This window comes from Virgibacillus sp. JSM 102003 (assembly GCF_041949995.1).
GTDB lineage: Bacteria > Bacillota > Bacilli > Bacillales > Amphibacillaceae > Lentibacillus.
The window spans coordinates 230,686-288,356 of sequence record NZ_JBHFQH010000003.1 but is presented as its reverse complement, the minus strand read 5'-3'; the positions used below and the strand labels follow the sequence as shown (position 1 = coordinate 288,356).

Sequence of the window (57,671 nt, the reverse complement as noted above, 5' to 3'; positions counted from 1 at the left end):
CCATGCAATACTAATGGAATTTTAGTTTTATGAGATATTTCTTTCATTTCATCAAAACCTAAATTTGGTTCCCCTTTATGAAGGCCATGAACAGACCCTAATGCCGGCGCTAGACAGTTTATCCCGGTTTGTTTAACCATCTCTTCGCATTCGGTTATATCTGCATAAATGGAATTTGTTTCAACTAGACTATCTTCTTTTCCCCCGATGCTACCTACCTCAGCTTCAACTGTTACTCCATGTTTAGATGAGTAATTAACTACTTGTTTTGTTAACTCAACATTTTCTTCAAATGGTAAATGGGATGCGTCAACCATCACGGAAGTAAATCCAGCATCTATTGCTTTTTTACAGTTTTCAACGCTAGAACCATGATCCAAATGGAGGACAACTGGAACAGTTATACTCATATTATTTATCAGCGATTTAACCAAAGTTACTGCTACGGAAAAACCTCCAAAATAGTGAACAGCACCTTCAGTAACTCCTAAGATAACAGGTGAATTTTCTTCTTCAGCAGCTTCTAAAACAGCCTGTGTCCATTCAAGATTATGTATATCAAAATGTCCTACTGCATATCCATTTTTTAAAGCTTTACTTAAAATTACTTCTAAGGAAATTAATCCCATTTTATCTCTCCTCCTTTATAGATTTTTTCAATAAAAGTTCATGAAAAAACAATAGTTGCCAGACACAATTACTAAACTACAAAGGGATAAGTCACTCAGGTTTAAGATAATTTCACCTCCACAATAAAAGACTGTTCACAAAAATCGCTTATGGGATAGACCTCTTATTGTAGAAAGTCATTTTCTTATATAGTTGAATTTCATACACGGAGCTATTTTTTTAATTAAGTTTAGCCAAAATTTCTCTTATAAAGGCTGGTTCATCTTTTGGAGTTCTGGAAGTAATTATGTTTTGGCTAACAACAACTTCCTCATCCCTATAGTTACCTCCACTATTTTTAATATCATCTCTTATTCCGATAAAGCAAGTAAGTTCCTTGTCGTTTAAAATATCTGCACTAACCATCACCTGTGGTCCGTGACAAATTCCTGCAACCAATTTAGATCTATTATTCAAATCCTTAACAAACTTTACTACATCTTCGTTAACTCGCAACTCTTCCGGTGCACTTCCACCAGGTATTACTACTGCATCAAATTCTTTTGCGTCAGAATTAGCTGCAGCCAACTCTATTTCATATGAAACAGTGTTTTTCTTACCTTTACATACATCACCTTTTTTAATGCCAATAAATACTGTTTCGTGACCAGACTCCTTAATAGCCTCAAAAGGATTTTTCATTTCAGAATCTTCATAACCATTTGCAATTAAAAATGCTACTCTTGCCATTATTTAACCTCCAAATAAAAAGTGTATTAAACATTCGATAAAGCTTCCACAACATATATAGTAGAAGCTTTACCAAATTAGGCTTTCATTAGTTAATTAAATTCTCGAACAATTCATACGCCTCTTTATCTGAGTACCCTTCATGAACTATTTTGTTGACTACTTGGATCATTTCCCTTGGATGTTTCGATTGGAAAATATTTCTTCCCATATCTACCCCTGCTGCTCCACTTTGAATAGATTTATATGCCATAGTGAGCGCATCCTTCTCAGGAAGTTTTTTTCCACCAGCTACAACTAATGGCACTGGGCAGGCTGAAGCAACTTTTTCGAAGTCTTCACAGTAATAGGTTTTTACGATTTGCACACCAAATTCAGCTAACATTCTAGTCGCTAATAAGAAAAACTTCGAAGTTCGCTCCATTTCCTTACCAACAGCTACAACACCCATTGTAGGAATGGAATATTTTGAACCTAAGTTTACTGCTTTATTTAACGCTTCAATTGTTTCTTTCTGACCATCGGCACCAATAAAAGTTTGAATAGCCATTGCACTTGCATTCATTTTTATTGCATCATCAATACCCACAACCATCGATTCATGACTTAAATCACCCTGCAATATACTTGATCCTGATGATGCTCTTAATGCAATTGCCTTATTATATGATGCAGGTACACTACTTCTAATCCCTCCTCTAGTCCCCATAAGGCAGTCAGCATAATCTACTAACTGAGGAATCAATAAATCCAATCTTTCAAGCCCGGATGTTGGTCCCATAAAATATCCATGGTCAAAAGCTAACATAACCGTTTTCCCGGAATTTGGATTGAAAATTCTTGATAATCTGTCCTTCATACCCCAATCATAGTTAGATGCACCTTTGACATGAAAATCTCCATTATTGGCAAAGGGGACATTTTCTGAAAAGGTTTTTGCATCTTTATTTCCTACATTATCTGCCATATTATATCTCTCCTTATTATGTTTAACTTAACTAGAAGTCATAATCATTTGTATTCTCTTTTGTAAATACTATTCTTTCAGGTAGAACAATAATTCCAGAGTCTTCAGCCTCGTAATCGTAACCTTGAACAGTATTAGGCTCAACCGTAACTTCACCAATAGTAGGGACATCTACAGTATCTCCTACCTTAAGTTCATTTCCTTGCGCTAAATAGTTTGCAATGTATACTGCAAGCGCACCTTGTTCCGTAACATCCCATAAACCATGATTTTTAATGGTTCCGTTTTCAATATACTGCCTCATTGAATTTGGAGAAGCAAAGCCAGTAATAATTACATCTTCTGCGTTTAATCCATTGTTTGCAGCTGCTTGAGCCATTGCAGGAAGTGCTGTAGAGTCAGGACAAATAATGGCATCAATATCTGGATAAGAATTTAATATACTTTCTCCTACTTGTAATGATTTTTGTTCATTAGCTTCACCATATTGCGTTGTTACGATTTCCCAGTTAGGGAATTCCTCTTCAATATAAGTATTTGCATATTCTACCCAAGCGTTTTGGTCAGGAACAGTAGGGCTTGAATAAAACCAAGCTACTTTTTGCTCAGCAGTTGGGTCTTCCATCTGTTCTGCGGCCATATCAACTAACATTTTGCCTAAAATCTCTGGGGTTCCTTGGTTGATATATACCGATCGATATTTTGGATTTACATCTGCATCCCATGTTACTACTTCAATTCCTGCATCAATAGCTTTTTGCAATGCATCGTTTAAACCATCACTAGAAACTGATGAAATAGCTATAGCATCAGCTCCGCTACTTACTGCACTATTAATAATTTGTACCTGATTTGCAACAGTACCTTCAGGTGCACCATCATATTTAACATTAAATCCTTCTTCTTCGGCCATAGCCTGCGCACCATCATTACCAGATTCAAAGAAAGCATTCCCTGTCATTTTAGGTATGAAAACAACCTCAGTTTCATCATCTGAACTACCTGAAGAATTTCCATTAGCTTCGTTATTACATGCAGCTAACAATGATGCCATAAGTACAACTACGAATAATAAAGTAAGACTCTTACATTTCCCCATATTAATCTACCTCCATTTAACCTTTTTTGGTATTACCAGTCTCGTAATTTTAGATCTGAATTCTGAAGAAACCCCTAGGAATGCTACTGATATGATTAGGAGTAAACCTGTTACTAACCCTATATATTGAGTAGAAACCCCTCCCATTTGTAAGCCTAGTTGTAAAAAGCCAATAATTATACTAGCTAAAGCTGTACCTATAACACCCCCTTTACCTCCAGTTATTAAAGTGCCTCCTAAAACTACAACAGTTAAAATTGGCATTAAATATTCACTACCAAAATCTGCTCTGGCACTTCCTAAATAGGATGTAAGTATCACTCCTGAAACCCCAGCGCTCAACCCTGATAAGACATATGTACTAGTAATTATTTTTCTAGTATCAATTCCAGAGTAGTCTGCAGCATCTTGGTTAATACCAGTTAAGAAAATATATCTGCCATATTTTGTCCGATGCAAGAGTATATAAGCTAGGATGAACATGACAATAAAGACGGTTACAGAATTCGGAATACCTAATAGTTTTCCATGTGCAATCTTACTGAATGAATTAGAGAATCCAGCTATTCCTTCATAAGCGCTTGTGCCAGATATTCCAACTAATACAATTGCTATACCGCTATACAAGAGCATCCCACCAAGGGTTATAACCATGGCTTGGACGCGTCCGTATGCTATTAAAATACCATTTAGCAGTCCGCATAATCCGCCAGCTAAAATTGCTAGAATCACGGAAAGCCAAATATTTAATCCAATTACTTGAGAAAGAATACCAGCAACTACTGAAGATAAACCTATAACTGACCCAAAAGAAATATCTATACCACCCGTGATTACCACCATTGTTACAAAGAAACCAACTATTGCAATCGGGATAAAATCATTAAAGCTATTTAATAAAACCGTTATATTCCAAAACCTTGGATTAATTAATCCGAAAATAATTACTTCAACAACTAAGACTATCAATAAAGTTAAATCCCATTTCGGTATATTCTTTAACATCAAGCAGACGCCTCCTCTTGAAGGACTCTTGCATTTAATCTTTCTTTTTTAGCCTTCTTGCTATTTTTTCTTGCCAATAATGAATCAATAACAACAATAGTAATTAAAAGAGAACCTGAAATAGCATCATTCCAAAATGCAGGAACCTTCATAAAAACAAGTGCAGAATTGATAGAAGTTATAATTATAGCTCCAATACCAGCCCCTATTACGGAACCTATACCACCACTTAAAGATACTCCACCAAGAACCGTAGCTGCGATGACAGTCATTTCAATACCGGACCCAGCATTGGTCGAAATAAAACCAATTTGACTAGCAAATATTAAACCCGCTACTGCTGAGCAAACACCCGAAATAATAAACGATAAAATTACATATCTTTTAACAGGTATCCCCAATAAAACTGCCCCTTCTTCATTATCCCCAACTGCTTTAAAATACCTTCCTTTTTTAGTCTTAGATAAATACAAATGAATTAAAATTACCGTTGCTATAACAATTAAAGATAGTAAATTAACACCGAAAACATCTATTTGCGAAATTTGTTTAAAACTGACAGGAAGATTTTCTACCCAGAGGCCATCAGTATAAATCACCTGTACTACCCTGGTAATTCCAAGCATACCCAACGTCATAATAAAGGAAGGAATTTTTAATTTAGTAGTTCCCAATCCATTGAGAAGTCCAACAAATCCACCTACTAAAATAGCAACTATTACCGCTACAATAATACTTCCACCATCCCTAAGGATGATTCCGCTAACTGCTGCACTCAGTCCTAATATTCCACCTACAGAAATATCAATTCTTCCTGTCAACAGAACAAATGTCATACCAATGGAAAGTACGATATATAGCAAGCTGCTTTGCAAGGAATTATATAGGTTCTTAAAAGATAAAAAGTCTGAATTTATTAGCCCTACAAGTACAAATAGTGTTACTAAGAATAGAAAAGTTCGGAATTCACGCTGTTTTGTTATGTTTTTAATTATTGACATATACTTCACTTCCTTCATACGATCCAAAAGCAGCCTTCATAACATTTGTGGCATTTATTTCAGTTGCATCAAGGCTAGCATTGCAAATACCGCGATAAATTCCATAAATTCTATCACTGATTCTTTCGATTTCTTCTAGATCTGAAGAAATAAGCAATATAGAAAATCCTTGTTCTTTTAATTCGGAAATAATAGTATAGATGTCACTTCTTGCAGCCGCATCAATTCCCCTGGTTGGTTCATCCATTATTATTAGTTGTGGATTCGTAGCTAATATTTTTGAAATAACAACTTTTTGCTGATTCCCTCCGGATAAGGACTTTATTTCCTCATCATGACTACTCAACTTAATTCTTAGTTTTTCAACAAACCTTTCAGTTATTTGTTCCTCGAGCTTTTTATTAATGAAAAATCCGTGATCCTTAATAACTTGCGCCGTAATATTGTTTCTTATGGAACTTATCGAAAATATTCCATGTAAAAATCTATCTTCAGGAATGTATGCTAATCCATTTCCAACTGTCTCATTAATTGATAGATTCGTAATATCAGTACCATTTAAGTAAATGTTTCCACTCTTTACTGGAGTAATCCCGTAGATTGACTCTGCTATCTCAGTTCTTCCCGCTCCAACAAGTCCTGCAATACCGACTACTTCACCTTTATGTACTTCAAAACTTATATTTCTATATCCATCTCCACTGATGTTTTGAACCTCTAGGATTGGTTTTTCTTCTACATAATCCAAAACTTTTTTCTCGTATGACTTTTGGTTTCCATTTGTTTCATTACCTTCAGGTAGTAACCCCTGAATTAACTTTTCCTTTGTAAAATTATTAATTTCCCCTTTAAGGGTAACTTTCCCATCCCGTAAAATTACCGCATGGGTTGAAATTTGAAAAACCTCATCTAATCTATGGGTAATATAGAAAACACCAACGCCATCTGTTTTTAACTTCTCAATAACTTTAAATAGTGATTCAGTTTCAGAGAACGTCAAGGCGGATGTTGGTTCATCCAGTATTAATACTTTTGCTTCTCTTAGTAGACCTTTTATAATTTCAATTTGCTGTTGTTCTGCTATTGTTAAAGTGGTTGCTAATCTGTTTAAGTCTATTTCCCAGCCAAGTTCTGCTATTAATTCCTCCGTCTTTTCCTTTACTTCAGTTTTCGTTTTATTAAATCCAATAGTAAGGTTTTCTTCAACTGTCATATTAGGAAAAAGCAATGGTTCTTGTGGAACCAAATAAACTCCTTTTTTATGGGCTAGTAATGGGTTAAATTGATTAATTTTTTCGCCGTTTATTTCTATATTGCCGGCATCCACACTATAAACACCGGTAAGAATTTTCATTAAGGTACTTTTCCCGGCTCCATTTCCCCCAATAATCGAGATAACCTCAGACTTATTAATAGCTATTGAAACTCCCTGCAAAACCTTATTTTGGTTAAAAGACTTTTGAATATTTTCTAATCTAACTAGGTTTTTTACCTCTCCCATTTTAAATCCCCCCCTTAAACCTTTACCAAAAATTTTTAACCGCTTTCTTAAATGTTGTTTACATTATAGGTCAAAACTTTTTATTTATCAAGCATAATTTTATTATTTTTTTATTTTTTTAGAATCTTAAGTTAAATTAAAGGTTTCGTTTCATCATTTAGCAACCATAACATTGATATAACTAGATTAACTTATAATAAATGATATTTCACATAAACAGTAAAACAAATATTGACTTGATATAATTTTGCTGTTATATTCATTTTATCCAAACAAAAGTTATTAATATAATATTTTGTTTGAAAATACACATGATAAGAGTGATCTAAATGTCATATGAACAAGACCTAATCGTAAAAATTGCATGGAAATACTACAATGATGGTTTAACTCAAAACGAAATAGCTGAATCTTTAAATTTGTCAAGGATGAAAGTTATTAAATACCTTGAAAAAGCTAAAACAAACAATATCATTCAATTTAAGGTCAACTTGAATAAACTCACTAATATAGATCTTCAAAACAAAATTAAGCAAAAATATGGTTTAAGGGATATTTGTATTGTTCCATCAAATGGTCATACGATAGCTACTAGTCTAACAATTGCCGCTTCGCAATACATTGAAGATCGTATTACGAGTAACACAATGATTAATGTTGGATATGGTGAAGCAGTATCAAAAACACTGGGACATTTAAGTATCTCAACAAAATATAAGGTTACTTTTGTCTCCTTATCCGGTGGTGTGAAATTTTATATGCCGACTGCAATAGACACAGCATCAGATTATTACACCAATCCAAACTACAACCACTACATTATGCCTTCTCCATTGATGGTTTCTTCGGCTAATCTTGCAAAACAATTGCTTAATGAGAAACCAATTCAAAAAATATACGAAATGATTCCTTACTCTCAAATAACTGTAATTGGAATCGGCGCTCTTAATGAACGTGCCACCATCGTAAAGGAAGATTACCTAAATACCAGTGATATTGAGGTCATAAAATCTAAGGGTGCAGTTGGAGACTTGTTAAGCCAGTTCTATGATATTAATGGCAATGTTTTAGATTTAGATATACATAAAAAACTCATTAGTACACAAATTGAATTACTAAAATCACTAAATCACGTAGTAGCTGTAGCAGGTGGCCCTGAAAAGAAAGAGGCAATTGCTGGTGCGCTAAAAGGAGGGTATATTGATGTATTAATTACTGATGAGTTAGTGGCCCAAAGTTTGGTTTAATTAAAATGGAAAGGGAGTTGAATATGGGGAAATATACAATGGCAATTGACGCTGGAACAGGTAGTGTTAGAGTTATTTTATTTGACTCACAAGGTAATGAACAATCTGTTTCGCAATCTGAGTGGACCCACAAAGAAGATAAAAGATATCCAGGTTCAATGGACTTTGATGTAGATACAAACATAGCAATAATTATTGACTTAATTAAAGAGACCATTAGCAAAAGTAATAAAGATCCAAATGATATTGTATCTCTTTCAACAACCAGTATGCGTGAAGGTATTGTTCTATATGATGAAAACGGGAAAGAGTTATGGGCTTGTGCAAATGTTGACTCCAGATCTGATTATGAGGTAAATAATCTAAATAAAATAAGCGATTCCTTAGAATCAGATATCTACAAGGTTTCTGGTCAAACATTTTCACTTGGCGCGATACCTAGAATACTTTGGGTAAAAAATAATCTTCCTGTAACCTATAAGCACACTAAATATGTAACGATGCTCAATGATTGGATAATTTATCGTCTAACCAACGTTATTTCAGTCGAACCTTCAAATGGTTGTACAACGGGACTTTTTGATATTAAAAAGAGGGGATGGGAACCCGAAATCGCTAAAAAAGCCGGTCTAAAAAGCGACATCTTTCCAGTTGTTTACGAAAGTGGAACTGTTGTAAGTAAAGTAACCGAAAAAATGGCAACGCTTACAGGATTAGACAATGAAACGTTGATTGTCGCAGGTGGTGGGGATGCCCAGCTAGGATGTATTGGTATGGGTGTAATTGATGAGGAAAATGCTGCACTATTGGGCGGAAGTTTTTGGCAATATGAGTATACAACTAAAAATGTTAAATTTGATGACAAATGCAGAGTAAGAATAAACTGTCATGCAGTTCCGAATACCTGGCAGTACGAAGCAATAGCTTTTTTTCCAGGACTCGTAATGAAGTGGTTTAGGGATACTTTCTGTGAGCTTGAGAGATATATTGAAAAAGAAACAGGTGAAAACCTGTATTCACAGATGGAAAAACGAGCAGAAAAAGTTCCACCTGGCAGTAATGGTATGTTAGGCACATTTTCCAATAAAATGAATTATATCTCCTGGAAACATGCTGCTCCAAGCTTTATAAATTTCAAACTAGATTCCGACAAGTTTAATAAGGCAACATTTTATAGAGCAATAATGGAAAATGCTGCATTTGTAACAAAAGCAAACATTGAATTAGTTAAAGAAATCACAGATAGCTCTCCGGATACGGTTGTTTTTGCCGGAGGTGCATCAAAGAGTGCCTTATGGTGTCAAATTATTGCTGATGTAATCAACAAACCAATTAAAGTACCTGTTGTTAAGGAATCAACTGCCTTGGGTGCCGCAATTTGTGCTGGTGTAGGCGCGAATATATACGAAAGCTTTGATGAAGCCATTTCAAAGGTTGTTAAATTTGAGAAAACCTACTATCCAATCAGGGAAAATAATGTTATTTATGAAGATCTATATAAGAAATGGAAATATATATATATAACCCAATTAGAATTAGCAGATAAAGGACTAACAGACCATATGTGGACTGCACCAGGATTAAAATAATTATACAAGGAGTGTTTCAATGAGTATTGTTAATGAAAATAACAAGGAATATAGATTTGGAGATAGTGGCCCAAAATATCTAATGAAAGGTCCAAGAATGAACTTTGGTATTGTAGTATTAAAGCCTGGACAAGATTTTAATGCACATTATCATAATGTAATGGAAGAAAACTTTTACATTTTAGAGGGGGAATTGGAAATACATATTGATAATGAAATTTCCAATTGTAAACAAGGCGATTTTATTCACATAGAGCCAAAAAAAGTTCACTATTTAATCAATAAGGGAGTTAAGGACTTTAAAGCAGCATTTATGCTATCCCCCTTTCAAGAAAAGGACAAAGTTGAGGTAGATTATAAGCCTTATAGTAACTAACCTAATGGCGTACTAATAATTATAAATACTAATGAAGATTTTTTATTCAAGATAGAACTTAAATAATACCCACATCTAAATAACTGATGTGGGTATTATTAGTTTCTCTTTCCGTCTACTTATAAAAATAATAACAAACAAAAACGTACAACAAGGGAGTGTCAGAAAATGAACATATCAAATTCCAACCAAGATACTATTGGGCAAATGGACATACTACAAAAAGAATCGAAAAATGTATGGCTGTTGATTACTAATTGTTTATAGGAGTGAAAACGCATATTGCAAAATGGTATGCAAAATCAAGCGAAACTGATGCAGATATTCCTCAATTTTCGATGTGGGGGAACCTCCATATATTAACAGTACAAGAAGGTGTTGATAAATGTAAGAAGGAATAAATTGAGTCTATACAGTCAATTGGTGCAAGAACGTTTAATATTACAAAAGGAATCGCCGCAGTCTAAGTAGCAGTAATAATTGCCGCATCACAACTCACACTGCCAGTCACTATCCATTGCTCAACCGTGGAATACGGATACTCAACGAGCCGTTTAACCTCCAATTCGCCTTCAATACTACAAATGAAAATTGGCTCGTAATCACGAATTAACTGAAACAGTTGTTATGTGTCTGCTTTAACCAGATGCATGTCACGTGCTTAATTCCCTCAAAATCATTCTTCCATATAGTTATTCCCCCCACCTCAGATGCTATGTATCATTCGGATGAACCTTAACAGACAAGTTAACATTGGCATCCAAGATATTGACAAGAGGAAATCCCTCATTATTATCAGTTATTCGATTTAATAACTCCTCGTAATTTTTCAGTCATGCAATTTCATTTCGAACCTGTTTCCTTCTTGGAATACATCCTGTAAAAAATTGGTTCATAATACATTATATAAGCCTCCTTTTTTAATATATGAAAGTCCGATGCTTTCACCCTTTAAATAGGTTTAATTCTTACTCCTATATACAAATTGGTGTAATCTAAAATAGTAAAGAATATAAAAACACCTTCAAATGTTTTCAGTTAATCGAAGGTGTTTCTGTATGAGGAATTAATAATACAATCTTATGATTTACCTGGCTAATCGAAAAATCCATATTTGTTCTTTTCTTTGTTGTTAAAACACCTAATCGCAGGTAATAAAGTACGCTCTAGGTCTTAAACAATTCCTCCCCTGCTATCCCGGGGTGAGTCATTTCGTATGGATCTAAGATTATGTCTAACTCTTCTTCTGTTAAGACATCATATTTTAAACATAAATCACGTACAGACTCTCCAGTCGTAATTGCTTCTCTAGCTATGCGCGCAACTACTTCATAACCCAGATGCGGATTGACTGCTGTAATAATTCCAACATTTCTTTCCACATCGCTCTTTAGCTTCTCATTATTTGCTTCAATTCCATTAAGGCAATGGTCCGTAAATACGTTAAATGAATTGTTCATAATATCAATAGACTGCAGTAAATTAAAAACAAGTACGGGTTCCATAACATTTAACTCAAATTGTCCAGCCTCTGAAGCTAAACATATTGTATTGTCATTTCCAATCACTTGAAAAGCCACTTGATTTATTAATTCCGGCATAACAGGATTTACTTTTCCAGGCATTATTGAAGAACCAGGTTGAAGAGCAGGTAGTTTAATTTCATTGAATCCTACACCTGGTCCGGATGCCATTAATCTCAAATCATTTGCTATTTTTGACATATTCATCATACATACTTTCAGACTTGCAGAAACTTCTGTATAGGCATCAGTATTTTGGGTAGCATCAACTAGATTACTGGCATTTACTAAAGGAAAACTACTTATATCAGCTAAATGTTTAACAACACTTTCGATATACTTGGGGTTTGCATTCAGACCTGTTCCAACTGCTGTTGCACCCATGTTTACTTCATATAAATGTTCTGCTGACCGTTCAATTCGTTTGATATCACGCTCTACTACTCTACTATATGCCTCAAACTCCTGCCCTAAGCGTATAGGAACTGCATCTTGCAAGTGTGTACGACCCATTTTAATAATCTCATCAAATTCACTAGCTTTATTAACAAATGCATGATACATTTTGCGCATAGTTTCAAGTAATTTTTTCAATAAGGAAAGAGTGGCAATATGAATAGCGGTGGGAAATGAATCATTTGTTGACTGAGACATATTCACAATAGAGTTAGGGCTAAGCTGAAAGTAATCTCCTTTTTCTTTACCTAGTATTTCTAACCCACGATTGGCAATAACCTCGTTTGTATTCATGTTTATAGACGTACCTGCCCCACCCTGAATAGGGTCTACAAGGAATTGGTCATGCCATTTCCCCTCTATTATTTCATCAGCAACCTGAACGATGACATTACCAAGCCCACTATAAAGACGCCCTACCTCCATGTTTGCGGTGGCTGACGCTTTTTTAACCATTGCCATCGCATTAATTAACTCTTTATGGATCTTGTACCCTGTAATAGGAAAATTCTCTACAGCTCGTAATGTTTGTATTCCATAATAAGAATCAATTGGAACGTTTTTTGATCCCAAAAAATCTTTCTCTATTCTTACACCAACGGCTTCCATTACCATACCACCCCTCTTAATTATATGATCTCATCACTATTAAACTAAGAGAGATTGTAAACATGACAACCTCTCTTAATTTTTAAACCAAATTTTTATCCTCTAACTTTAGCTGGACCAGGGGTAACCAAATTCCCAATTGGTTCAGTTAGAATTTTACCATCTTTCATTACAGTTGTACCTCTAACGATTGTCCTGACAGGCATTCCTTTAACCTGGAAGCCATCATATGCAGTAACTTTACTTTTGCTGTGAAGATTTTCCCTTTTAATAACTGACTGCTTATTCATATCAACAATCGTAAAATCGGCATCAGAACCAACTTGGATTGAGCCTTTTTGTGGATAGACTCCATACTGTTTAGCAGGATTGGCTGAAAGCAGTGAAGCAGCTTGTCGAATTGTAATCTTCTCATCAGACACAGCGTTTAACATCAATGGAGCAAGTGTTTCTACCCCACACATTCCTGCTGGTACATTCCATAAATCACCCTTTTTTTCCTCTTCAGTATGAGGTGCATGATCCGAACAAACAAAAGAAAGAACGCCATTTGAAATACCTTCCCATAACCTCTCTTGATCCTTTTTAAATTTCACAAGAGGGTATACTTTCATCGAGGGACCAATATTCTCATAATCTTCGTTCGTCAAAAATAAATAATGAGGACATGTTTCAGCTGTAATCGGATAACCCTCTTCCTGAGCTTTACTAATTAAGTCAACACCTTCTGCTGAGCTAACATGTAGGATATGCAATCTTGTGCCTGTCTTTTTTGCCATTGCAATTCCAGCCTCAATAGTCATTTCTTCTGCTAGATTAGGTCTGGAAGCTAGTACTGTCTCATAATCATTTTTCCCAGTATCTTTCATCTTTTTCGTTAAGTAGTTTATTAAATCACTATTCTCCGCATGGATAGCAAATGTTTTCTCTGTCTTAGCAACTTCTTCAAGCATCTGATAAACTTCTCCGTCATTACACGGTGGAATTACATCCTTCATTCCCTCTTCGTAATTGTAGATTAATTGAAATGTCTTTTTATTTACGGCATATCCCCAAAAATATTTAAAGCCTATAACACCAGACCTGTCTAATCCTTGAAGATCTTTTAAATTTATATCACCAAGGCAAATTCCCCAGAGAGCAAAATCAACATGTGCTTTTTTCTTTAAATTGTCTGATTGGTTCTGAAAGTTTTCTGCATTATTAACTGGGGGATTGGTATTTGGCATTTCAAACACTGTAGTAATACCACCCGCTGCTGCAGCTTTTGTAGAATGATAAAAGTCCTCTTTATAAGTGGATCCGCCATCTCTCGAATGGACATGGCTATCTATTAATCCTGGCAATACATATAATCCAGATGCATCCGTTGTTTCTTCTGCTCCTCCATCTAATTCTTCAGCTGAAATAGAAACAATTTTCCCATCTTTAATGTATATGTTAGCTTGATATTCATCCTCTGGCGTAACAATGTTTCCATTGTAAATTACATGATCCCACTTCATGAATAAATCCTCCCTTAATTTTCTAATTAGCTAATTCGACAGTTCCTACAAGATCATTTATGTCCTTTATCTTATGAGTTACCAAATACTCTTTAATTCCGTCTAATATTTCCATCATTGCCATTGGGTTTATAAAACTTGCTGTACCAACTTGTATTGCATTTGCTCCGGCAATAATCATTTCAATAGCATCTTCGTAATTCATCACACCACCACAACCTATAATTGGAAGGTCTGTAACTCCACGTACTTGATGAATCATCCGAACAATAATTGGTTTAACAGCAGGCCCTGAAACTCCGCCTAATACATTTCCAATCTTCGGCTTGTGTGTGTGAATATCGATTGCCATTCCCAAAAGTGTATTTGCAACATTTAACCCATCTGCTCCACCTTTCTCACAAGCAAGTGCAATTTCTTGTATGCTAGTCACATTAGGAGTGAGTTTTGCAATAATAGGCAGTTCAGTTACAACTCTCACTTTCTTGAGGAGCTCATAGGAAAGGTCAGCATCCATTCCAAATGCTTTTCCATCACCTTTTAAATTCGGGCAGGAAATATTTAGTTCAATAGCAGAGACTCCTGGATCATTGCCAATTATTCTTGTCATCTCCACAAACTCATCGACGGAATCTGCTGAAATACTAGCAATTAGTGGTGTTTTATATTGTTGATATGCTGAAATAGTGTGTTCCATGTAATACTCTAAACCCTTACTTTGTATCCCTATGGAATTAATCATTCCACCTGTTACTTCACATACTCTAGGTGTGGCATTCCCGCCTCGAGGGTATTTTGTAATGCTTTTTGGAACGACTGCCCCAAGGTTGTTGAAATCAAAAAGGGACTCCATTTCAATGCCAAAAGCCCCAGATGCTGGCATAACAGGATTATCTAAATAAAGATCACCAATTTTGACGCTGAGGTTTACGTTCTCCATTAGCTTAACACCACCTTTTCAAGGTCAAACACCGGTCCTTCTTTACAAACACGTACAGAATTAATACCACTTTCTTCCTGAATATCACAAACACATGCATAACATACTCCCATAGCACAACCCATATGTTCCTCAAGTGCTATTTGTGAAGGAATTTGATTGGTTTTCGTAACTTTTTGCAATAATTTTGATAGACGTTTTGACCCACAAGTGAACGCTGCTTTAATATCATTCTCAGTTAGTAACTGTTCAACTAATTGCTGTACATCTTCTGCATCACTAGTACCGTCTTCTTCCGTAACTTTGTAAACCTGCGCCCCGAATCCCTGCAATGTTTCAGCAGCAAGAAGGTCATTATTGCTTCTGGCACTTAATATCGCAACACACTTTATATTCTTCTCTGCAGCTTCTTGAGCTAGAGCAGCCAATGTCGCAATCCCAACACCTCTTGCAAGCAATAAAATAGTGTCCCATTCAGGATTTAATTCAAATCCTACTCCCAATGGTCCAAAGATATCTACTGTTTCATCAGCAACTACATCAGTAAGTTCGATTGTACCTTGCCCTTTAACAAGATATAAAAATTCAATAGTTTTTTCTTCCTTATTAATGCGATAAATACTAAATGGTCGTCTTAAAAAAGGCAAATCATTCTCTCCACATTTTATGTTGAAAAACTGACCTGGCTTAATCAACTCTGTAATTGAAGATGCGTCTAGCTTCATATGCCAGTAGCGATCGCTGACTTTTACATTTGATAAAACATTTAGTTTATTGACTTTCATGAAGTTCACCTCTAATACTACTTTTGTAAACTTTAGCCCATTTAAGAATTTCTTTCTCAAGTAATCTTGCACCAACAGCGATTTGCTCCCAAGAGGTGTATTCCTCCGGGTTATGACTTAATCCATCATTTGATGGGATAAATAATAAACTAGCTGGAAATAATTTCGCCATATTCATCGCATCATGCCCAGCCCCGCTTGGCATCAATTGATAGGAATATCCACTTTCTTTACATGTTTCCTCTATACTTCTAGTGATAACTGGATCCATTTCTGTTGGTTGTTCATCACCAATTTTTGTATAATTAATCCTTAACTTTCTGGAATTCTCAACTTTATCAATAGCTTTAAGTAGCTGTTTTATAACTACTTCTTTAGATGCTGCAGAGTTTCCTCTTATATCAACATCAATTTCTACCAGTCCTGGTACAATATTCATTGCACCTGGTTTCACATCACATACACCGACTGTCGCAACGGTTCCTTCTGACGCTTCTGAAATAGCAGCTGACTCAATCGAGAGTGCAATTTCAGCTGCACCTAGAAAAGCATCTTTACGGTACCCCATAGGTGTTGTTCCTGAATGAGACGACTGACCATTTATTTGTAATTTAAATCTGGTTGGACCAGCTATTCCTGTTACAATACCAATTTGTTTTCCGCTGTTTTCCAGAATAGGACCTTGTTCAATATGAAGTTCCAAGAAAACTTCAATTTCTTCTTTCTGACGCTCTGCTTCCTTTAATTTGCCTATATTTAATGAGTATTTCGAAAATTCATCAGATAAAGTTATGTCATTTTTATCTTTAAGTTCAGCAATATCTTTTTCCTCTAATAAGCCTGTCATTGCCTTGCTTCCTAGAGTAGATATTCCAAACCTCGCAGATTCTTCACAAGCGAATACGATTACTTCAAGTGGGTGCTCCGTCTTTATCCTTTTATCGTTTAAACTTCGAATTACTTCAAGAGCTGCCACTACCCCGACAGTGCCATCGTATTCTCCTGCCTCATAGACACTATCAATATGTGAGCCAAATGCAACTACCGGAAGATGAGAGTATGCCCCCTCACGTCTTGCAATTACATTACCGACCGCATCAACTCTTACTGTCAAGCCTGCTTGTTTAAAGAGCTCAATCAAATAGTTCGATGCTCGTTGCTCTGTATCGGTATATGCTAATCGATTTATCCCCAAACCTTCATCAGTAAATTTATTTAGTGAATTAAGCGTGTTTTGTAATCGCTTTAAATTCATAGGTAAAACCCCACTTCCGTTGAACTATCCTAGTTTCATTATATTACAAGATAGCCGCACTTTCTCATGTCTAAATAAACAGAAAACAACCGATATTTTTAGTTTTTTCTATAATAATTTGGTTAAATAGACAAATTTAGATTGTTATAAGTGAGTCAAATAAAATCGTGAATATATTACAGGGTGAAAAGGGGAATCTATCCAATATTGGGGTGAAGATTTCGGTATGAGGTTGAAGTCACCATTCACGTTGATAAACCAAATTTCAAGCCGATATACCTCTATTCCAGCTGATAACCCACACATCTAAGGTGATATATTCATCTTCCGGTTGATATAACAAATTCCAGGTCGAAATCCCTCTAATCCAGTTGATAAACATATCTGGTCAAAGTTCCCGTATCTTATCGAAGTTCTATAGACTCATAAACTGCTAAAAATTGCACTTATGCAGTATGAAAGGACTTAACTGCAAAATAAGACGATCAATGAATGATCGTCTTATTCGTATTCCTTTTTTCTTCATTATAATAATTTTACAATCCCTACATGATCAACTATATTAATATGTGTTCCATAGGCTTCAGATAATTCCTGCAGATTTTTAATAATAGCGTCATTAGTTGATAGTTTTGGCCAACCCCTTTGATAACGCTCTTGACCATACCCCAGCTCAATGGGATAAAGAATAAGTTCCGTTAACACACCATCTGACATCTTCCAATAAGGAATGACAGACTCCCAAACAAGTGGATTCGTTCCAAGTCCTATCGTGTCATTTTTACTTCTTTTATCTATCGCATCAGCTACATTTTTTTCAGGACTTAAATCATATTTCTCGTAGAAATCAGCAGGAAGAAACTCAACCGTGTCATTTTGGAAAATAAAGTTGCCTAAGCTATAAAATATTGGTCTGTTTTGGTAAATTTCAATCCCTCGCAAAATATGAGGGCCATGCCCTAATACGGCATGAGCACCTTCATCAATACAGGATCTTGCCACTTCTTCTATAAAATCTGCAGTAAGCTTTTTGTCTTCCCCTTGCATTTCATGGGAATGGATGCTAACTATAACATAATTAGCCTGCCGTTTGGCTTCAGAAATGGATGCTTTAATTCTTTTCAGATCATTTTTATTAGGAGTCCGTTTAAGACCTGGTGCATCACTTTCAATGAAATTATAACTTCCGAAAGTAAACTCCTGATTATCTTCCTCAGCCAAGAAGCCTTCTTTTAAATCAAGATTCCGTTGTACATTGATTCCAGTTTTTTCAGCTATCTCTTTCAATACTTTTAAGTTTTCAGATGTCGTTTGATAGTAATTAGTATATCGTAATCCGTTCACACCTGGCCGACCGGGCATGTCTCTTCGTTGTTCCCCTGCCATCCACGTTTCGTGAAAGGTTGAAGTTAATGCAATCAATGCAACCCTTCCAGATGGGGTTTCAATATACTTAGGAGAGCTTGCTTCGGACAAATTTTCTCCGACACCAGCATGTACAAGTTCAGCTTTCTCTAGAAAATGCTTCGTAGCTGATAACCCGCTATATAAATAATCCAGAGTATGGTTATTTGCCCAAGCAACACAGTTAAACCCATAGGATTTAAGATGATTAATAACCTTAGGACGAGCTGCTGCCCAAGTTCCACCACTAACTGCGGATGGCATTTTATCAATTCCTGGTGTTGTCATTTCGAAATTCGTGAAGCGAAAATCACCTTGATTAATAAGTTGCGAAATTTTCATGAATTCATGGGATTGAGTAGTAGGTAAAGGTCTTGTAATAAAACTATCTCCGGTAGCTACAAATGAAATTTCCTGGCTCAAATCTGCACTTCACCCCTTTATTTTATATCAAAACCCTGTTCTTTAATGAAATCAGTTAATTTTTTTCTTCTTGGTTTGGAAATGTATTCAGCTAACTGTTCAGACCACCCGTGAGTACGTGTCCCATTTGTTCTCCTATTATAGTAATCTGAAATAATTTCATCATATTTTTCCAAAGCATCGGGAATTTTATTTATTTGATATTTCTCTTTGTGTATTACCGCCTCAGCAGGAAACCTTGGCTTCTGCCAAGGTTGCTGGTCAGGATAACCTAAGCACATACCCATAACAGGAAAAACATGCTTAGGAAGTTCTAGTAATTCTGCGACACTCTCTGTGTTATTCCTAATTCCTCCTATCATGACACCACCCAACTTATGGGATCGTGCCCCTAGGAGAACGTTCTGGGCCACTAATGCCGCATCTACAGAACCAACAATAACATTTTCGAGCTCATCAATTGCCATCTTTTCTTTTTGTTTTTCAGAAGCTAAATGTAATTTATGAAAATCAGCACAAATAACAAGAAACACCGGACATTGGCGTATATAACGCTGATCCCCACAGAGCTCACTAAGTATGTCTTTAGAGCTTTTATCTTTTATAACAATTATGCTATATGCTTGCATATTATGAGATGTCGGTGCCCAGCAAGCTGAATGAAGAATAGAGTCTAAAATTTCTTCATCTATTTGTTTATCCAGAAACTTCCTTATAGATCGATGGCTTTCAATAAGTTGAATTGCCTCAGGTTTGTCAATCATTAAAAGCCCTCCTTGCTACCTTATTCTAATAGATTTACCAGGAATAAAGAGATTTCAGGTACATACGTAATTAATAGAAGAGCACCTAAATTGAATGCTAAGAATTTCAATATACCCGGCATCATTTCAGCCATATCAATTTTAGTTACGGTTTGCGTTACAAATATATTCATACCAAATGGCGGTGTATACATACCAATAGCCAAGTTCGCAATCATAATAATTCCGAGGTGTACTGGGTCGATTCCTAAAGCCAATGCAGCTGGATATAGTAATGGTGCAGTAACAATAATCGCCGCAACCCCTTCCATAAACATTCCTAATAGCAATAGAATAAGGTTTAGGATCAGTAAGAACAACATGGCAGAGGTTATATTTTGTGAAATAAACTCTGCAACCATTTGTGGCAAGCGCGCTCTTGTCAGCACCCATCCCAGTACTTGTGCTGCAGCTACAAGAACAAGTACTTGTGCAGATGTAATAGCAGATTCAACGCAGATCGTGTACATTTTTTTCAACGTTAGTTCCTTATAAACAAAAAAGCCAATAACGAAAGCATAGACCGCAGAAATTCCTGCTGCCTCAGTCGGCGTAAATATTCCTGAGTATATACCTCCTAAAATAATCACAGGTATAAGTAATGCCCATATTGCTTTCCCAAAAGATAACGCCAATTCACTGAATGATGCTTTATTATCCCTAGGCAGATTATTCTTTTTGGCATAAATATAAATATAAAGAATTGAAGAAAGACCAAATACAATACCTGCTCCAATCCCTGCAATAAAGAGACTGCCAACTGACACACCTGTAACAGAACCAAAAATAATTAAGGTAATACTTGGTGGGATGATAAGTGAAACTGACCCAGCAGATGCTAATAACCCAGCAGAGAATGACTTACCATACCCACCCCGAAGTAAATCAGGATACATGATTTTCCCTATAGCTATTACAGTTGCTGGACTTGAACCAGATAGTGCACCAAAAAACATACTCGAAACTTGAGTTGTCATTGCAATTCCACCAGACAAATGACCAACTAACGCTCGTGAAAAGCGCAAAATCCTTCGAGACAGACCCCCGCCATCCATAATATTAGCGGCTAATATAAAAAAGGGTAATGCCATCAATGCAAACTGATCTATCCCTCCAAATAAACGCTGTATTAGAATCATCGGTTGTATATCACTGGAGAAAAGAACCGCTAAAAAAGCAGCCATCCCTAAGGAGATAAATATCGGTACACTAGTAAGTAAAAATAAAAAGATTAAAATCCCTAATGTAGTTAACATAGTTATTACCCCTTTTAGTCTAAGCTCGTTTGATAATTTCTTAATAGGTTAATAGTTTGAGTGATTATATGAACTATTGACAAAATAGCACCTACAGGAATTGCTAAATAAATCCAATACATCTTTATTTCCAATGAAGGTGTGATTTGTCCTGTATCCATACTAAAAATAACTAAATCAAAACCAAACTTGATAAGGAAAATCATAAAAACTACAGCAATAATATTAATATATACTTGTAATACTTTTTTCCCTGCTTTGGAAACAGAATTAATTAATAAATCAACACCAACATGGATTCCTCTTCGAAAACAAATACTTGAGCCAATAAAAGCAATCCATATCATCGCATACCGGATAAATTCCTCTGCCCAGGTTGTATTAGCATCGAAAAAATAGCGTAAAACAATATTCACAAAGAGTACTAAGGTAGCAGCTATTAATGCTGTTCCTACAAAAACATCTTCTGCTTTTTTTAATATCCTCATCGTTTTCCACCTCTTCTTGATATTACAAAAAACAAAAAACAAGGGATTTCGAAATGATTAAGTGTTTAATCCCTTGTTTTAAATAATAAAAATTAGCTTTGAGTTTCTGCAATTTTTTCTTTAACCTTTTTAAGTAACTCTAATTGTTCAGGTTTATTATAAACCTCTTTATGAAATGGCTCTGATACTTCCCTGAACTTCTCAACTTCCTCATCTGACAATTCATAATAATCTACTCCAGAGTCTTTTATCTTTTGTCTGTACTCTTCTTCTGTTTCTTTTAGTGCCTTTCTTGCATCATCTCTACCTTTTACTTGTGCTTCCTTAATTAATTTCTTAGTATCTCCTGTTAGACCTTCAAACCACCCTTGATTTGCCATTAATAAATAGGTCATTGTGCCATGATAGCTTTCAATTATATTGCCTTGTACCTCATGGTAATTGTTTAAGAATATCGTTTGCAGAGGATTTTCCTGTCCATCCACTACTCCTTGTTGAAGTGAATTATATACTTCAGCGTACGGAACAGGAATAGCATTGGCTCCCCACAGTTCATACTGGCTAATTAATAGCGGTGACTCCATCACCCTAAATGTTAACCCTTTCATATCTTCTGGTGAAGTGATCTTTGTGTCTTGTGTTGTAAACAATTTATAACCGCCTGGCCAAAATCCTAATCCTTTAAAACCACCAGATTCTAGTGTATCTAAGATTTCAGTTCCGACTTCACTATCAAGGACTTCGTATTTCTTTTCAGCTTCCTTTGGCCATAAATAAGGTAGATCGACAATTTTTACATCATCAACAAATGGTGTAACTACAGCTGAAGGCTGCATTGTAATATTAATTTCACCTATTTGAGTAGATTCCACCTGTTCTCTAAGACTTCCAAGCTGTGAAGCAGGATAAATCTCTACTTTAATATTTCCTCCTGACTTCTCTTCAACCACTTCTTTAAATTTAGTGGCCCCTACATGTTCCGGGCTTTCTATAGGCTGGTTATGACTGAATGTTATAGTCATTTCCGGGTATCCGCCCCCGCCTTCTCCTCCGCTTTCTGAATCTGCTTCGGAGTCGTCTCCGCATGCGGTTAATAATAACAACAATACAGCAATAGCCATAACTATAAACTTTTTACTAATCAAAATTTTACCCCCTTCATTTATATACCTATAGTTCTTGCCAAAATGTGAAAGCGCTGACACTATAGGTATCTTAATTATATTTTATATTACATATATTTTCTGAAGATTAAAATATGTAATATAGCCAAAAAAATCGGATATTTTTGTCTGAACTGACAGTAGACATTTATTTACCATGATTTTTATAAATTTAAATTTCACCAAGATTAAGTATATTGTGTATTTTCAATCCTAAATAAAGATTCATTTTCCCTTCTGAGGTCTTTAAGTCACAACCAGTAATCGTTTCAATTTTATTAATTCGATACTTAAGTGTATTAACATGGATATATAAAGAGCTAGCAGTTATTTTTAATATTTCATCATGAAAAAAATAAGTTTGTAATGTTGTTAGCAACTGATTGTTTATATCCTGCTTAACTATCTTACCTATTGTTTCATCATAAAAGTCGAGTAGCTCCCTGTTACCATTTAATTGATTAATTAAACGGTATGCACCTAAATCGTTGTAGTAGACGATTTGTTGAGAATTTTTCACTGTTTCACTTAAATGTAATGCTTGCTCAGCCTGAAGAAAACTTTTCTGAATACCTTCTGGGCCTTTGCCAATTCTCCCAATACCCAAAGATAATTTAACAGACGAGCCGACATATTTTGAAAGTGCATTATATATTTCGCTATATAACTCTTCCATATTTCCACTTTCTTCTTGAACAGGAAAAATGATACAAATCCCATTCCGTATATGACCAACTAACATATCATCCTTTAAATCTTGAAGTACAGAATTAATCTGATAATCTTTTAACTCTACATAATTCTTGGCTTCAGAATGACTATCCCTGACACTAAATAGTAAACATACATACCCAGTGTCTTTAGTAATAAGGTATTTATCTCCCCACTCAATAAGATTTTTCTCTTTAATGGTTTCACTGAATAATAGTTCTCTCATAAAATCACTTTTATATTGTTGCTCAATATCATATTTGACTTTTAATCGAAGGAACTCCAGTGATAACAAGCTGGATGCTTTCTCAAGAATAGCTAAATCGATTGATAAGTGGTCATTATTTACTCCCCACGATGTTATATTTCCATAATATTGACCATCAACAATAATGGGAGCAACAATGCATGATACTATTTCATCTTCATATTTACGTTCGTATTGAATAGGTCGTTGAATTACAGAAAGTTCGTATACTTGTTCTTTACGTAAGGGTGAAATATATCCTTCTGGGGATGGAACTAGGATATAAGAGAATTCACTTTCAATAGTAATCATATTTTTCGTTAAGTACCCGACATTTTCCACAAAACCATCTACACCCTGAGCATTCATTGAGATTTCATGCAGCACCTGTGTTGCCTGTTCCAAATCTTCCTGAAGCACTACCTTATCATTAAATATGTGGTTCATAACCGGGGATAAAATATCCAGATATTTAACATCATCGGGAATTTTTATTATAGGAAAACCTAACTTATTTGCACTATCTAAAATTCCGTCTGGGATACTTTTAATGAACTGTGAGGGTTTTATCGCAAGCGCGGTTGCTCCCGCATTATGTAAATTTCGAACAAGCAAATTTTGGGCATCACTATCATCTTTAATAGCAAATAGAGAAGTCAATATCAGTTCTTTTCCTTTTAACCATTGAACGACCTCAGGAACCTCCATGATGGTAATGTTTTCAATAATTCGATTTAATCCCTTTTCACCAGCAACAATCTCACACTCGCAAAATTTGCCTAGTTTCATAGCATTACGCAAGGAAAGACTCATAGTACCACCTCCTTTAAATTTCTATCTTTAAATCACATTTAAATGTTGAAAATTGCACGATTAAAAAAATGCGCTAGTGAACTACAAAGTGATTTGCTCGGCAGTTATGAAAACTGCATAAGTACAACTTAGTACCTTGCCATTAAAACTTGGCGACAAGACATTGCCTAGTCATATCTTTTCTTAGTTTAGTTCGAACTCTTTTTTAAACTCTTCAAAATCAATTTCAAGTATTTCGCAGTACGTTTTGACTTCTTTAAAAAAATCAAAACCTTCTTCAACAGGCTGATCCCGGTATTCTGAATAATAAATAAGTAAATTGTGCAACTCAGAAAAAGCTTCTACTTTTCGAATCTCCTTCATTTTTAATCACCTCTTCCTTTATATAAATGTTCAATAAACAAAAAGTTCGACGAGTCTGTTAAACCTAAATATGGCCTAATAACACGCCCAACATAAAAATTAGTGAACATTCTTATTATCACATATTATCATAATATTTTATTATTATCAGTAAAGCATTTGCAAATGAAATATTTGGAAGGGACGGAGGGGAGATGTTCCGTTCCACTCCACTTCCCATAAAGGAATTCAAAAAACCCCTATCTGTTTAAACTACAATCGAATCTCACATAAAAAAAGTGGCATCGGGATAAGTTTTCTATCCAGATGCCACTTTTTCAGCTTGAGAAACGATAGTACTTAAAAGAAAGGTATTTTCTGCTTTAGCAGAAAATGGACAATTGTAATCTAGAAATAGGTTTCGCACTACATTCCCGCTATCTGGCTCGCATCCAAAATCCCCATCGCAAAAACTAGGATTACAGCAAGCATTATAGCCAAAGCTAAATAGAGAACGAGTGACTTAACTTTTGTTCCAAGCGAGGTTTGGTAGTATGCCTTAACGCGCTTGACCTCTTTTCTAATCTCCATAAGTCTATTTTCGTTTTTATGGTAAATACTCTCTACAATTGAATCGAGATGGATATCCGGGTCTACTTCCAGTGTATCTTCTCTGATGTTCATTTCGTTTAAGATTCTTCTTAAAATGTGTTTCTCTGCCCTATTCTTTTTAATTTCAGTACGCTTCTTTTCCTGTAAAACCGGAAATGTGAAGCCTTCATTATTTTGCAAGTAACGATTAACGCTGTCTTTTCGTTCTTTTATTCTACTAAATAAAGAAGTAAATTGATTCTCACTGATTTCGGAAAGACCATATTCGCCTGACTGATCAGCTAAAAAGCGAAACTCCTTGTTTAGTTCTGTCAACACATTTTCTTCATGCTTCATAATTTCCATGTCTGTATTCTGTTTAAATTGTTTCCACCAAGTCACAAGACCAAAAATAAATACTAGAATTAGTATGGGGTCTGGTGAGATAAAAAGAATTGGAATTAGAACTAATAGCCCGACTAACCAAATGTTCGGTGACAATACACTCACGATCCGTCCACCATCAAGTGGGGAAACAGGAAATAGGTTGAATAAATTAATAAGTGCACCGAGCTGAACGACAAGTGCCCAGTAAGGATCCCCTGTTGAAATATATAGAGCAAATGCTGGAAGAATGGATATTAATCCAGCTAAAGGACCACCATAGGCCACAAAAAATTCTGTTTTAGCATTGTCGATTTTTTTAGGATCTATCCCAATCGCAGCTCCTAAAAATGGTATGAAAACTGCGGGACTTGTTGGAATGTTTTTCAACTTAGCAGCAACAAGGTGCCCCATCTCGTGAATAAATATTAAGTAAACAAGTGCAATTGCAAATTTCCACCCAAAAAATATAGCATATGCCCAAAGGGATACAAACATTGAAGCTAACGTAGCAAATTTCCCAACTTTAAGTAAAACCAACAGCCATTTCGCCTTGGTTAATAGGAAGACTCCAATTACAGCTAGCCATCCCCAGTAACCCTTTTTTGTATTTTGTTTAGCAGTTGCTGCCATCATAAATCCCCTCTATCCATTGTTGCTCTCATCTATATTAGCAAGTTTAACATAAACTTATTTTTGGGTGTCTGATATGAAAGAGATTTCTAAACTAAATAACTAAATCTATGGGTGGGGTGATCTTGTATGGGGGAAAACGGGACAGGGGTCAGGTTCATCTTCCCGCTTTTTGATGAATCCCGGAACAAGGTTCCTGTCCCTCACGTCCCCCTTTACCGCGACAACACTTTGACAAACTCATTATACGTTTCTGCATTAATCAGTTTTTGTACGGTGGTTGGGCTATCAATGATTTTTCCTAGTAGTTCGTACATGGACTGGAGGTCTTCCATGCTGTTTCGTCTGACACTAAGTATGCAGACAAATTGAACTGGTTGATCGCCCCAGGTAACTGGTTTTTCCAGTGTACATACTGACAAAAATGTTTCGTCCGATTGTGGTGATATTGGATGTGGGACGGCGACAAGATTGCCGTAAGCAGTTGAGGCAACTTTTTCACGTTCATAAATAGCATCCAGGAATGACTCGTCGACCATGGATTGATGCTCTAAGTGGTCGAACATAAACCGTAACACCTCATCTTTGGAACTAAATTTCTTTTTTAAAAAAAGTAATCCCGGCTGAAAATAATCGTAAATTGATTGTTCATTTTCAACAATAAACGATTCGATATGTTCAATATCCTGTTTACCGAGGACAGCGTTTACTTCAATCACCGGTAAAGAAACGTCCTCTGGAATTGGAACTGAACTGATGATAAAATCAATCGCACTTAAATCATACTGGTTCAGCTTGTAATATTGGGTAGTTCCGATGACTTCAAGTTTCCCTTCAAATTTTGACTTGATCCGATAGTAGAGCAGCCGGGCACTTCCCAAGCCGGAAGCACAGACAATTAGGCAGCGCTTTGGTTTTGTTTCCATCCTGCGCCTTTCCATGGCAGCACCTATATGTAAGGCAAGATACCCGATTTCATTTTCATTGATTTCCGAGCCAGTTTGCTCTTCTATCGCTAGTCCAGCTATGATTCCAGCCTCATATGCCATTGGATAATTCCGCTTGATATCCTCCAGCATCGGATTCCGTATATTCATGCCATATTTATATCGATTAATAGCAGGTTTTAAATGCAAGCCTAGCGCAATCATCAATTCTTGATCAGGATAGATTTTCAAATTCAATTTATCTTCTATTTTTTCAAGTATCGCATTAACTAAATAATGTGTGTCTGACTCAATAAGATGATCAACCTCGTCGTCATCACCGGAAACAGACACCATTTTTGTTCCCAGTAAATGAATCGCTACATAGGCAACCTCTTCTTCCGGAAATATCATACCTAGTTTATTTTCAACCTTTTTTACGATACGTTCGGCTACTTTAAATTCCTTTTGTTCAATAATTTCCTCAAAATCCGTATGATACAGTGAAACGTGATGGCCATCTTTAATTCGTTTATATGCAATGACGATATGGATTAGAAGATTGTTAATCGCGATATCTGATAATGTTATGTCATTAGCTTTGATCTCACCTACAATAATTTTAACTATAGCATCCATATCTTTTTTATGAAAAGAAGAAAAAAGTTCATCCGGCAGTTTGTCGCTTATTTCCTCACTCCTATCAAAGACGTACTCAGCCATGCAGAACCGAAGTTTCAGCTCATCACCTACTAGCCTTAAACCATGATTGGGACGGGATTCCAGGTGGATATCATAATCACTCAAGACAGTCTTAACGTTTTTCAGGTCATTTTGGATGGTGGATTTGCTAACATAAATTTCATCTGCCAAGTCATCCAATTTCAGATAACAATCACTTAGCAAAAAACGCTTAATCAGGTAAGCCGTACGCTCTTCCGGCAGACTGGGAACAAGGCTGTCATCCGATACTTCCTCATTAAAAATACCCTTAAGAAACTGCCGGAATTTATGGTCGTCGTTTATTTCCAGTTTGTATCCTTTTCCCATAATGGTATGGATTTTTGCACCATGCTCGGAAATAATCACATTCAGGTTTTTGACATCATTCCTGGTCGTCCGTGCTGTAACCTGATTAATAGTTGCAAGGTAATCCCCGGTTACCGGTAACTCCATAGCCATTAATTCCCGCATTATATGTTTCATTCTGGCGTTTAGCATCTCGTTTCTTCTCCTTATCCCCCAAAACGTTTTACCTAGAGTCGGTTATGAGGTAACCCGATTAACGAATTCTGGCAAATATTCCTGATGCGCTTCCAGCATCTCATCAAGTATGTTTTTTGCAATGGTGTCAGACGGAACAAGCGGATTAATAGTCATGGCAAGCATGGCTTTCTGATAATCTCCTGTGACAGCGGCTTCTGCACTAATCCGTTCAAACGATTTTATTTGTTGAACAAGCCCTCTGACGGCAACAGGCAGATCCCCTACTGCAATTGGTTTCGGTCCATCTTTTGTAATTACACAGTTAACTTCAACTGCCGATTCGTTTGGAATGCTAGCAATTGCTCCATTGTTTTTAGTGTTCACTGGCTGTATATCACCTTTATCATTATAAATAGAATTAATTAAACTGCAGGCGGCATCACTGTAATAAGCGCCACCCCGTTCCTCCAGCTGCTTCGGTTTCACAGTTAGGTCGGGATTCTTATAAATATCAAACAGTTCTTTTTCAAGCTGTTTCACAACCTGAGCCCGCGTTCCTTTTTCCGCGAAATCTTTTTGTTCTTCTTCCAATAATTTGCTTGTCTGATAATAATAACGATGATAGGGACATGGTAAAGCAGCTAACCCTTTAATGAAATCTTTATCCCACCCAAGATCGACAATGTTTTTCATGGTTAAGCCATTACCACTGACTAATTTATCCAATACATTCTCTGTTATTGTTTCACCGTCCAGGTATACGTTCAGTCCATAAACCATATGATTCAAGCCGGCAAAATCAATTTGTATCCGATCAGCATCTACACCAAGCATCTCCGCAACACCCATACGCATTCCAACTGGTACATTGCATAGACCGACTGTTTTTGTGATATTGCTATAGCGTAAAACTGCTTCTGTCACCATACCAGCAGGGTTGGAAAAATTAATCAGCCATGCATTGGGGCAATACGTTTCAACGTCCCAGCAAATATCTAAAATGACAGGAATCGTCCGCAAGCCTTTAAACAATCCACCAGGACCATTCGTTTCTTGTCCGATGACTCCATATTTTAGAGGTATCGATTCGTCTTTGGCACGTGCATCCAATTGACCGACCCGAATTTGGGTGGTAACAAAGTCCGCTCCCGGCAACGCCTCACGACGATCCAGTGACGTGTGTATTTCCATCGGGACACCAGCTTTTTCAACCATCCGTTTTGCTAGATCTCCGATGATTGCCAGTTTTTCGCTGCCTTCAGGAATATCAACTAGCCACAATTCCCGTACAGGAAGTTCATCATACCGGTTGATAAACCCCTCAACAAGTTCCGGTGTATAGCTGGAACCGCCACCTATTGTCACTATTTTAATACCACGCATGTCTTAACGCCACCTCCTGTTTTAAAACCCATTATTCTCAGAAACAGCTTTAATCCAATAGGCACTTTTCTTGGCAGTACGTTCTTGCGTTTCCAGGTTAACTGAGAAAAAGCCATAACGATTTTTATACGCGTTCATCCATGACCAGTTGTCCATGAACGACCAGAGATGATAACCCTTTGCATTGCAGCCTTCTTCAATAGCTTGATGCAGCCACTTCAAGTGTTCCCGAATGAATTCAATTCGGTAGTCATCCTGGATTTCGCCTTTTTCAATAAAACGCTCTTCATTCTGTACACCCATACCATTTTCGGATATAAACGATGGAATATTACCGTAGTGCTCTTTTAAATTAATCATAATATCATAGACGCCTTTTTCATAGATCTCCCAGCCGCGATATTTATTCATTTTACGTCCAGGCATTTCATACATATCGAAATACCAATCAGGCATAAACGGCCCATACGGATTAGGAATGTTCTCTTTTGCTTTTACACGACGTGGCTGATAATAGTTCACACCTAGAAGATCTGCTGTATTTGTTTTCAATAGTTCCTTATCACCTTTTTCCGCTGTTGGTAAGTGCCCATGCTCCTTCAAAATATCAACGAGTTCCTGCGGGTATTCTCCCAGAACAGCAGGGTCCAGAAAACTCCGATTGAAAAATAAGTCCGCAATTCGTGACGCCTTTAGATCAGCTGGATTATTACTCCGTGGATAGGAAGGTGTCAAATTAAGAATGATTCCGATGGTGCCATCCGGTATATGATGTCTGCGGAACGCCTCGACAGCTTTTGCGTGAGCGATCATTGTATTATATGCAACCTGAAAGGCACGTTTGGCATCAACAATGTTCGGATAGTGAAAATCGTATAAATAACCACCTTCAACAGGAACGATTGGCTCATTAAAAGTAAACCATTTCGTCACACGGTCGCCGAACAGACGGAAACATTCATCTGCATATCTGGCATAAGCTTCAACAACTTCTCTGTTTTCCCATCCACCTTCTTCCTGCAATTCAAATGGCATATCAAAATGGAATAGATTTATGAATGGTTCAATATCATGTGCGAGCAATTCGTCAATAACATTGTTATAGAATGTTACAGCCTCCGGATTAATCTTCCCTCGGCCACCCGGAATCAATCTTGACCAAGAGATCGAGAATCTATAGGTGTTATGCCCGATTTCCTTCATCCGTTTGATATCTTCTTTATAACGATGGTAAAAATCAGAAGTAGTCTCTGGTCCGACATTTTCAAAAAAACGATTGGACTCTTTTTCATACCAGTGATCCCATATATTCTTGCCTTTGCCACACGCGCTGGCAGCACCTTCAATTTGGGTGGCTGATGTGGCACTTCCCCACCAGAAATCCTTTGGAAATGAATACGTAATTGTCATGCATTATACCGCCTTTCTATTTGACTCGATAAATTTCAACAAGTTCAACCGCAAGATCCCGTACTGTCATGGATGTCATCAAATGGTCCTGCGAATGAATTAGCATCAGATTTAGTGGTGATTCGTCACCATTAGCTTCATTCTGTAACAGTTTAGTCTGAAATTCATGTGCCTTGTTAAGCTCTTCCCCGGCATCTTCCATAAGCTGATCAGCCCTCACAAAATTACCTTCTTTTGCTTCCTGTATAGCTTCCATAGCGTTTGACTTCCCATTGCCGGCATATAAGATTATTTGAAATGCAGTTTCTGTTATATTGTTAGTATCCACGTGTTTCACCTCTGAAGAATAATGTGAGATAATGGCCCTGCCAACACAGGACCATATTTTTAAAAAAGTCTAACTTGCTTTACTAGTTCCTTCCTTTTTCTCCGATTCATAATAGCTTTTATCAAGAATTTTCAGGAACGGCCACCAGATCAGGAACACAACCGCCATATTGAAAAACTGCAGCACGGCCCCCTGCCAGGCATTCCCTGTTGCCAGAAAGCCACTAATACCAACTGGAGTCGTCCATGGCACAATAATCCCGGCTGGTTTTGGCACTAAACCAGTCGCCATCGAAAAGTATGTGATGAACGTAATAACAACCGGTGCAAGCAGCCATGGAATTAATGCCAGTGGATTCATGATAATCGGCAGACCAAATATAATTGGTTCGTTAACATTAAATATCCCTGGAGGTCCACCAAGCTTTCCAAGTTCCTTCAGTTGACGGCTGCGTCCAATCAGGAATATACCAATGACAACTGCCAGCGTCATACCTGATCCGCCCATGCCTACAAGGAATGTATCTATAAACTGCTTGGTAATGATATTCGGTAATTCTTCGCCTGCCTGGAATGCCTGCAGGTTCTCATCATTTAACGCGTACCAGATTGGGTCAAACACAGAGTTGATAATAATCTGTCCATGCAAACCAAAGAACCAGAACAGCTGAATCAACAGAACCGCTACAATCGTAGCAGCCAAACCGCTCCCAAGAGACGTCAATGGCTCCTGAATAAGTGTATAAATAAAGTTCTGAACCGTTTCAAATGGTGTATAACTGAAAATAATTCGGATAATGATAAATACACCTAGTGTTAATGTAATTGGGATTAAAGCACTGAATGAACGCGATACCGCTTCAGGTACACCCGCCGGCATCTTGATGGTCCAATTCTTCTGGACAAAAATCCGGTAAAGCTCAGCAGCAAAGAACGCCGTAAAGATACCAAGGAACATCCCTTCCGCACCAAGCACATTCGTCGGGATAACACCTGAAACCCCTTCAAGTGTCTGTGGCGTCAGAATTAGAAACGCTGCAAAGGCTGCCACACCACCATAAATTCCTTCTATATCATAAGACTCTGTCAATTTAGTACCTATACCAATAATAACAAAAGCACCCATAATGCTGAGTGTTGCAGCAGATGCTGGTCCCAAAGCACTTTGATATGCTGCAAAGGCATCTGCGCCAATCAATTTATCCAAAAATGGCAGATTGGCAAGTACGACAAAAATAGATCCAAAAATAATTAATGGCAATGCTATCATGAAACCATCACGCAATGCGGTTAAATAACGGTTATTATTCAATTTTTCCGCAATTGGCATCAAGATGTTTTCAAGAATATCCATGAATTTATTCATTTTGACTCTCCCCCTATTAAAGTTTAACCGTCAATCAGCTTCAGAGCATGTTCAAGAACTGCCTTTCCATCAACACGCCCATAAGCAACAGGATTAATGACATCGAGTGGTACACCAAGCTCATCAGCAACTTTCCCATACTTCTTCTTCATAAATCGCATCTGCGGACCGATGAGCAGCACATCCGCATTTTCCAATTCTTTAACGGCTTTATCCTGAGCAACCGCCCAGATCTTCACATCAATTCCACGACCTTCTGCTTCCTCCTCCATTTTTTTAACTAATAGACTTGTAGACATTCCTGATGAACACGCTAGTAAAATATGTTTCATAGTAGTTCCTCCCCATAGGCTTGTTTATCTTGAAGTACCTTCATTATAATTTAAAAGCGCTTACATGTAGACACAATGTATTTCCGTTGATAGTAGGAAATAGTTATTTACGGCTTTGCTTCCAGCTATCTTAACTTATCGTCACTAATTAATAAAAACTGCTAAGCCCAAATGTGTTATTCAAAACACACTGGATTTAGCAGCTTTTATAATTGCATTCAACAGTCTCGACTACGTGGGTCTGACACCAATAGATGGTTCTCTAATGATTAATACCAAGGTAGTTATGACGATTTTCACTAGTATTATATTCGAAAAATGACCATTTTTTAATACACATTAAACCTAACGTCTTCAAACCTGCCATTTAAGCTCCACCGTCTTTTCTTTAAAACTCTGCAATTCCTCCATCCTACTAACAAACCATTCCTTAATATCTGCAAGTTGATTTTCAACCGGCAAAAAATCAGACAATGGTTTTTCATACCAACCCCATACCGAACCACCTTCATCATCATCGATATAATCAAAGTTCTCAACTGCATGTACTGCATCTTTAACTTTCTGATAGCTGGAATTCCTCTTATTACACATGACAGATAAGAAAAGCAACGGGTAAGCTTCTGTTTCCGCTTGGTAGAATTCAAATCCAAGAATGATCTTTGAATCAGTTGACCGTCTCCTTCCAGGGAATATATCATCCTTCCATAATGTATATCTATTATGTTTGGGTATTTCTTTTAACCTTTCATAATCGTATGTATACGGTTCCCCAAATTTCCCAGTAAACTCTAGCACCATTGCATCTAATACTTCATCCATTTTAGACATCGTTTCTGAAACATTATTCATCACTAACATATCGTCAAAATTAAAATTTCCCGCAACAGCCATATCTAACCTCCTCATATAATCTAAAAAATCCCGAATAATAGCATTATCATTGTAATCTTTAAAAAAAGATAAACGTCTCTCCAACGAATCTGACAAAAATCAACACCACTAATTTCCTTCAAATCATAGTACTTTGTACAGTATCTTAAAAAGACTTTCCGCTGACCCTCAAGACTATTAAGTACACTTTTATATCTCTCTAGCTGTCTGTATCCCTCACGAGAATTCACTTTGTTCTCCAAAAAGCAAATAGTGGATTCATTATAAATAACGATATCAATAATACAATCCTGCTCGTCTTCCAATTCATATTGTTGTTGTGTCTTAATTTTAAATTGTTCACCATCGATTTTTAACACATCGTTCATAAAACTATTTAAAAGTTGATCATCTTTTAACAGGATAGATGCGAAAATCTCAGTAGTGAAGTCTTCCAAAGGTGTCTTGAATGCGGTGCTATGTCTGGAGTACAAATTTAATAAGTTCAGGTACACATTTTCCATTTTATTTCCTCCATACTGACATGCTATCAAAGTAAAAAAGGTTTCCTCACTCGTAGCCTTTTTACATTCATTCTATATTACTGCTCCGCTTTATTCCAATTCCTCATCTCCCTATCCTTTTATAGATCCTTGTGTCATTCCTTCCACTATATACTTTTGACCTACAGCAAACAAGATTAGTGTAGGTATTACAGATATTACGGTTGCTGCTGACATTGCTCCCCAGTCAATATCGAATTTTGTGATAAATGAGTTCATTGCCACTGGTATGGTTTTAGATCCTTCTTTATCAATGAACATTATAGCTAAAAATAATTCGTTCCAGCATTGTACGAACGCAAAGATAAATGTTGCTGCAATACCAGGAAGCATCACAGGAAAAATAACTTTAAATAGTGCTCCAATTCTGCTGCAGCCATCCATCATTGCCGCTTCTTCTAAACTTGCAGGGATTCTTTCAAAAAAGCTTTTCATTATGACGGTACAGAACGGAATCATCATAACTGTATATATAAGAAACAGCGATGGCAAACGATTTAACAAATCTAAATTAGACATTAACAGATAAAGCGGTGCAAGGGCTATAAATATCGGGATCATTTGCGTGATAAAAAAGGCAAATATGATTTGGTTTTTACCCATAAAACGAAATCTCGCAAGAACATACCCACCCAGCATTGCTATAACTAAAGCAAGTACACCGGCGACAGTTGCAACGATTAAACTATTAAAAATATAAACACCAAAGTTAGATATTTGAAATATATTTACATAGTTTTCAAAAGTAATTGTTTCAGGCCAATATTTTAACGGGAATGTAAACATATCTTCTCTTGGTTTGAGAGAAGTAATTAGTATCCAATATAAAGGGAATATGGAAAAAATCAGGAATAACCCTAGGAATATCACCTTAGCAAGTAGTGGCCAATTTATAAGTTTTGTCATTTTAGAAGTCACCTGCTTTATTAAACTTTGTTGCCATTAGGTAGAAGATCGAGAATACAGCCAAAAGAATTATAATGATTAATCCTACGGCAGCTGCCTGTCCATAATCTTGTCCGTATATAATTTTCTCAAGCATATAGGTAGAGAGTATGTGTGTAGAACCAGCTGGTCCGCCATTTGTCATTGCGTAAATCAAATCCGGGAAGTTCAAAATCCAAATCACCCTTAGTAAGGCAGTTACAATAATAGTTGGCAGGATAAATGGTATCGTAATCCTTATTAATTCCTGAAATTTATTTGCTCCATCAATTTTAGCCGCTTCGTATAAATCTTCCGGGACTGACTGTAAAGCTGCCAGAATCATAATTGCAAAAAACGTAATGCCATACCATATATTCGCAATGATAACGGAAACCATTGCCCAATTTGGCTCTGATAGAAAGGGTATCTGTGTATCTATTATATTCATTCGTATAAGCAGATCATTAATTACTCCGCTTTGTCCGTTATACATCCACCGCCAAATGATACCAATTAAAAAACCGGACATTGCCCAAGGAAAAAACACAAGTGCTTGGTAAACACCTCGTCCTCTAAAACTCCTTTTAAGTAAAAGTGCTACAAAAAAACCAATTGATAATTGGAATATAAGGGAGAAGAATATCCAGTAAAAACTATTAATAGTTGCTCTCATAAACCCAGGGTCCGCAATAACTTGTTTAAAGTTTTGCAACCCAATGAATTCAATATTTGTCAGATCAAACAAGGAGTAACTTTGAAATGCCATAACCGCCCCCTTGAATAGCGGATAATAAATAAATATCGATACAAGTACTAATGCGGGCAGTAAACTCAGGAAAATATATAAGCCATGTTTATTAATTTTAAAGGCTGGTAGTATTCGAGCTTCTTTTGGTTGAGGTTGTGGTTTCAAACAGTTAGCCTCCTTTATAGGAAAGGGTAGTAATAGTGATTACTACCCTTCTTTATATTTACTGTTGTTCTTTTTGACTTTTCCAGTAATCTGTCCATTTTTGCAAGGTTTTATCAATCGTCATATCTCCTAATAATAGAGACTGGATATCTTTTTCAGCGATACCTCTGTACTCACCCCAGCCCTTATAATCAACTGGACGATCTGCAATCAAGTATTCATCTGGCTTGGCATTCATCTCAATATAAGAACTGAAATATCCTTCTTTGAAAAATGGATCGTCTCCAGCGCTTTTGTGAACTGGAATTAATGAATTGTTTTTAGCAAAATGCAAGTTTTGTTCTGGACTGGAAAGGAATGAGATTAACTTCCAGGCTTCTTCTTTATGTTTTGAAAAAGCTCCTATCCCCCAACCTGCTGTCCCTGCAGTTTGCTGGGCTACTTCAGACGGAACGCCTTTAGGTAATGGTGCTGTATCCCATGTGCCTTCTTCCATATTTTCCTCTGCAGTTACAATTACTTCAGGATCCTGTATTAACATAGCTGTCATACCAGAGGTGAAACCTTGAACCATTTCCGGATAACTCCAGCTAATTGAGTCTGGTGGTGAAGCATCCTCATACATCTTCACAAACATATCAAGGGCATCCTTTGCCTCAGAGGTGTCAAACATCGGTTCTCCATCCTTAGTAAAATAGCCATCTTCCTGTACAATATCTTCTCCGACATAAGACCAAGTCATAAATTCAACATAGTCTGATGAACCTGCTCCTCCTCTAAAACTGTAACCATATCGATTTTGAGAAGGATCCGTTAATTCCACACCTGCTTTATACATGTCTTCCCATGTTTCAGGAACTTCTAAGCCAGCTTCTTCAAACCAATCAGTTCGGTAGAATAACGTTTTTTCATATATACCATAAGGAATAAAGTAAGGAGTGTCTTCGATAGCGGTTGCTCCATGTTTTGCGATATCATTTAGTGAATCCCAATGTTCCCAATCACTAGTGTAAGCAGATAAATCTTCAATAAAACTGTTGTTCGAAAACTGCTTTACTGTTTGGTCACGTACTTCCAATACATCAATATCTTCCTCAGCCATCAGCATCTGAGAAATTTTCTCATCAGCACTTTGCAGTGGCGGTGAAATAAGTTCAACCTTTATATTCGGGTTTTCTTCTTCAAAAGTAGCAATCATGCCTTTCAAAAGTTCTGTTCGTGCAGGACTCGTCAAACTTTCCACCATCCTCAGTGTAACGGTTCCGCTGTCACCAGATTCTTCATTATCACCTTTACTACTTGAGTCTTCACTGCACCCTGCGATAATAACAAAAGACAAAATAATAAAGAAACTCAGTAACAATCCCCTTTTAACTTGATCCAACATTCTAATTTTCCTCCCTTTTATGACTCATAAATTTATATAAAAAGAGCGTTTCTTCTTATATCAAATGGAAAGTAAGGCTTGATCAAGATCTTTTATTAATTCTTCTTCACTTTCCAGTCCTACCGAAATTCTTATCAGGCCTGGATCAATGTTATTTTCTATAAGTTGTTCATAATTTTGACCGTTATTTGGAGATAAAACTAAGCTTTCAAATCCACCCCAAGAAACGCCAATATTAAATTGTTCTAGTGCATTAATCACCTCCCTGATACTTTCAAATTCCTTGGAAACGATTTCAAAACTTAGCAAGCCAGAATATCCTTTTAGCATTCGCTTACCCAATTCAAAGTCCGGGGCTGAAGTTAGACCAGGATAGTTAACTTTTTTCACGGTTTGATGCGTTTCTAAAAAAGCAGCTACTTTCGATGCACTTTCCTGATGTGCTTTCATTCGAATTGGAAGAGTTCGCAAACCTCGCATTAACAGCCAGGCTTCATATGGAGGCATAACGCCACCAAGCAGCTGGTATTCATTATAAAATATCCGCTCCATTAACGATTCACTTGTTATAAGAGCTCCACCTACAAGGTCACTATGTCCCCCAAGATATTTGGAGGCAGAATGCACTACTACATCTACACCAAACTCAATAGGGTTTTGGAATATTGGGGTTGCCCAGGAATTATCAATAATAGTATGTAATCCTTTTTGTTTCGCAAGTTCTGTTATTTCTGGAAGGTTAACAATTTGAAAATTCATCGTTGTGGGGCTTTCCAAATAGATTAATCTTGTATTGGGCTTGATATGTGCTTCGATAACATCAATTTTTTTTGAATTAATATTTGTGTGTGTTATCCCGAATTTTTCAAGGTATTTAAAAAGCTTTGTGGTTGGCCCATAAATATTACTTATACTTAATACGTGCTCTCCTGTTTTCACAAATGACAAAATAGCAGCTGAAATAGCGGCCATACCTGAGGAAAATAATTTGCATTTCTCACCTTTTTCGAGTAAAGCAATCTTCTGTTCTGCAATTTCCACAGTCGGATTCGTACCACGCCAGTATAAATAATTACTGTGTTCAGACTCCATAGCCTCCGTGAATTCTTCAAATGTCTCATATATAAATAGCGAATTTTCATATATAGGAGGAACAACAGCTCCATGGAATTTCTTATAATCATCACCCAAATGTGTAACTATTTGTTCGTTTGAGATCTTTTTCTTACCCACGGTTATTCACTCCTGTCTAATCTACAAAGTCTACTTTCCTAATATTCTCTTCTACAGAATCGATAATTTTATTAAACTCGATCATTGCCATCTCCAAGTCTTTTTCTTTAATTGCCTCTAGCATTGTTTGATGAAAAGGAAGTGAATCATCGAAAATGTCTTCTATTCCAAAAGGCTGATTCCAAAACTTATTAAACGCGTCATGAACAGACTCAACAATGCTTTCGAGAACGGGGTTTTTAGAAGCTTTAAAAATGGCTTTGTGAAATGCCCAATCCACTTTCGAAGAATCTTTGTTTAAATCCTTTAGTCTAATTTGTTCATTTAAGTGAATTTCCATTTCCTCAATATCCTCTTCATCAGCGCGAAAAACCGCTAGTTCTACAGCTTTTCCCTCAAGCGCTCTACGAAGTTCACTCGTATGTAACAAAAAGTTTTTTTCATTCTCAACCTCAATTTTCGCCTCTATCCGTAATACATCGCCTTCTTTAACGAAGATCCCTTTTCCATTGATGACCTCAACGATATTTAGACCTTCAAGAAATCTCAACCCTTCCCTGACAGTTGACTTACTAACTTCAAATATATCTGTCAACTCCGCCACACTAGGCAGCTTATCACCTTTTTTATAATTGTTTATTTTAATATACTTTTTAACTTCATCTACAATGATTTCATGTGAAGAAACTCTTCTAATACTCTTCATAACCTGCTCCTTTATGGCTTTTTTGTACCTATCAACCTATCAGTTAGGTATATTATATTCTAACTATAAATAATTATCAATATTTTTTTAATATTTATTTTATTGTGTTAATAATTAAGTATATCAAAAAAACTTGATAAGAATATGCGTTTTTTCACATAAAAACGCCCTTCTTATAAGAATGACGTTTATAGATATGCTATATTAAACTTTCTCAAATTATACTAACCTTTCCTGCTAACCCTGAGACTCCCTTCCCAACCTAAGATGGACTATACAAACTCTCCAAATATTCTCCTTCACCCTTCAACTTCTTCCTAACTTCTCTTCCCCAGCTTTTCACAGCATCAGTTGATACACCTTCCTGCTGGGCGATTTCTTGCATGGACATGCCTTCGATGATGAAGAGTTGCACCCATTTCCATTGATTTTCGCTTAGCTTGGACTTCACGTTTTGCCAGAAGGTATTATCTTCGATGGTGATGCCAGCCGAGTCGATCATTGGCAGTTTTAATGTACCACAGCTGTTGCCGTTATCTACTTCGCATAATTCGTGTTTAATAATTTTCTTTTGATTGCATTCTTCTCTTGTCTTTGTTCGAATCATGTCGATTAGACGGTTGCGAATTGTGTAATTGAAGTAGGTTGCAAGCGGTCCTTTATCTGGGTCGTATTTCTTGTAAGCCGCCCACATTGCATACAGTCCTTCCACGTAGAATTCCCGATGCGGATCGTTAATTCCAAGCTTCAGCATATGATAATGGATCCTTTTCTCATTTTGCTTAAAGATTTCTTCAAACGTCATACTCACCTTTTCAGTCATTTTTTCTCCCCCTAGCAGCTATGTAATAGAGCAATTCCCCCTAAACCTCATCCTATGTATCTCTCAATTTTCGCTATAAAATGCATTCTGGCGAAATGATGATTTTCAGATTACTCCTCTATTCATATGTATAATCGTAAGAACACTGCAAAAGGTGGCATTTTGTTGAAAAAATTTAAATATGCAGATATGAAACTTTATTAGAAATGACAAAAACTGCTAGAGCAATAGAGAATATCCACTAATGATCTAACAGCTCTATATTCTTATACTGATACACAACTAATGCTTAGCACTTCTGCCCCTAATTCTTGCAACCATTCACCTCTATGGGTGCGCTTTCAATTTGGCAATTACTTTATCCGTATTTTACGTTGCTACCTTCTCTCGTTGTTTTTCATTTCGATGAGTCGATTGCAGATTATGTAGTTAAAGTATGTTGCCAATGGACCGTTGTTTGGCTCATATTTTCTGTATGCCATCCACAACTCATATATTCCTTCTACATAAAACTCCTGAGTCATATTATAGCTACCCAGCTTGTGCATATGATAGTGAATTCTTTTTTGATTTTGCTTAAAGAATTCTTCGAACGTTACATATTCTTTAACATTCATTTTTCATCCCTCCTTCATTATTCTCTTATATAATAGAGTATGTTCACTAATTCGTCATCTATAATTTTCCATTTTCGACTTAAAATTCAATTTTTATTAAAAAAGTGTCGAAAATTTGTAAAATTTGATAAGAAAATGCTTTTATACACGAGTTTTACTGGCATATCCCATGTGCATAAGCCGTTCCATCTGCTGTAAGCATTTATAAAAGAAACTGCTAGACCTTGATATATGTATCAAAGTCTAGCAGTTACTACAGTTCATACTTATTACCTTTTCTATTTTTCTACATTCGGCATGCACAAATCACACAAAAAACGCTTTAGCGCAATGATCCCATTTACTCTTCTATGTCCACCCATTTATAGTTTTCAGCACTTACCTTATAGGTAATCAGGTCTTTCACATTACTTTTTTGCAGATAGGCTGTACCAGTTTGGTAGAGTGGAACTAACACAGCACTTTCTTCAATTAAGAGCTGTTCCGCTTTCAGCAATGCATTCCAACGCTTCATCGGTTTATCTCCGAGAGAAGATTTGGATGCAAGGACTAATTCATCATATTTTTCGTTTGAATATCCTGTGTGATTGCCCGGGCTGTCTGTAATAAACAGATTCAAGTATGTCATCGGATCCTGGTAATCACCGCCCCACCCAGTCAAAATAAGTTCGTAATTCTGATTAACGTTCGCATCGATACTTTGTTCGGGCGGAACGTTTTTAATAGTAATCGTCAGACCGGGAAGATTGGACTCCCACTGATGTTTGAGGTTCTCAGCAATGGTTACCGACGCACTGGAATCCGATGTCGTTAATTTAAATTCCAGTTCATCCTTATTTAATTCCTTTAACCCCTGCTGCCAATGTTCTTTCGCCTTATCCACATCATAATGAGTCAGCTTTCCATTTTCTGCACGAAAGTCCTTACCGGTTTCCGGGTTCTCCGAAACGCCCCATGGTACCGTTCCATACAGAACTTTGGAGCCGTTATTGAGGATTTCATTGACAATTCCTTCTCTGTCCAATGCCATATTCAAGGCTTTTCGGATGTGTAAATTGGCAAGGTTTGTCTTGTTGCCATCTTTTCCTTGGTTCATTTTCAAAAATCGTACCGCACCTGTCAAAAAGGTATGGTACTCTTCATCTGATGAAAATTTATCAACAAAATCACCTGTCAGCCCTACTCGGTCAAGCTGGCCATTCGTGTAAAGATCAACTGCAGTTTGCGTATCCTTCACAACGTCAACCTTAATCTTGTCAACATTCACAGCATCCTTATCCCAATACTGATCATTTTTCGCATATGTCCATGAGTTTCCTGTTCCATCCCAGTCTTTTAGTACAAATGGACCATTAAACAAGGTATGTTCACTGTCTGTCGCATACTGATCTCCCTGCTCCTCAATGAATTCCTCGGGCTGTGGGAAAAAGATAGCTGTAGTCAATAACTCTTTAAAATATGGAATCGGCGCCTCGAGCGTTACTTTTAATGTACGGTCATCCAGGGCTTCGACGCCAAGCTCATCGACTGGCTTGTCACCTTTTAAAATTTCTGTAGCTCCTTTGATGATTTCCTCGAATTGTGGCCCGTAAGCTGCACCAGTCGCTGGATCAACTGCCTTTTTCCAGGCATATTCAAAGTCATGCGCTGTAACAGGGGAGCCATTCGACCATACGGCATCTTTCCGTATTTTAAATGTATAAACCCGATTATCCGCACTGACCTTTGGTTCGCCTGCTGCCACGGCCGGCTGCGGATCCCCGTTTTTATCCAGCCGGTATAACCCTTCAAATACCTGGTTAATGATTCTAAAGCTAAAGTCGTTATCAGCCATTGTTGGATTCAATCCAGGAATTTGGCCAGGTGCACTCAGGTGGAGCACTTTTTCTTCTTCCCCGCCAGTATCTTCATCGCTTGCCGTTTCATCCTGCGTCTCCCCGCTGCAAGCAGTTAAGACAAGTAAAAACAACAGTGAAACGAATGAAATGGTTCGTATGTAATTCATCTTTTTTGCCTCCTTTTATCTCTTTTGCAAAAATTTAACACAGCACCACCTCTTAAGGGTACTGCTAAACGTCTGTACAGCCGTCGTTCACAATCCTCCTTTACCAAAACAATCATTTGAAGCCATAAAAAACATCCTGGACTACTACCCAGAATGTTTGGAAATACATACAAAAACAGCATCAGACTATTTGTTGTGTTTCCTACACTGTTTAAGCCAGATCAGGTTCCAAGGATCAGTACCTTATTGGATGCACTCTCAACCGGCAACACCAGTTCCCCTACAACGATTGTTATAAATTTAAGTAATTATTTTACTATTACATATTTTGATTAAATGTTCAATCTTAAGTTTTTTCATGCAGATCAGTTTCCGTAAAAAGGCATGACATAATCGTAAAAGACATCTATAACGGAAGTAAGCAATAGAAAAGGGCGGTCTTATGGTGTTAGACGTTTCATCCTGGGAAAAAGATACTAAAAGTCATGTCTCCGGGACAAGAGCCAAATTTTGGCTTAAAAACCCTTAAGATAATAATAAAAGATATCTATTTAAATTCCACGTGCGGGTACAGGAGAAAATTGGCAGAGTTTTTTGCTAGTCGTTTTGGTCAGCAAATTGGTTTTAACACCATGGATGCTTAAATAGCAAATTATCAAGGAACTATAGGAACAATAGCTTTAAACTTTGTAAAAGCAAAGGAAGAGTTTTACGAAGGTGGCGATCAGTTTTATGTATTATATAATGACTTTGATCGATACTCCTTAGAATAGCGCTAGCGCTTTTGTTCAGTAAGCAAGAATAAAGAGGTATAAATTTATACTATACTATAAATAAGCAAAGAAGGGTTTAATGCTATGCTGACTGTAAATTAGGAGGTTCAGCGCCGTATGGACTGCGCCCGGGCATCGCGGGTGGGTCGACGTTGCCGCGCAAAGCGGCGGTGTTAGTCAATCTTCCTTTTCCCGTGTGAGATAAAGGATACACGAAGAACGTAAGCAATTCGATGTTGACCTATCGTAGACACGGCGAGGGAAGTCCACTAGGCGCTAGGCGCTGGTGCAACGACGTCGCTGATTCGGATGCTGGGTGTTTTTTTGTGACAGAAAAACTGCATCCCACCACAATTTAGCCTTCGATGTTTCATTTCATAGTTAGAGTGAAATACTGTATACAAAGGTTAAAATGAAAGGATGAGACATATGTTGGAAATAAAAGGTGAAAAACAGGGCGAAATTTTAGAAGTGACGACTGAGGGTACAGCGACACAGGATGACCTGCAAAAATTCGAAGAGGCTTTAAAGGCTAAGAAGCAACAAGAGAAACCGGTAAACATATTATTTATTTTCAAGAATATCGACGGAAACACTCCAAAAGCACTATTAGAAGGCTGGAAGATTGTTACCCATCTGAAAAGCATAAATAAAAGCGCCATTGTAGCCGATGAGACGTTTGTTGGCCTTAACAAAAAAATTGAAAAGCTGATACCAGGTATAGAAATAATCCAGTATCCGCTGGAAGAACTGGAAGCAGCAAGAGAATGGCTTCGTGAGGAATACTCTGACAGAGAGGGATAGGTTCCTTGTTTCAGGAATAGATTCCTGTTCGAGACCTGTTCCAATATGACTTAAATAAAAGTGACTAGGACATAACGAAAAGTGCAACATAAAGGACGAATAATGCACGAACCAGCGTAGGAAATATACCTGCGGGAAGAAAAGCCTAGGTGAGCCTCCGAAGTGCATTAGCACTTCGGAGGCTTACCAGCTGCTCGCGGAAAGCGAAGTATATTTCCGAAGTTATATGCACCATTTTTCAGTTAGTTTGGATTTTACTTTGACACTTTTTAATCCTCCAATCACCAATCTGCCAAGTTATATATCCATTGGGGTCATTCGCTTGCGTCGGTGCCTTACCAGCCGTTTAATACATCTTTTTTTAGGATATACTTCCACATCTGCATGTCTTTCATAGAACAAAAGCGTAAGCGCCTGTTCAGCGCCGTATGGACTGGAATGACCCGTGTGAGATAAAGGATACACGAAGAGCGTAAGCGATTCGATGTTGACTTATCGTAGACACGAGGAAGGAAGTCCACTAGGCGCTAGGCGCTGGAGCTGGACGTGGCTGATTCGGGAGTCCAGTTAACCACTGCACTTAAATTTATAATTTCCTAGAGCCATAAAAAAGCCCTCATATGAGAGCTTCAATTTATATTAAACTATTAAGCTAGGACATTCTACACAGTTCGGTACCCGGACTCATGCCATATAATCTTATTCATCCTCTTGTGAAGTATCTTCTTCTTTAATATAAGAGTATTCTGATGCGTCCACAGGTTGCCATTTTTCAGTTGGTTCATAAAAACGCAGCAAATCCCCATAGAGCACTTTATTCGAAAGCTTAAGCTCGTGATGCGCCTTCTTTTTCATTTCCTTCATTTCTTCTGTCGGCTCTAATTTTTTTCCCGTATCATTGTCATAAAATTCCCCGGATGCAAATGTATATTCCGGTGTGACGACATCACCATCTTGGAAGGCAACAAAATCCTTATGGTCTTTTGAGAACATATCCGTGCCAAATTGGATGTATTTGTTAGCCTTAATTCCAACTAAGTGCAGCAGTGTCGGCATTACATCGATTTGACTTGAGTATTCATGAACAGTTCCTTTACCTTCCACACCAGGAACTTTAATCATGAAAGGAACACGCTGTAATTGTGTATGTTTAAAGTCTGTAATCTTTTCACCAGTAATCTGCTTCATAGCTTTGTTATGGTTTTCTGAAATGCCATAGTGATCACCATAAATCATGATTACCGAATCTTTATATAACCCTGCTTCTTTTAAATCGGAAAAGAATTGCCTTAGGGACTCATCCAAATATCTTGCCGTCTGGAAGTACCGGTCCACAGATGGGTCACCTGTGTTAGCGGGTTTAATTGATGCTTCCTTATCACTTATCTTATATGGATGATGATGGGTTAAGGTCATCATGTGAGCATAGAATGGCTTTTCTAATGACTTCAGCATCGACATTGACTGTTTGAAAAAAGGCTTATCCTTCAAGCCATAATTAATAACATTATCTTTATTCATATCATAATACTTAGCATGAAAATAGTTGTCGATGCCAAATTGCTTATAGATCTCATCCCGATTCCAGAACGTTTTGTTGTCTCCATGGAACACAGCTGACGTATAATTTTGGTTCTGTTTTAAGATTGCAGGCAGTGCCTGATACGTATTTTGTCCTTTTGTCACAAAAGCCGCCCCTTGTGGCAAAGGATACAACGAATTGTCCAATATCAATTCGGCATCGGCAGTCTTACCCTGTGCCGTCTGATGGAAAAAGTTATCATAATACGTAAAGTTTTTACGCTGGTTGTGAACCAGTGAATTTAAAAATGGTGTTACTTCTTCACCATGAAGCTTGTAATCTATTAAAAATGACTGAAATGACTCAAGATGAATTTTAATGATATTTTTACCCTTGGCAACACCAAAAAGATTTGGGTTTGGTTTAGCATATTTAGCCGTCGTGTAGTTTTCCACTACCGTAATATCACTGCTGTCAGCAAACACTCGCTGTCTTGAAGATTGTGCTGTTTGAATCGCATCATAAATTGCAAAATTGTATGAACCTAGATACTTTACAATATAATTACGGTCAAACGTCCTTGTTAACAGCTCTGGACGATCATCAGTAGCTAATTGCAGATTAACAGCAAACGCCATTATTCCGGCAGCAAGAACAAGAACAGGCTTTCTCAATTTCAGACGGCTGTCTGACCAGCTAGTTCTGCTCCAGATAAACAAAGCAATTAATAAAATAATATCTGCAGCGTAAAACAGGTCATGCCAGGCTACTAAACTAGCAATACTTCCTCCCAGACTGCCGAAATTAGCAGTCTGTGTTAGGGTTGGCAGTGTAATATAATCAGCAGCTGAACGGTAATAGACAACATTTGCATATAACAGAAAACTCATCAGGAAATCTATTACAATAATCCAAATACCTGCCCGTTTCCCTTTTGCAAATAACGCTATGCCCAAAAATACCAGAGCAGAACTAAGCGGATTAAAGAACAGGAGGAATTCCTGCATGCTATTTTGTATATCAAGATTAAATTCATAAATATATGTTAAATACGTTTTTAACCAGAGCAAACCTACCGCAGCAAAAAAGAATGTCATTTTTGAAATAGATTTATTTGGTTTCATCAATTTGTTCATCAGTACCACATACCTTTTCCAGTTCAATAATAATTAAATTCATCCCTATATTAAAACACTTTGCAAAGTAATTAACAAGGGGAATTTTTCTCAATTGGGACAGAGGCAGGTTCCAATAAAAGTACCTGTCACCCTAGACTATTCTAAATTGTCCAAGGTAACAGGCACTATATCTAATACTCCTTTAATTCATCCAGTCCCAATGCTTTCATTGTTGACGTCTTAATTTCAATGATAAGTTCGGGTTTATCAGATAACGTTTCACCATAAGAGGGAATCATTTCTTTTAATTTTGGTTTCCACTCATCAAGCTTTTGCGGGAAGCATTTTTCAAGCAATCCAAGCATGTCTGAAACAGATGTTGATGCACCCGGCGAACCACCAAGTAATGCAGCCAATGTTTTGTCATGGCTATGAACAATTTCCGTATCACTAAATTGAATGGTTCCTTTACCAGCTGGCGTATCTTTAATTACTTGCACTCGTTGCCCAGCAACTTTAAGTTCCCAATCTTCATCTTTTGCATTAGGGAAGAATTCTCGTAATTCATTCATCCTCTCTTGCTTTGATAGTCTCAATTGTTGAATCAAGTATTTCAGCAACGCTATATTTTTGACGCCAGCTGCTAACATGGTAATCATGTTGTTCGCTTTAAATGAAGCAAACAAGTCCATATTTGATCCTGATTTAAGAAACTTCGGCAAAAAGCCTGCAAAAGGACCAAAAATTAATGTCCTTTTACCGTTGATAAATCGCGTATCCAAATGCGGAACAACCATTAGCGGGGCACCAGGTGGATTTTTACCATATACCTTTGCGTAGTGCTGTTCGATCACCTTAGGATTATTACATTCCAGATATTGTCCACTGATAGGAAAACCGCCAATGTGTTTCCCTTCAGGAATTCCGGTTTTCTGTAATAATAGTAAGCTACCACCGCCAGCTCCTATAAAAACAAACTTCGAAGTATGCGTTCCAATTGCACCGTTTTTGTCCCGAACCTTCAATTTCCACAACCCATCTGTGGTCTGCTTAATATCTAACACATTATGATTGTAATTAACTGTTACGTTTTCTTTTTCCAGGTAATCGTACATGGTGCGGGTCAATTCCCCGTAGTTAACATCTGTACCATCATCAATTTTCGATCCGGCAACAGATTCATTTGCTGACCTGTCTTTCATTATCAGCGGGAACCATTCTTTTAATCGCTCTGGATCTTCGGAAAACTCTATTTCCTGAAATAAGGGATGGCTAGATAATGCTTCAAATCGTTTTTTTAGAAATGCTACATTCTCCTCGCCTTTAACAAAACTCATATGAGGTAAGCTAGTAATAAAATTACGTGGGTTCTCGATTAAGTTACGATTTGCCAAATAAGCCCAGAGTTGCCTAGACAATTGAAAACGTTCATTTATTCTAACTGCTGCATTTATATCGATGGAACCATCAGATTGTTCATTTGTATAGTTCAGCTCGCATAATGCGGCATGTCCTGTTCCTGAATTGTTTTTTTCATTAGAGCTTTCTCCACCAGCAACTCCAAGCTGCTCGAAAGCTGTAATTTTCCAATCAGGTTCTAATTCTTTAATCAATACCCCCAGAGTTCCACTCATAATCCCAGCACCTATTAAAACAACGTCTGATGTAGATTCATAACTCATTTTGGCTCACTCCCTTTTATATAGTAGTTATATAACTCTACTTCACATCCTGCACGTTCTAACAATTTTACAATACTCTTACCAACATCTGTGCAAAAAATATCCTATTTATATTCTTAAAAAATCAAGCTTGGCGCATCGACACCCGAACGTATAAGGATATGCCCATTCACAATAGCTTTATTGAAGGAGATTCATTCTTTTATCCTCGAACTTCGGAATTATAAGACCATAAGCCCCGTTTTCGAAAGCAAATGGAACTAGCTTTTGAAAACGGAGCCATATTGTTGGTTCCTGCATACCCTTATGGAAATATGAAAGGTAATTATGAAACTCGTATGATAACATTCTCTATAAATATTATACTTAGAATATATGTGCTCCGATTATCGTAATGAATAATACGACGAAACCGGCAATTGCTTCACTAGTGGTATATGTTTTCAAACCACCCTTAACTGTTAATCCAGCAATTTTGGTTGAAATCCAGAATCCACTGTCATTCACATGCCCGAGCATTAATCCACCTGAAAGAGAAGCCATGGCAACCCAAACCGGATGAATATCGACACCTGTTGCGACTCCAGCCATAATAGTCATTGTCGTAATACCGGCTACTGTACCTGAACCGGTGATTGTCCTGAACATAACACCCATAAAAAATGCTACCAAAATAATACTTATGGTTGACTGGGCATCGCTTACAAATATATTTACAATAGCCTGGTCAATGCCAGTATTTTCGATAATTTTACCGAAAGCTCCACCAGCACCGGTAATTAACAATACGATACCTGTTGCCTGCATTGCTTCTGAAGAGGAATTATCCCTTTCTTCTTTGCTAAGCGATTTGGCTGCAATAAAGTAGGCTGCTAATGTACCAATTAATAATGCAATAATCCGATGACTAAAGAAGGCAATTACAGCAGGATTTTCATCATAGAAAACGCTTCCAACTGAACCTAAAATAATCATAATACTTGGCAAAATGATTGGAATTAAGGCAAGCAATGCAGATGGCGGATTTGATGGAACGTCTACTCTTCCAAAAGTATTGTCTAATGACTCATCCTCATCCTGCTCTTTATTCCAAAATCCTTTATCTAAAATAATGAAATATAGTTTGATTGTTAACATTGTAGCCGCAAACCCAACTAATGTACCTATCAAAATCATAATTCCTAAGTCAAAATCCAATATACTTGCCGCAGCTAATGGATTTGGTGTTGGTGGTACCAGTGTATGTGCTACAGCCGCACCAATTATGATCGCTCCTACAGAATATGGTAAAGGTTTATTGGCTTGTTTCCCCAATTGAATTGCTAATGGCACCAAGATTATGAAGGCAACATCAAAGAATACTGGTATTGCCAGAATGAACGAAGCAGCACCCAAGGCATATAAAGCCCATTTTTCACTGGTCCTGTTCAAAATTGCTGTTGCAATCGAGTAAGCACCACCGGAATCGGAAATAAGTTTACCCAATATAACACCTAGACCAATTGGAATACCCAATTCAGTCATTAATCCTCCAAAGCCTTCTGAAATACCAGTTAAGGTTTCTACGAGTCCAAGTCCTGAAACGATCCCCATAAATAAACTGGCAATAACTAACGTCACAGCAACATTAAATTTAAACTTCATTGCTAACGTTAAAATGATTACAAGTGATAAAAATAAGTATCCTATCAAAAGAATATCTTCACTCATATTTATTCCCCCTTTGTTATTTAAAAAATATAGTTATCTACTTCCGGGCGAAACAAGGTTGCCTCGCCCTGGAAGTTGAACATACTATTAATCTTTATTTACTTTCTGCAGATTTGCATTTTTATTGAGACTTACCCCAAAGCCTGGACGGTCGTTTAATTTGACTTTACCGTTTTCTGGAATAACTTCGTCCTCAAGTAATGGGTAATACTGCGGAACAACCTTGTCTGCATTTGGGCTCATTACCAGATATTCTGCAAACGGACTGTTTATTTTGGTAGTCACATAATGATAGCTGTATACCCCACTGCCATGAGGAATTACATACTTTCCATAGCTTTCAGCCAAATTACCGATCTTTATTAGTTCGGTTAATCCACCACACCATCCAACATCCGGCTGGATAATATCCACGTCACTGAACTCCATTAACATTCTGAATCCATAGCGTGTCGCTTCATGCTCTCCGCCGGTAACCATCATGTTATTTGGTGCCTTTTTCTTCAAGTCACGGTATGCCCAGTAATCATCTGGGTTGAAGCATTCCTCAATCCATCTAAATCCAAGCTCTGATGATTTTTCCATTAATTTTTGTGCGTATGGCAAATCGAGTGACATCCAGCAATCCCACATAAGCCAAAAATCATCGCCTACCCGTTCACGCATGTCTGCTGCCTGTTCAATATTTTTCCGTAACCCTTCTTCGCCATCAGCAGGACCATATACCAGTGGAATTTTACCACCGATAAAGCCCATTTCTTTAGCCAAATCCGGGCGCGGTCCGGTTGCATAACACGAAATCTCATCTCGGACCTTTCCGCCAATCATGGCATATACAGGTTCCTGTCTGATTTTTCCAATTAAATCCCATAATGCAAGATCGACTGCTGAAATCGCATTCATAACTACACCTTTTCGGCCATAATACATTGTTGACCGATACATTTGGTCCCACATTTTTTCAACATTTTCCACTGGCTGTCCAACAATAAATCGGTCCAGGTGATTCATGACTATCCATGCAGCCGGGTAGCCTCCTGTTGAAATTCCAACACCAACTTCTCCATTATCCGCTTCAACTTCGATTACTAATGTCTTTAAAGCATTAATGCCAAAACTGGTTCTTGTTTTTTTGTATTCAGGATAAATACTCATTGGTGTTGCAATTTGATTGACAATCCAATGTTCCTGTCCCTGATCGTGGTAGTCACCGCCACCACCTCCTGCAACATATGCACGAATGTCTTTGATCTTCTGACCAGTTAACCCCATTGTTCTCCCTCCCTAAAATTCCTATTATTTATTAAGATCAAGGAAAATTTTGCTGTTTTTAACTTTGCCTTCAATTAAATCCATGAAAGATTGCTGACCATCTTCCAGTTTACGAACTTCTGTCCATCCATCTGGTGTAACCTTGGCATTAACAAGTAATTGAACTGCATCTTGGAAATCCTGTCTGGAATAACAGAAAGATCCTAATACCGTAATCTCACTTCTAATAAAGTCATTGATTGGTAAAGGTGTCTCATTAACTCCCAGTCCAACATTCATAATAACGCCACCAGGGTTGATAACTTTAGCTGCCTGTGATCTGGTTGGCAGAAATCCGACGGCATCAATTAACACATCTATACCTTTATCACCAGTGATTTTCTCCAGTTCCTGTTCAAACCCGTCCTTACCGTTATTCAAAGTGTGCTCAATACCAATTTCATTCAATGTTTGTAACCGTTCTTCATTAATATCAGCGACAATTACATGGTTTGCACCAAGTTCTTTTGCAACAAAAGAACTTAATAAACCGATAGCTCCCGCACCATATATCAATACATTTGGAACGGTATGTAAAGCAAGCACCCTTCTTACAGCTCTAAAACAGCAAGCTAATGGTTCTGCCAGAGCGGCAGCATAGGAGTCAATACTTTCAGGCACTTCAACAACTGCACTTGCAGGAACAGCAACATATTCCGCAAATGCACCTGAACGGTGAATTCCGATAATTTTTCTGTTTTCACATTGCGTTTCATTACCTCGTACGCATTGTTTACAGCTTCCACAAGTTAATAGTGGATTTACGACAACCTTTGCACCCTTTGTAACTCCATTAACTTCATCGCCTAAACGCTCCACATGTCCACTAAACTCATGGCCCATTATGAGCGGTGGTACACGCAAACTATTATGTCCTAAAAAGCCCTCAATTTCAGAACCGCAAATACCGGCGACATCCACTTTTACCAATACTTCATCCTTTGCCAGTTCGGGTACGGACCTTTCCTCTACATCCATTTGCTTTGGTCCATTCCATGATAGTACTTTCATCTGTTTTCCCCCCTCGTTGTTATCGAACCGGATTTTCCAGTACCCCAATATTCTCTACCTCAATTTTGCAGGTATCACCCGATTTTAAAAATAATTGCGGATCACGGAAAACGCCAACCCCATGTGGTGTTCCGGTTGCAATGATATCTCCAGGTTCAAATGTGAAACCTTTTGACAGATACGAAATGATGAATGGAATATTAAATATTAAGTGTTTCGAATTTGAATCCTGCAATCTTTCCCCATTCAATTCCAGTTTAATATCCAAGTGATGCGGATCTTCAATATCATCTTTTGTAACAATAACAGGACCAATTGGCGCAAATGTATCATAGGATTTTCCTCTTACCCACTGTACATCAGCAAATTGTACATCCCTGGCACTGACATCATTAAGAATTGTATAACCAAAGACATAATCCATTGCATTTTCTTCAGGGATATTTTTACCTTTTTTCCCAATGACAACTGCAAGCTCTGCTTCATAATCTACCTGATCGGATTCCTCAGGTAAATCAATCGCTTCACCAGGAGCTGTTAGACATGAAGGCCATTTTGAAAAAATCATCGGTTGTTTTGGTGGTTCCACATTCTGTTCAATACAATGGTCCATATAGTTATTTCCTACACAAACCACTTTTCCTGGACGAGATACCGGATTCAACACCTTGAGGTCCTTATAACGATAAATCGCTTCCGTTACTTTATCTGCGTTTTCTTTTGCCCACGTCCAAACTTTGTTAATAACAGGCAATGTTTTATCATTATTAACTACCAAATCATCCAAATTATTTACTAATGATACATGTTGATCAGTTGCTTTATTATATAAATCTACTAATTTCCCCAAGTCATATACATTTGTGTCTTCCTGAATACCAATTCTTTCTTGTTCCTCTAATTTGAATGTGAGTAATTTCATGTTTCCACTCCTTATTAGTTAATTATTAAATTTGATAACGTTTCCATAAAGATCTAATCAAGTGGCAGATTATCTACCTTTTAGTAGAATCTCCTCTTTTTCTTAAGTTTATTATAGTAAACTTAGTTTTATTAAATGAACTATTTAATATAGTAAAACATAAGACATTCCATTGTCAAATAATTTTTAACCTTCTTCAATTTTGGTTAATAATTAGCCTTAATAGGGAAAGCCTTCGCTACGCTTATGCGCTCAATTTTCTAACCAAGAAACAAAAGCGCAAGCGCCTGTTCAGCGCCGTATGGACTGGACTGACCCGTGTGAGATAAAGGATACACGAAGAGCGTAAGCGATTCGATGTTGACTTATCGTAGACACGGGGAGGGAAGTCCACTAGGCGCTAGGCGCTGGCCGGTGAGACCGCCACGTCCTGTGGCGTCACCGGCACTAGTACGTCCTGTACGTCGGAGCTGGACGTCGCTGATTCGGAAGTCCAATTATCCACAGTGCTTAAATTTTATAATTTCCTAGCCAATAAAAAATGCCATATCCCATTCAAACAGGAATATGACATCATTAATACCTTCATAGTTTTATCCTAAATAGCCGCTTATCTTAGATAGTTTGTTTGCTAATTCAATAATTTCTTTGGTAGCTATTTCTTTCTTCTTTATCCAACTCGATTTTGGCATAGTAAAACTTATGCCATAAACAATTCTATTGCTATGATCATAGACAGGTGCTCCGACACAATAAAAACCCTCAGCACCCTCCTGTTCTTCAACCACATACCCATCTATTTTTGCCTTTTGTAACTGGTCCCATAGCTGGTCAATGTTTTCCACTGTATAGTCCGTTTTCTTTTTAAATGACTCATCTTTATAAATTTCTTTTAGTTCGTCATATTCATACTGCGCCAACTGAATCTTTCCGATTGCTGAAGCGTATGCCGCAAAACGGGTTCCTGGATCTGTTACAAGTCTGACCGGTGAGCTTCCTTCTTCCCTACCGATATAAAAAACATCACCACCCATTAGTTTGCCTAACTGAATATGTTCATCCACGATTTGAATCGCCTTTTTAGCCTCACTAGAAAACGTTTCCATAATGTTGAATTGATTTAAATAAGTGGAACCAATAAATCCTAAAACTGAGCCCAGGTTATATTTCTCATTCTGTCCTTTTTCAATCCAGCCTAACTTCTCCATTGTATTTAATAAAGAATACATAGAACTTTTATTTATTTCTAAACGATTGGCTAAATCAATCAACCTTAACCCATCCGGATTCGTAGCAATTTGTTCAATAATCAGGTTTGATCTTTCCAGCGCCGGCACCCAATACTTTTGCTTTACCAATCTCAACCACCGCTCCTTTATCAGTGAAATCCCAGTTTATAATAGTAAACCTACTTTATTATAACACACATAAATTAGCGACAATATTAGGGGAGATTTCGTGTCTCGTCTTTTTAAAGGGGATTTTGGCACTTGTAGTGGCTGCTGATCCCAATGAATCCATAACATTCAATCGTTCGAGGTGATAGACACCGAATTCAGGAATAAGACAATCGTTACAGAACATAGGTTGTTGATGAGAGGAATGACAGCCTATGAATAACATCCAGAGATTTCGTCCGAATGAGTTAGTATACATTAATTTGCAGTGCATCAAACCATTTATTGATGATTTAGAAATTGCCAATGCACAGTTGAATCGTGAGCAAAGGAAGATCTCAAATGAACGAGTTTCATCTTTCTTACTAGAAGTGACATTTGACCAGGCAAGTGGGAGTTATCTTTTAGTTGATGGCTATACGACATTTTACGCATATCCATAAATAGCTTGAATCAACGAATGGAATTTTAGCAATGTAGCAGAACCCGATAACTATAACCCTCACTTAACAAAATGGATGTAATAACACATTCAATGATAACAACCACCTGAGTCACATTAATTTCAAGGCTGTGCCTAACAGTGTATTCGCACCGTTTTCGATGTCTTTTGGCGCGGCAAATTCCTTAGGGTTATGGCTTACTCCGTTTAGGCATGGGATAAATATAAGTCCTGAGTCCATGATTGTGGATAGTGAGTTGGCGTCATGATTCGCACCACTTGTCATCACGTGATAGCTCATACCTGTTTCTTTGCAAGATTTTTCAGCTGCTGCTAAAATAATTTCCGATAAATCAGATGGATACTTTTCAACATTTGGTTTAATAGTCGCATTATAATTTTGGCGCGCATAGTTTGAAATCTCTTCTGTTATATCGCGCATCGTCTCGATATTTGTTCCTCTGACTTCCAGAACAAATTCTACTTTCCCTGGTACGACATTAGGTAAGTTCGGATGGACAAATAGTTCTCCTACTGTCCCCACATTAGGAATGCCATATCTTTTTACAATCTTTTCAAAATTTAGTAGTATGTTAGCTGTATGTGTTAAGGCATCCTCCCGCTCAGTCATTGCCATCGTACCAGAATGAGCAGACTCTCCGTGAACAGTCACATCTAATCGTTTAATACCAGCAATCGTATTTGCAATACCAATATTTATATTATCTTTTTCTAATGTTTTTCCTTGTTCAATATGGAGCTCAATATAATCACTATATTGGTCAACATTCGCCGTATCCTTAACTTGCTGAAGCGAAAAGGGCGTTTGTTTTAACCTGTCAATAAAATCATCATTTAAATCAATCATGCCACAAAATGCCCGGCTGCCAAACGTACCTCCCAATATATTAGCCTCTTCACCACGGAATGATACTACCGTAACAGGTCGCTTTAATTCCGCATGATTTTCAGTTAATGTCATTAATACTTCAAGCCCCGCCACGACACCTAGTGCACCGTCATATCTACCACCATCTTTGACGGTATCTAAATGCGATCCAATCAACACTCCTTTTCCGTCTTCTGGACCTATTGTACCGAAGACATTTCCAATTGCATCACGATACGTTCTTATGTCATGAGCTTCACATTTATCAATAAACCAGTCGAGTGCCATTTCTTCTTGTTCTGAATAAGCTAAACGTGTAACACCTTCTGATTCTAAAGTAATTTGATTTACTTCATCTAACATAATCATTAATCTTTGCTTATTTATTTTCACTGATCATCACAATCCTTAATTAAACTCGGTTTAACAAATTGACCGCTATTTTTCTCTACAACACCATGATCATGGGTATAAACCATTTCACCCCGTACAATAGTCGCCTCAATACGATTATTTGCCGTATGCTCATGAAATGGTGAGACATCAGAAATCGAAATAAACTCATTCTCATCAATTTGCCATGAAACTCGATGATTAATAACCGTAAAGTCAGCATCT

51 protein-coding genes (2 of these 51 only partly in view) are annotated in these 57,671 nt (G+C 37.2%); 6 read left to right on the top strand and 45 right to left on the bottom strand.

Annotation, left to right across the window (positions count from 1 at the left end; all coding sequences use genetic code 11):
* The 7 genes from fba to ACE1TG_RS05360 all read right to left on the bottom strand — a co-directional run.
* Window positions 1-629, bottom strand: the 5' portion of a protein-coding gene (gene fba, locus ACE1TG_RS05390) for a class II fructose-1,6-bisphosphate aldolase (protein WP_375051335.1). The gene continues 241 nt to the left of window position 1, outside the view; only the first 629 of its 870 coding nucleotides appear in the window; it begins with the start codon at window positions 627-629; the stop codon falls past the left edge of the window.
* Between the two features lie 220 nt (window positions 630-849).
* Window positions 850-1,359, bottom strand: coding sequence for a type 1 glutamine amidotransferase domain-containing protein (locus ACE1TG_RS05385; RefSeq protein WP_375051334.1), 510 nt, complete (start codon window positions 1,357-1,359; stop codon window positions 850-852).
* An 88-nt stretch (window positions 1,360-1,447) separates the two neighbouring features.
* A complete protein-coding gene (gene lsrF, locus ACE1TG_RS05380) occupies window positions 1,448-2,326 on the bottom strand; it encodes a 3-hydroxy-5-phosphonooxypentane-2,4-dione thiolase (protein WP_375051333.1) in 879 nt (292 codons plus the stop codon).
* Between the two features lie 31 nt (window positions 2,327-2,357).
* Window positions 2,358-3,425 (bottom strand): autoinducer 2 ABC transporter substrate-binding protein LsrB, encoded by a 1,068-nt coding sequence (lsrB, locus tag ACE1TG_RS05375; RefSeq protein ID WP_375051332.1) that lies wholly within the window; start codon window positions 3,423-3,425, stop codon window positions 2,358-2,360.
* 6 nt (window positions 3,426-3,431) lie between these two features.
* Window positions 3,432-4,430: an ABC transporter permease gene (locus ACE1TG_RS05370; protein WP_375051351.1), complete on the bottom strand. Its 999-nt coding sequence runs from the start codon at window positions 4,428-4,430 to the stop codon at window positions 3,432-3,434.
* Window positions 4,430-5,431 carry an ABC transporter permease gene (locus tag ACE1TG_RS05365; protein WP_375051331.1) on the bottom strand — a complete coding sequence of 334 codons (1,002 nt, stop codon included), beginning with the start codon at window positions 5,429-5,431 and terminating at the stop codon, window positions 4,430-4,432. Before ACE1TG_RS05365 ends, ACE1TG_RS05370 begins: the two co-directional genes overlap by 1 nt.
* The gene (locus ACE1TG_RS05360) at window positions 5,418-6,932 is read right to left on the bottom strand and encodes a sugar ABC transporter ATP-binding protein (protein WP_375051330.1); all 1,515 of its coding nucleotides are present in this window, start codon (window positions 6,930-6,932) and stop codon (window positions 5,418-5,420) included. Before ACE1TG_RS05360 ends, ACE1TG_RS05365 begins: the two co-directional genes overlap by 14 nt.
* Before the next feature lie 329 nt (window positions 6,933-7,261).
* Between ACE1TG_RS05360 and ACE1TG_RS05355 the strand changes: the two genes are divergently transcribed.
* The 4 genes from ACE1TG_RS05355 (at window position 7,262) to ACE1TG_RS05340 (ending at window position 10,545) form a co-directional block, all read left to right on the top strand.
* Complete coding sequence (locus ACE1TG_RS05355) at window positions 7,262-8,179, top strand: sugar-binding transcriptional regulator (RefSeq protein WP_375051329.1); 918 nt, start codon at window positions 7,262-7,264, stop codon at window positions 8,177-8,179.
* 23 nt (window positions 8,180-8,202) lie between these two features.
* Entirely contained in the window at window positions 8,203-9,768 is a 1,566-nt protein-coding gene (gene lsrK / locus ACE1TG_RS05350) for an autoinducer-2 kinase (protein ID WP_375051328.1), read from the top strand.
* A 19-nt stretch (window positions 9,769-9,787) separates the two neighbouring features.
* Window positions 9,788-10,144, top strand: a complete 357-nt coding sequence (locus ACE1TG_RS05345) for a cupin domain-containing protein (protein WP_375051327.1) — start codon at window positions 9,788-9,790, stop codon at window positions 10,142-10,144.
* Window positions 10,145-10,413: 269 nt separating this feature from the next.
* Window positions 10,414-10,545 carry a hypothetical protein gene (locus ACE1TG_RS05340; protein WP_375051326.1) on the top strand — a complete coding sequence of 44 codons (132 nt, stop codon included), beginning with the start codon at window positions 10,414-10,416 and terminating at the stop codon, window positions 10,543-10,545.
* 765 nt (window positions 10,546-11,310) lie between these two features.
* On the opposite strand, the gene aspA is transcribed toward ACE1TG_RS05340, so the two are convergent.
* The 29 genes from aspA to ACE1TG_RS05195 form a co-directional block, all read right to left on the bottom strand.
* Window positions 11,311-12,732, bottom strand: coding sequence for an aspartate ammonia-lyase (gene aspA, locus ACE1TG_RS05335; RefSeq protein WP_375051325.1), 1,422 nt, complete (start codon window positions 12,730-12,732; stop codon window positions 11,311-11,313).
* 95 nt (window positions 12,733-12,827) lie between these two features.
* Window positions 12,828-14,237, bottom strand: a complete 1,410-nt coding sequence (gene allB / locus ACE1TG_RS05330; RefSeq protein WP_375051324.1) for an allantoinase AllB — start codon at window positions 14,235-14,237, stop codon at window positions 12,828-12,830.
* Between the two features lie 22 nt (window positions 14,238-14,259).
* Complete coding sequence (locus ACE1TG_RS05325) at window positions 14,260-15,177, bottom strand: dihydroorotate dehydrogenase (protein ID WP_375051323.1); 918 nt, start codon at window positions 15,175-15,177, stop codon at window positions 14,260-14,262.
* Entirely contained in the window at window positions 15,177-15,962 is a 786-nt protein-coding gene (locus ACE1TG_RS05320; protein WP_375051322.1) for a dihydroorotate dehydrogenase electron transfer subunit, read from the bottom strand. The genes ACE1TG_RS05325 and ACE1TG_RS05320 overlap by 1 nt, the downstream gene beginning before the upstream one ends.
* Window positions 15,949-17,217, bottom strand: a complete 1,269-nt coding sequence (locus ACE1TG_RS05315) for a Zn-dependent hydrolase (RefSeq protein ID WP_375051321.1) — start codon at window positions 17,215-17,217, stop codon at window positions 15,949-15,951. The genes ACE1TG_RS05320 and ACE1TG_RS05315 overlap by 14 nt, the downstream gene beginning before the upstream one ends.
* Window positions 17,218-17,742: 525 nt before the next feature.
* Entirely contained in the window at window positions 17,743-19,044 is a 1,302-nt protein-coding gene (locus ACE1TG_RS05310) for a CapA family protein (protein WP_375051320.1), read from the bottom strand.
* A 17-nt stretch (window positions 19,045-19,061) separates the two neighbouring features.
* Window positions 19,062-19,808 (bottom strand): oxygen-insensitive NADPH nitroreductase, encoded by a 747-nt coding sequence (nfsA, locus tag ACE1TG_RS05305; protein ID WP_375051319.1) that lies wholly within the window; start codon window positions 19,806-19,808, stop codon window positions 19,062-19,064.
* Window positions 19,809-19,828: 20 nt separating this feature from the next.
* A complete protein-coding gene (locus ACE1TG_RS05300; RefSeq protein WP_375051318.1) occupies window positions 19,829-21,103 on the bottom strand; it encodes a TRAP transporter large permease in 1,275 nt (424 codons plus the stop codon).
* A gap of 14 nt (window positions 21,104-21,117) precedes the next feature.
* Window positions 21,118-21,591, bottom strand: coding sequence for a TRAP transporter small permease (locus ACE1TG_RS05295; RefSeq protein WP_375051317.1), 474 nt, complete (start codon window positions 21,589-21,591; stop codon window positions 21,118-21,120).
* Between the two features lie 92 nt (window positions 21,592-21,683).
* Window positions 21,684-22,736: a TRAP transporter substrate-binding protein gene (locus ACE1TG_RS05290; RefSeq protein ID WP_375051316.1), complete on the bottom strand. Its 1,053-nt coding sequence runs from the start codon at window positions 22,734-22,736 to the stop codon at window positions 21,684-21,686.
* Window positions 22,737-22,926: 190 nt separating this feature from the next.
* The gene (locus tag ACE1TG_RS05285; protein WP_375051315.1) at window positions 22,927-24,525 is read right to left on the bottom strand and encodes a PucR family transcriptional regulator; all 1,599 of its coding nucleotides are present in this window, start codon (window positions 24,523-24,525) and stop codon (window positions 22,927-22,929) included.
* Window positions 24,526-24,708: 183 nt separating this feature from the next.
* Window positions 24,709-24,888 carry a hypothetical protein gene (locus ACE1TG_RS05280; protein ID WP_375051314.1) on the bottom strand — a complete coding sequence of 60 codons (180 nt, stop codon included), beginning with the start codon at window positions 24,886-24,888 and terminating at the stop codon, window positions 24,709-24,711.
* A 405-nt stretch (window positions 24,889-25,293) separates the two neighbouring features.
* Complete coding sequence (locus ACE1TG_RS05275; RefSeq protein ID WP_375051313.1) at window positions 25,294-26,478, bottom strand: site-2 protease family protein; 1,185 nt, start codon at window positions 26,476-26,478, stop codon at window positions 25,294-25,296.
* A gap of 212 nt (window positions 26,479-26,690) precedes the next feature.
* The gene (locus tag ACE1TG_RS05270) at window positions 26,691-28,607 is read right to left on the bottom strand and encodes a BglG family transcription antiterminator (RefSeq protein ID WP_375051312.1); all 1,917 of its coding nucleotides are present in this window, start codon (window positions 28,605-28,607) and stop codon (window positions 26,691-26,693) included.
* A 60-nt stretch (window positions 28,608-28,667) separates the two neighbouring features.
* Window positions 28,668-29,990 (bottom strand): 6-phospho-beta-glucosidase, encoded by a 1,323-nt coding sequence (locus ACE1TG_RS05265; RefSeq protein ID WP_375051311.1) that lies wholly within the window; start codon window positions 29,988-29,990, stop codon window positions 28,668-28,670.
* A 21-nt stretch (window positions 29,991-30,011) separates the two neighbouring features.
* The gene (locus ACE1TG_RS05260) at window positions 30,012-31,400 is read right to left on the bottom strand and encodes a glycoside hydrolase family 1 protein (protein WP_375051310.1); all 1,389 of its coding nucleotides are present in this window, start codon (window positions 31,398-31,400) and stop codon (window positions 30,012-30,014) included.
* Between the two features lie 16 nt (window positions 31,401-31,416).
* Window positions 31,417-31,728 carry a PTS lactose/cellobiose transporter subunit IIA gene (locus tag ACE1TG_RS05255; protein ID WP_375051309.1) on the bottom strand — a complete coding sequence of 104 codons (312 nt, stop codon included), beginning with the start codon at window positions 31,726-31,728 and terminating at the stop codon, window positions 31,417-31,419.
* A gap of 69 nt (window positions 31,729-31,797) precedes the next feature.
* The gene (gene celB, locus ACE1TG_RS05250; protein WP_375051308.1) at window positions 31,798-33,093 is read right to left on the bottom strand and encodes a PTS cellobiose transporter subunit IIC; all 1,296 of its coding nucleotides are present in this window, start codon (window positions 33,091-33,093) and stop codon (window positions 31,798-31,800) included.
* Between the two features lie 23 nt (window positions 33,094-33,116).
* A complete protein-coding gene (locus ACE1TG_RS05245; RefSeq protein ID WP_375051307.1) occupies window positions 33,117-33,425 on the bottom strand; it encodes a PTS sugar transporter subunit IIB in 309 nt (102 codons plus the stop codon).
* Between the two features lie 354 nt (window positions 33,426-33,779).
* The gene (locus ACE1TG_RS05240) at window positions 33,780-34,319 is read right to left on the bottom strand and encodes a hypothetical protein (RefSeq protein ID WP_375051306.1); all 540 of its coding nucleotides are present in this window, start codon (window positions 34,317-34,319) and stop codon (window positions 33,780-33,782) included.
* A gap of 20 nt (window positions 34,320-34,339) precedes the next feature.
* Complete coding sequence (locus tag ACE1TG_RS05235; RefSeq protein ID WP_375051305.1) at window positions 34,340-34,822, bottom strand: PD-(D/E)XK nuclease family protein; 483 nt, start codon at window positions 34,820-34,822, stop codon at window positions 34,340-34,342.
* 111 nt (window positions 34,823-34,933) lie between these two features.
* Complete coding sequence (locus ACE1TG_RS05230; RefSeq protein ID WP_375051304.1) at window positions 34,934-35,767, bottom strand: carbohydrate ABC transporter permease; 834 nt, start codon at window positions 35,765-35,767, stop codon at window positions 34,934-34,936.
* A 1-nt stretch (window position 35,768) separates the two neighbouring features.
* A complete protein-coding gene (locus ACE1TG_RS05225) occupies window positions 35,769-36,701 on the bottom strand; it encodes a carbohydrate ABC transporter permease (RefSeq protein ID WP_375051303.1) in 933 nt (310 codons plus the stop codon).
* A 58-nt stretch (window positions 36,702-36,759) separates the two neighbouring features.
* Window positions 36,760-38,088, bottom strand: a complete 1,329-nt coding sequence (locus ACE1TG_RS05220) for an ABC transporter substrate-binding protein (protein ID WP_375051302.1) — start codon at window positions 38,086-38,088, stop codon at window positions 36,760-36,762.
* Window positions 38,089-38,148: 60 nt separating this feature from the next.
* Window positions 38,149-39,321 carry a trans-sulfuration enzyme family protein gene (locus ACE1TG_RS05215; protein ID WP_375051301.1) on the bottom strand — a complete coding sequence of 391 codons (1,173 nt, stop codon included), beginning with the start codon at window positions 39,319-39,321 and terminating at the stop codon, window positions 38,149-38,151.
* A gap of 16 nt (window positions 39,322-39,337) precedes the next feature.
* Window positions 39,338-40,027 (bottom strand): FadR/GntR family transcriptional regulator, encoded by a 690-nt coding sequence (locus ACE1TG_RS05210; protein WP_375051300.1) that lies wholly within the window; start codon window positions 40,025-40,027, stop codon window positions 39,338-39,340.
* Window positions 40,028-40,289: 262 nt separating this feature from the next.
* On the bottom strand, window positions 40,290-40,850 hold the full coding sequence (locus ACE1TG_RS05205) for a sigma-70 family RNA polymerase sigma factor (RefSeq protein ID WP_375051299.1): 561 nt from the start codon (window positions 40,848-40,850) through the stop codon (window positions 40,290-40,292).
* Between the two features lie 377 nt (window positions 40,851-41,227).
* Window positions 41,228-41,467: a hypothetical protein gene (locus ACE1TG_RS05200; RefSeq protein ID WP_375051298.1), complete on the bottom strand. Its 240-nt coding sequence runs from the start codon at window positions 41,465-41,467 to the stop codon at window positions 41,228-41,230.
* A 340-nt stretch (window positions 41,468-41,807) separates the two neighbouring features.
* Window positions 41,808-43,472, bottom strand: a complete 1,665-nt coding sequence (locus tag ACE1TG_RS05195) for a peptide ABC transporter substrate-binding protein (RefSeq protein WP_375051297.1) — start codon at window positions 43,470-43,472, stop codon at window positions 41,808-41,810.
* A gap of 1,202 nt (window positions 43,473-44,674) precedes the next feature.
* On the opposite strand from ACE1TG_RS05195, the gene ACE1TG_RS05190 reads away from it, so the two are divergent.
* On the top strand, window positions 44,675-45,049 hold the full coding sequence (locus ACE1TG_RS05190) for a SpoIIAA family protein (protein ID WP_375051296.1): 375 nt from the start codon (window positions 44,675-44,677) through the stop codon (window positions 45,047-45,049).
* Between the two features lie 699 nt (window positions 45,050-45,748).
* On the opposite strand, the gene ltaS is transcribed toward ACE1TG_RS05190, so the two are convergent.
* From ltaS to ACE1TG_RS05155, 7 genes are all read right to left on the bottom strand, one after another.
* Complete coding sequence (gene ltaS / locus ACE1TG_RS05185) at window positions 45,749-47,695, bottom strand: lipoteichoic acid synthase (RefSeq protein ID WP_375051295.1); 1,947 nt, start codon at window positions 47,693-47,695, stop codon at window positions 45,749-45,751.
* A 185-nt stretch (window positions 47,696-47,880) separates the two neighbouring features.
* Window positions 47,881-49,371, bottom strand: coding sequence for a malate dehydrogenase (quinone) (gene mqo / locus ACE1TG_RS05180; protein ID WP_375051294.1), 1,491 nt, complete (start codon window positions 49,369-49,371; stop codon window positions 47,881-47,883).
* Window positions 49,372-49,737: 366 nt separating this feature from the next.
* Window positions 49,738-51,081 carry a GntP family permease gene (locus ACE1TG_RS05175; RefSeq protein WP_375051293.1) on the bottom strand — a complete coding sequence of 448 codons (1,344 nt, stop codon included), beginning with the start codon at window positions 51,079-51,081 and terminating at the stop codon, window positions 49,738-49,740.
* 87 nt (window positions 51,082-51,168) lie between these two features.
* Window positions 51,169-52,353: an L-rhamnonate dehydratase gene (rhmD, locus tag ACE1TG_RS05170; protein ID WP_375051292.1), complete on the bottom strand. Its 1,185-nt coding sequence runs from the start codon at window positions 52,351-52,353 to the stop codon at window positions 51,169-51,171.
* 24 nt (window positions 52,354-52,377) lie between these two features.
* Window positions 52,378-53,403, bottom strand: coding sequence for a zinc-dependent alcohol dehydrogenase (locus ACE1TG_RS05165; protein ID WP_375051291.1), 1,026 nt, complete (start codon window positions 53,401-53,403; stop codon window positions 52,378-52,380).
* A 19-nt stretch (window positions 53,404-53,422) separates the two neighbouring features.
* On the bottom strand, window positions 53,423-54,325 hold the full coding sequence (locus ACE1TG_RS05160) for a fumarylacetoacetate hydrolase family protein (protein ID WP_375051290.1): 903 nt from the start codon (window positions 54,323-54,325) through the stop codon (window positions 53,423-53,425).
* A gap of 593 nt (window positions 54,326-54,918) precedes the next feature.
* Window positions 54,919-55,683 carry an IclR family transcriptional regulator gene (locus ACE1TG_RS05155; RefSeq protein WP_375051289.1) on the bottom strand — a complete coding sequence of 255 codons (765 nt, stop codon included), beginning with the start codon at window positions 55,681-55,683 and terminating at the stop codon, window positions 54,919-54,921.
* Between the two features lie 254 nt (window positions 55,684-55,937).
* Between ACE1TG_RS05155 and ACE1TG_RS05150 the strand changes: the two genes are divergently transcribed.
* Window positions 55,938-56,165 carry a hypothetical protein gene (locus tag ACE1TG_RS05150; protein ID WP_375051288.1) on the top strand — a complete coding sequence of 76 codons (228 nt, stop codon included), beginning with the start codon at window positions 55,938-55,940 and terminating at the stop codon, window positions 56,163-56,165.
* 111 nt (window positions 56,166-56,276) lie between these two features.
* On the opposite strand, the gene ACE1TG_RS05145 is transcribed toward ACE1TG_RS05150, so the two are convergent.
* Both ACE1TG_RS05145 and ACE1TG_RS05140 read right to left on the bottom strand, forming a co-directional pair.
* Window positions 56,277-57,422 (bottom strand): hydantoinase/carbamoylase family amidase, encoded by a 1,146-nt coding sequence (locus ACE1TG_RS05145; RefSeq protein ID WP_375051350.1) that lies wholly within the window; start codon window positions 57,420-57,422, stop codon window positions 56,277-56,279.
* Window positions 57,423-57,442: 20 nt separating this feature from the next.
* Window positions 57,443-57,671: the 3' portion of a dihydroorotase gene (locus tag ACE1TG_RS05140; protein WP_375051287.1), read on the bottom strand. It continues 1,145 nt past the right edge of the window; the window shows 229 of its 1,374 coding nt (coding positions 1,146-1,374); the start codon falls outside the window, past its right edge; it ends in the stop codon at window positions 57,443-57,445.

Excerpts from the sequence above, each read along its gene's own strand:
- ACE1TG_RS05385 (WP_375051334.1), bottom strand. The coding sequence starts at position 1,359 with ATGGCAAGAGTAGCATTTTTAATTGCAAATGGTTATGAAGATTCTGAA.
- lsrF (WP_375051333.1), bottom strand. The coding sequence starts at position 2,326 with ATGGCAGATAATGTAGGAAATAAAGATGCAAAAACCTTTTCAGAAAAT.
- lsrB (WP_375051332.1), bottom strand. The coding sequence starts at position 3,425 with ATGGGGAAATGTAAGAGTCTTACTTTATTATTCGTAGTTGTACTTATG.
- ACE1TG_RS05370 (WP_375051351.1), bottom strand. The coding sequence starts at position 4,430 with ATGTTAAAGAATATACCGAAATGGGATTTAACTTTATTGATAGTCTTA.
- ACE1TG_RS05365 (WP_375051331.1), bottom strand. The coding sequence starts at position 5,431 with ATGTCAATAATTAAAAACATAACAAAACAGCGTGAATTCCGAACTTTT.
- ACE1TG_RS05360 (WP_375051330.1), bottom strand. The coding sequence starts at position 6,932 with ATGGGAGAGGTAAAAAACCTAGTTAGATTAGAAAATATTCAAAAGTCT.
- ACE1TG_RS05355 (WP_375051329.1), top strand. The coding sequence starts at position 7,262 with ATGTCATATGAACAAGACCTAATCGTAAAAATTGCATGGAAATACTAC.
- lsrK (WP_375051328.1), top strand. The coding sequence starts at position 8,203 with ATGGGGAAATATACAATGGCAATTGACGCTGGAACAGGTAGTGTTAGA.
- ACE1TG_RS05345 (WP_375051327.1), top strand. The coding sequence starts at position 9,788 with ATGAGTATTGTTAATGAAAATAACAAGGAATATAGATTTGGAGATAGT.
- aspA (WP_375051325.1), bottom strand. The coding sequence starts at position 12,732 with ATGGAAGCCGTTGGTGTAAGAATAGAGAAAGATTTTTTGGGATCAAAA.
- allB (WP_375051324.1), bottom strand. The coding sequence starts at position 14,237 with ATGAAGTGGGATCATGTAATTTACAATGGAAACATTGTTACGCCAGAG.
- ACE1TG_RS05325 (WP_375051323.1), bottom strand. The coding sequence starts at position 15,177 with ATGGAGAACGTAAACCTCAGCGTCAAAATTGGTGATCTTTATTTAGAT.
- ACE1TG_RS05320 (WP_375051322.1), bottom strand. The coding sequence starts at position 15,962 with ATGAAAGTCAATAAACTAAATGTTTTATCAAATGTAAAAGTCAGCGAT.
- ACE1TG_RS05315 (WP_375051321.1), bottom strand. The coding sequence starts at position 17,217 with ATGAATTTAAAGCGATTACAAAACACGCTTAATTCACTAAATAAATTT.
- nfsA (WP_375051319.1), bottom strand. The coding sequence starts at position 19,808 with ATGATTGACAAACCTGAGGCAATTCAACTTATTGAAAGCCATCGATCT.
- ACE1TG_RS05300 (WP_375051318.1), bottom strand. The coding sequence starts at position 21,103 with ATGTTAACTACATTAGGGATTTTAATCTTTTTATTTTTACTTACTAGT.
- ACE1TG_RS05295 (WP_375051317.1), bottom strand. The coding sequence starts at position 21,591 with ATGAGGATATTAAAAAAAGCAGAAGATGTTTTTGTAGGAACAGCATTA.
- ACE1TG_RS05285 (WP_375051315.1), bottom strand. The coding sequence starts at position 24,525 with ATGAGTCTTTCCTTGCGTAATGCTATGAAACTAGGCAAATTTTGCGAG.
- ACE1TG_RS05280 (WP_375051314.1), bottom strand. The coding sequence starts at position 24,888 with ATGAAGGAGATTCGAAAAGTAGAAGCTTTTTCTGAGTTGCACAATTTA.
- ACE1TG_RS05275 (WP_375051313.1), bottom strand. The coding sequence starts at position 26,478 with ATGATGGCAGCAACTGCTAAACAAAATACAAAAAAGGGTTACTGGGGA.
- ACE1TG_RS05270 (WP_375051312.1), bottom strand. The coding sequence starts at position 28,607 with ATGAAACATATAATGCGGGAATTAATGGCTATGGAGTTACCGGTAACC.
- ACE1TG_RS05265 (WP_375051311.1), bottom strand. The coding sequence starts at position 29,990 with ATGCGTGGTATTAAAATAGTGACAATAGGTGGCGGTTCCAGCTATACA.
- ACE1TG_RS05260 (WP_375051310.1), bottom strand. The coding sequence starts at position 31,400 with ATGACAATTACGTATTCATTTCCAAAGGATTTCTGGTGGGGAAGTGCC.
- celB (WP_375051308.1), bottom strand. The coding sequence starts at position 33,093 with ATGAATAAATTCATGGATATTCTTGAAAACATCTTGATGCCAATTGCG.
- ACE1TG_RS05245 (WP_375051307.1), bottom strand. The coding sequence starts at position 33,425 with ATGAAACATATTTTACTAGCGTGTTCATCAGGAATGTCTACAAGTCTA.
- ACE1TG_RS05240 (WP_375051306.1), bottom strand. The coding sequence starts at position 34,319 with ATGGCTGTTGCGGGAAATTTTAATTTTGACGATATGTTAGTGATGAAT.
- ACE1TG_RS05235 (WP_375051305.1), bottom strand. The coding sequence starts at position 34,822 with ATGGAAAATGTGTACCTGAACTTATTAAATTTGTACTCCAGACATAGC.
- ACE1TG_RS05230 (WP_375051304.1), bottom strand. The coding sequence starts at position 35,767 with ATGACAAAACTTATAAATTGGCCACTACTTGCTAAGGTGATATTCCTA.
- ACE1TG_RS05220 (WP_375051302.1), bottom strand. The coding sequence starts at position 38,088 with ATGTTGGATCAAGTTAAAAGGGGATTGTTACTGAGTTTCTTTATTATT.
- ACE1TG_RS05210 (WP_375051300.1), bottom strand. The coding sequence starts at position 40,027 with ATGAAGAGTATTAGAAGAGTTTCTTCACATGAAATCATTGTAGATGAA.
- ACE1TG_RS05205 (WP_375051299.1), bottom strand. The coding sequence starts at position 40,850 with ATGACTGAAAAGGTGAGTATGACGTTTGAAGAAATCTTTAAGCAAAAT.
- ACE1TG_RS05200 (WP_375051298.1), bottom strand. The coding sequence starts at position 41,467 with ATGAATGTTAAAGAATATGTAACGTTCGAAGAATTCTTTAAGCAAAAT.
- ACE1TG_RS05195 (WP_375051297.1), bottom strand. The coding sequence starts at position 43,472 with ATGAATTACATACGAACCATTTCATTCGTTTCACTGTTGTTTTTACTT.
- ACE1TG_RS05190 (WP_375051296.1), top strand. The coding sequence starts at position 44,675 with ATGTTGGAAATAAAAGGTGAAAAACAGGGCGAAATTTTAGAAGTGACG.
- ltaS (WP_375051295.1), bottom strand. The coding sequence starts at position 47,695 with ATGAAACCAAATAAATCTATTTCAAAAATGACATTCTTTTTTGCTGCG.
- mqo (WP_375051294.1), bottom strand. The coding sequence starts at position 49,371 with ATGAGTTATGAATCTACATCAGACGTTGTTTTAATAGGTGCTGGGATT.
- ACE1TG_RS05175 (WP_375051293.1), bottom strand. The coding sequence starts at position 51,081 with ATGAGTGAAGATATTCTTTTGATAGGATACTTATTTTTATCACTTGTA.
- rhmD (WP_375051292.1), bottom strand. The coding sequence starts at position 52,353 with ATGGGGTTAACTGGTCAGAAGATCAAAGACATTCGTGCATATGTTGCA.
- ACE1TG_RS05165 (WP_375051291.1), bottom strand. The coding sequence starts at position 53,403 with ATGAAAGTACTATCATGGAATGGACCAAAGCAAATGGATGTAGAGGAA.
- ACE1TG_RS05160 (WP_375051290.1), bottom strand. The coding sequence starts at position 54,325 with ATGAAATTACTCACATTCAAATTAGAGGAACAAGAAAGAATTGGTATT.
- ACE1TG_RS05150 (WP_375051288.1), top strand. The coding sequence starts at position 55,938 with ATGAATAACATCCAGAGATTTCGTCCGAATGAGTTAGTATACATTAAT.
- ACE1TG_RS05145 (WP_375051350.1), bottom strand. The coding sequence starts at position 57,422 with ATGATTATGTTAGATGAAGTAAATCAAATTACTTTAGAATCAGAAGGT.